Here is a 57671-nt window from a genome sequence, read left to right as displayed (position 1 = left end):
TTGAAATTGAGGGAACAGCTTACTATACCAATAATCCGCCGGCAGGAGCATTTCGCGGATTCGGAGTTACCCAGACCTGTTTTGCTACAGAGACACTTCTGAATATGATGGCAGATAAGGTGGGAATCACTCCCTGGGAAATTCGTTACCGCAATGCGATCCGGCCCTGGGAAACACTTCCAAATGGTCAGATTGTTGACGATTCCACAGGTCTTGTGGAGACCTTAGAAGCGGTACAGCCGAAATATGAAGCTGCGTTGGCAGCAGGAAAAGCGGTGGGCATTGGCTGCGCCATGAAGAATGCGGGTGTTGGTGTTGGAATTCCAGACACTGGCCGCGTGAAACTGATTTATGAAGAGGATAAGAAGCTTCACATCTACTCAGGAGCTTCCTGCATTGGACAGGGGCTTGGCACAGTACTGACCCAGATGATCGTGAGTAATACAGATATAAAAAGAGAGGATATCATTTACGAGCGCAGTAATACCTGGATTTCACCAGATTCCGGAACTACATCCGGTTCCAGACAGACACTGATCACCGGTGAGGCTTGCAGAAGAGCCTGTGAGAAATTGATGGAGGATAAAAAAGCAGGATTAAGCGTAGAAGATATGATCGGTAAGGTTTATTATGCAGAATATCTTGCGAAGACTGATCCTCTTGGTGCAAATGTGCCCAATCCGGTATCCCATGTTGCTTATGGATATGCTACCCAGGTTTGTATTTTGGATTCCAAGACAGGTAAAATTGAAGAGATAGTTGCTGCTCATGATGTGGGAAAAGCGGTAAATCCTTTGTCCTGTGAGGGGCAGATCGAGGGCGGTGTGGTAATGTCCATAGGATTTGCCCTGCGGGAAAAATATCCCATTGATGAGAACTGTAAACCTATTTCCAAGTATGGTTCTTTAGGTCTTTTCCGTGCACATGAGATTCCGAAGATCGATGCCATTGTTATCGACAAGCCAGGTCTTAAGGTTGCCTGCGGTGCTATTGGTATTGGAGAAATTACATCCATTCCCACCGCTCCCGCAATAGCAGATGCCTATTTCCGAAGAGATGGTGTAAGGCGTTACAGCCTTCCTCTTAGTGAAACACCATATGAAAGGAAGGGATGAGAGATGGCAGTAAAGAAGAAATTTCCGTATCGGTCAGCTGTTGTGGCATGTAACGGGGGGTGCAGGGTTACAGCAGGGGACAATGGATGCAAAGATGGATGTATTGGCTGTGGAGCATGTGTGGAGAAATGTAAATTTGGCGCCATTTCCCTGAATGAGTATGGAGTGGCGGAAATAGATGAAGAAAAATGCATCGGCTGCGGGTCATGTGGGAAGGTATGTCCACAGCAGATTATTCATGTCCATGAATGTGCCAATTGGATCGTAGTAAAATGCTCAAATAAGAGTAAAGGGGCAGAGGCAAAAAAACAGTGTGAAGTCAGCTGTATTGGCTGTGGAATCTGCGAGAAGACCTGTACGGCCGGGGCAATCCGGGTTACAGATAACTGTGCAGTGATAGAAGAGTCTGTCTGCCTAAGCTGTGGAATGTGCGCAGTGAAGTGTCCAAGACATGCGATTTACGATCTGCGGGGGATTTATACGGCGAAAAATTAGAGAAGCGATTATGGCAGTTACGCAATATTCCATGGCGAAATATACCGCAAAGCAGGGAATGAAGATTGCGGGAATGATTTTCCAGACATGCTCCAGGCTGATAGAGCTTCGAATTTGCAGAAATTTCAAAATTATACAGATAAAACAACTAAATTATTTATAAAATTATTGCAAAACATCGGTGAAATATGATACAATAATTTTGCATTGAAAGAATATTTTGTACAATATTTTTTAGGTTGAGACGGAAAGAGAAGAAGCATAAGGGGCCGACGATCAGTTCAAAGAAGAACCGTAAACTTGTTTTTTGAACGGCGTCGGCCATTCCTTTATGAGGGGGTAAAGGGCGGATTGGAGGCATCCGCTGCAAAAAATATAAAGAAGGTGAAGCATATGATTGGAAAGAGTGTTCCAAGAGTAGACGCTTATGAGAAAGTGACAGGACGTGCGAAATTTACAGATGACCTGATCCTGAATAAGTGTCTGGTAGCCAGGGTTTATCATGCAAAGATCGGAAATGGCGTGGTAAAATCCATTGATACCAGCGAAGCAGAGGCTCTGGACGGCGTAGTAAAGGTAGTTACCTTTAAGGACGTACCGAATCATTGTTATCCCACCCCAGGACATCCCTGGTCCGTGGAGCTTGCTCATCAGGATGTGGCAGACCGTAATCTGCTCACCGGACGAGTACGGTATTATGGCGATGATATTGCAGCTGTAGTAGCTGAGGACGAAGTGACAGCTTCCAGGGCATTGAGGCTGATCAAAGTAGAATATGAGGAATATCCGGTGGTCGTGAGCCCGAAGATTTCCATGCGTGGAACGGAGCATCCCATTCATCTTGACAAGAAGGATAACATTCTGGCAAGATCCAGCTTTGCGATCGGAGATGTGGACAGCGCAATGGAGAAGGCTGCCGTGAAGCTGAAAAGAAGCTATAAGACACCTATTGTCCAGCACTGCCATATTGAGAATAATATTTCTTACGCCTATATGGAAAAGGGAAGGATCGTGGTGGTTTCTTCCACACAGATTCCACATATTGTACGCCGTATTGTTGGCCAGGCACTTGGAATCCCCTGGGGGCAGGTACGTGTGATCAAGCCTTATGTAGGCGGTGGTTTTGGCAACAAGCAGGAGGTGCTTTATGAACCTCTGAATGCATTTCTCACCATGCAGGTGGGCGGTCGCCCTGTGAAGATCGAGCTTACACGTGAGGAGACCTTTACCAATACCAGAACCCGTCACTCCATTGAATATGACATGGAAGCAGGCGTAGATGCAGAAGGACATCTTCTTGCAAAAGAGATGACTACCTATTCCAATCAGGGAGCTTATGCATCCCACGGACATGCCATAGCAGCCAATGGTCTGACAGCCAGCAGACTTCAGTATGCATGTCCAAATATCCGAGGAGAAGCATATACCGTCTATACCAACTGTCCTACAGCAGGGGCGATGAGAGGATATGGTATTCCTCAGGTTTGCTTTGCCACAGAGAGCTTTATGGATGATATTGCTTATGAAATCGGTATGGATCCGCTGGAATTCCGCAGAAAAAATCTGATCCATGGCTATTATGAAGATGCCTATCTGAAGCCAATCGCAGCGAATACCAACGGTATTTTTGAGTGCCTGGAAAAAGGAGCAGAGTATATTCACTGGGATGAGAAACGGAAAGCATATCAGAACCAGACTGGCGATATCCGGCGTGGAGTTGGTATGGCACTGTTTTCCTATAAGACTGGTGTATGGCCAATTTCTCTGGAGATTGCAGGTGCAAGGCTGTCTCTGAATCAGGATGGAAGTGTACAGCTGCAGGTTGGTGCTACAGAGATTGGACAGGGCGCGGATACTGTATTTTCCCAGATGGCAGCAGAGACCTTACATATGGATATTTCCAGGGTACATATTGTAACCCAGCAGGATACAGATGTGACGCCTTTTGATACAGGTGCGTATGCTTCCAGACAGTCCTTTGTCACAGGTACAGCTGTGAAGGAATGTGCGCAGCAGCTGAAGCAGAAGATCTTAGAATATGCCAGAACACTGGTTCCAGGTAATGTGGACCGGCTGGAACTGGAGGACGGTTATATTCTGGCAGATGGCAAGCCTGCGATTTCCCTTGAGAATCTGGCCATGGAGAGCTATTACAGTCTGAGTAATTCTTCTGTCCTTACAGCAGAGGTTTCCAGACAGGTGAAGAAGAATACAGTTGCCAGCGGCTGTTGTTTTGCGGAAGTAGAAGTAGATATGAAACTTGGTAAGATCAAGGTTCTGGATATTGTGAATGTTCATGACAGTGGAACCCTTTTGAATCCGCAGCTTGCAGCAATGCAGGTTCATGGCGGTATGTTCATGGGAATCGGTTATGGAGTTTCTGAGCAGCTTCTTATTGATGAGAAAACAGGAAGACCATTAAATGGGACTTTACTGGATTATAAAATGATGACAATGATGGATACTCCGGATCTGACTGCTGAGTTTGTAGAACTGAACGATCCAATGGGACCATATGGAAATAAAGCCCTTGGCGAGCCTCCTGCAATTCCAAGTGCACCGGCCATCCGGAATGCTGTGCTTCATGCAACTGGCATCGGCTTTTCCGAGATTCCTCTGACACCGCAAAGACTGATAGACGGTTTTACAAAGGCCGGACTGATCTGAGAAAGGGGGCATGAGGAATGTATGATATTGAAAATTATTATAATGCAGAGACCATTAAGGAAGCGGTAACTCTTCTGAAGGAGCATCTGGATGCAAGGGTGATTTCCGGGGGAAGTGATGTGCTGATCAAGATCCGTGAGGGCAAAATGGCCGGTACATCTTTAGTGAGCATTCGTGATATTAAGGAAATCAAGGGAGTCCGGCTGATGGAGTCTGGTGATATTTATATTGGTGCAGGAACTACTTTTTCCCATGTGACCAATGATCCAGTCATTCAGAAGCTGATTCCGGTTCTGGGGGAAGCAGTAGATTTGGTTGGCGGACCCCAAGTCCGTAATATTGGTACTATTGGCGGAAATGTCTGCAATGGTGCGGTCAGTGCAGACAGTGCACCTACACTTTTTTCACTGAATGCCATGCTGCGGATCGCAGATGGAACTGGTGGACGGATGGTTCCTATCAGGGATTTTTATCTGGGACCTGGTAAGGTGGATCTGCATCAGGGAGATGTGCTCACCCACATTGTGATCCCTGGGAAGGATTATCAGGGATATCATGGATTTTATATTAAGTATTCCATGCGAAATGCAATGGATATTGCGACCCTGAGCTGTAGTGTAGTCAGCAGAATCGATCCTCTGAAAAAGGTTCTGGAGGATGTAAGGATCACCTTTGGTGTAGCTGCACCCGTGCCGTATCGGTGTGCGAAGACGGAAGAGGCGCTGAGGGGCATGAAAATTGGCGAGGAGCTTTACCAGAAGGTGGAAGAGCTGGTAAGGGAAGAAATCAATCCCAGAGATTCCTGGCGAGCTTCTAAGGCGTTCCGACTGCAGATTGGCGGAGAAATCGCGAAACGCGCGCTGAAGGAGAGTGTTCGCAGGGGAATGGTGATGGGAGTTGTAGTGCCGGATGTCCGGACAACTTCAGGCGAAAATATGAGTTCAAATGGAAAAATTTATCCTTCATCTGATGCGGAGAATGTAACAGGAGGTGAGCAGTCATGAAAAAGGATATGCGGCTGGTACAGTGTATCGTAAACGGAAAAGAGGTAGCTGAGTATGTGGACGTGAGAGAATCCCTTCTTGACATGCTGCGAAACCGCCTTGGGCTTACCTCTGTGAAGAAAGGCTGTGAAGTAGGTGAATGCGGTGCCTGTACTGTGATCATTGACGGTGAGACCATTGACTCCTGTATTTATCTGGCAGTCTGGGCTGAGGGAAAGAATATCCGCACCCTGGAAGGTCTTGAGAAAAACGGCGAACTTACCAGGATTCAGGAAGCTTTTATTGAGGAAGGCGCTATCCAGTGCGGATTCTGCACACCAGGCTTTGTTATGTCTGCCACAGTGCTTCTTGAGCGGGGCGAGAAGCTTACGAGAGATGCCATCCGCAAGCATATGGCAGGAAATCTTTGCCGCTGTACAGGGTATGAGAATATTGTGAATGCAGTGGAGAAGGTGAATAAGGAGAATATGACAGCTGAGGGTAAATAATTTAAGTGCTGCTGTTGTTACTGTTTACTGGTGACATTCCGCGAGGTGTTTTTTGTGAACATAGTTCACAGAAAACCCGAGAATTGCGGCGCGAAATCATGCGAATGCATGATTTCTGTGCATCGCGAAGCATGTTGCTGTGAACGGAGTGAACAGTAATCTACTGTTTGTGGGTTCAATATTAAAAATGTATTTTATACTATACTGTAAATGGAAAAAGTGTTATAATATTAATTACAAAACAATATTGTTATGAAAATTACTGAATTAAATAAAAAATGACTAACATATATCAATATTGTTATAACACAAAAATATCAGAGGGCGGGGACTTCCCCGCCTTTTCTAAAATATTAAAAATGGGCAGGAAAAAAATATGAGTGACAAGTGTATAATAGTCCGTGGCGGCGGAGACCTGGCAAGCGGCGTGATCCACAGACTGCATCGCTGTGGCTATCGTGTATTGATCTTAGAATGTGAAAAACCAAGTGCGATCCGCAGAAAGGTAGCGTTTTGCGAAGCTGTGTATGATGGGACAGCAGCAGTAGAAGGGATTCTTTGCAGAAGAATAGATTCTCTGGAAGAATGCGAGCAGGTCTGGCAAGCAGGGGAAATCCCACTTATGGTCGATCCGGCAGGCGATTGTATGATTGAACTTTCCGCGCAGGGCAAGGTAGCTGCTCTGGTAGATGCAATTCTTGCAAAGAGAAATCTTGGAACTTCAAGAAATATGGCACCTCTTACCATTGGTCTGGGACCAGGCTTTTTTGCCGGGGAAGACGTGGATTACGTTGTGGAAACCATGCGAGGTCACGATCTTGCCAGAATCATTACTGAGGGTCCGGCAATTCCAAATACGGGTGTCCCCGGAATGGTAGGCGGTGTCAGCAAAGAACGTGTGATCCACTCCCCGGGTGTCGGCAGAATCCATAATATGGCCCATATTGCCGATATTGTAGAGAAAGGACAGATTCTTGCCTACGTGGGAGAAACACCTGTAGAAGCCTCTATAACAGGCGTATTAAGGGGAATTATAAAGGAAGGCTACAATGTTCCTGTTGGAATGAAAATCGCCGATATCGACCCCAGAAAAGAAGAGAAGAAGAACTGCTTTACCATTTCGGATAAGGCCAGATGTATTGCTGGAAGTGTGGTGGAGATTTTGCTCAGTGAGGGTGTATTGCCAAACACGCTCTAGATCCTGTTTGGTCACATTGCATTTATTAACATGTTTTCGCTTGGGGAATGTTATGAAGCCTGTGTACTTTTTATAGAATTGTTTTTTATGGTTACGAAGTCAGGCAATGAATCATTGCATGAAAATAATTGGCGTGAAGGAGGTCAGGATGAAAAGATACGGTTATTTTCTGGACTTATTAAAACTTGATATAGAGAAATACCCAGTGATCGCTGTAGTCGGTGGTGGTGGAAAGACAAGTCTGATTTACCGCCTGAATGAAGAATTACAGGCTTTGGGTAAAAAAGTGATTATTTCCACAACCACCCATATGGCATATGATCCCATGCTGCCTCTGGTAAAGAGCACTTGCATTGAGCGCGTTCCGGAAATATTAAAGGAACACGGCTTTGCAGCAGTTGCCGATATTGAAGAAACCTCTGGAAAAATGTGTGCCATAGAGGAAGCCGCATTGAAGAAACTGGTTCCATTTTGTGATGTTATGCTGATCGAAGCAGATGGAGCGAAACGAAAACCCTTGAAGGTTCCAGCCGACTGGGAACCGGCAATTCCTGATTTTGCAGACGTAGTAGTAAGTGTGATCGGTCTGGACTGTCTTGGCAAACCCATCTGCGAGACCGCCCACCGTGCCGAATACACCAGCTCTTTTCTTGAAAAAAATCTGGAAGCACCTGTTACCGCAGAAGACATAGAAAAAATAGCAACCTCTGTTCACGGTTTGTATAAAAATGTAGACCATAAAGTTTACCGTGTATATTTAAATAAAGCAGACATATTGCCCGATTCTTCTCCGGCAGAGCATATAGTAGAAGACCTGGCAAAGCAAGGCACAATAGCTGCATATGGCAGTTTAAGAGAGGCAGAAAAATTATGAAGATTGCATTGATCATGCTGGCAGCTGGAAACAGTCGGCGGTTTGGAAGCAATAAGCTTTTATATGAGATCGAAGGGAAGCCCATGTACCGGCATATTCTGGAGAAGCTGATGATCGTGGCAGAATGGCTTGAAGAAACAGAGTGTATTGAAAAAGTGGAAAGCGGTGAACATTTGGAAAAGCAGAATGAGGAAGGCTATAAAGAAGAACATATAGAATGCAATAAAGTAATTGCACCTCTTGGTGAAATAAAGGGGAAATTATTTAAACAGAGAGAGTGCTATAAAAGAATAACAGTAGTCACTCAGTATGAAGAAATAGAGCAGGCCGCAAGATCCATGGGTGTAAACGTATACATCAACCCTCATCCGGACGAGGGAATCTCCTCCTCCCTGAAAATCGGCTTAAAAGCCAACTTAGACGTTGATGCCTGCCTTTTCACCGTTTCCGACCAGCCCTGGCTCACCATCGCCACAATTCGCCAGCTCATCACCCTCCTAAAAACATCAGGCAAAGGAATCGCCTGTGTCTCCTGCGAAGGAAAACTTGGAAACCCCTGCATTTTTACAAAAAAATACTACGACTCCCTGCTCTCCATTAATGGAGATAAAGGTGGTAAAGCTGTGATAACTGCACATAGAGATGATACGGTTGTTTTGAAGGTGAATGATGTGAAGGAACTTACTGATATGGATGTTAAATTGTAAAGAACGCTCTCTTTAAAAGCTATTGTCTAATATATGACATTTCAGAAAAAATGAGCAAAAGTATGGAATCTTTTATACACGGAAGCAGTTGAAAACGATATTTGAATATAAAATGTGGGATTTTGTTGTATTTTGTGAATTCGTGTGAGATTCCAGCCAGAAATTACTTGTAATTATGATAAAAACAAGGTATACTAATGGAAAAGAAAGCAGTCGGGAGAAGTGTTTTTATTTCTGCTTGCAAGAAGAGTTCCGTGAGCGTTTTACGTGAACAAAGTGAGCAGTACCCCATTTTCCCGTCTTACAAGGAGGAAAAAATGGCAGATAACTATGATGGCATGGCAGTTGGGGTGTTTGAACTGGATAACCTGGTAGCCTGCTTTGTGGCTCTTGATGCAGCATCTAAGGCTGCAAATGTAAAGATCCAGAGCGTAGAAAGAAACCGACTGAAAAGTGGAGCCTGTGTAAAAATGCGCGGCAGCGTTTCCGATGTAAATGCAGCTATGGAAGTGGCATTGGAGACTGCGAAGCCCCTTGGTAAAATCGTTTCCCATACGGTAATTGCATCCCCCACAGCAGACACGGAAACAGCACTAAAGATGACCATTAACAAATAGAACATGTCAGGAGGAAATGAAAGATGTCTTATGGAGCATTAGGATTGGTAGAGGTTCTGGGAAGCTGCAATGCAGTAGTTGTCCTTGACCAGATGCTGAAAACATCAGATGTAGAATTTCGTACCTGGCATACCAAGTGCGGAGGTCATGCAACTGTATTTTTAAGCGGTGATGTAGCGGCAGTGAAAGCCGCTGTAGATGCGGTGAAAGAGAATCCGCCTTGTGAAATCGTGGCAGCAGCTGTGATTTCAGCACCATCAGAAGAAACATCGCGACTGGTGAAAGAAGAGGAAGAGAAACATCATAAATGATTTTTCAAACACGCTCTGGCGTATAAAAAGGGTATGGTGTAAACCATACCCTGCTAAAAAATCTAAGTGAGCTTTGAGGTCAAATTTCTATTATTGGTGACTCTATCAGTCCCAAACACTTCTTACAAATGAATCTGTGTCCCCGTCTTTCCCATAATACCATCTTTGGCTTTTTCCAACAGGGTGATCATAGCTGTACGGCCGGTGCCGGAGCTTGCAAAGTCTACGCAGGCCTGAACCTTCGGCAGCATAGATCCAGCGGCAAACTGGCCTTCTTCAATGTATTTTCTGGCCTGGGAAACAGTAAGATCGTCCAGCCATTTCTCATTTTCTTTGCCAAAATTAACGGCAACTTTTTCCACAGCCGTCAGAATGATCAGCATATCTGCATCCAGCTGCTTTGCAAGCAGGCAGCTTGCGAAATCTTTGTCAATGACTGCGGAAGCACCTTTTAGATGGTGGCCTTCTAAGGTTACCGGGATTCCGCCCCCGCCACAGCAGATGACGATCTTGTTGGCATCTACAAGGCTGTTGATGGCATCCTGCTCTACGATTTCCACTGGCTTGGGAGAAGCAACCACACGGCGGTAGCCGCGGCCTGCGTCTTCTTTCATAACATGCCCGTAGGCTTTTGCCTGGAAATCAGCTTCTTCCTTGGTAAGGAATTTACCAATTGGTTTGCTTGGATTTTCAAATGCAGGATCCTCAGGATCTACACGAACCTGTGTGACAACGGTGACAACCGGTGTACGCATGAAGCCACGTTTGCGAAGCTCTTCACGGAGCGCGTTCTGAAGATCATAGCCAATGTAAGCCTGGCTCATAGCTACACAGACAGAGAGCGGAGTGTTTGGCTGTGCCTGATCTTCGTGGGTAAGAGCAGTCATAGCGTTGTTGATCATACCTACCTGTGGTCCGTTTCCGTGAACCACAACTACCTGGTGACCTTCCTCAATAAGGTCGCAGAGCGCCTTTGCAGTAGATTTTACTGCTATCATCTGTTCTGGAAGTGTATTTCCAAGTGCGTTGCCGCCAAGGGCAACCACGATACGTTTTCTTTTATATATCATAAAAACCTCCTCTGATAAATATTTAGGAAGGAGTAAACCAGAGTTTGTTAAAAAAATCATTCCTGCGAAGTGCGATAAATATTCCGCAGAAAGCCTGTGTGGGCGATACTCTAATATAACCACTTCTATAAATATTATCGTAAACAATCTATAAAATAGCAATTTGATAGTTACTGGTCGCGGAGTGAACAGTAACATTTGATATACTAAAAATATATCAAGTATAAGAAATACCATCAAAAATGAGAACAAAAAAGGGCTGTATTCCTACAGCCCCCTGAAAAGCATTATTCCATAATTCTCGGAGCAGCCTTTACTTCCAGTTTTTTCAGGATATCCTGTGGGTTTTCAAATTTGGAGAGCATGATCATTGCTGCAATTACATATGGTTTGAAGCTTGCTTCTTTATAAAGCGGGATACGGTAACGGTCAAATACGCTTGCATCAACCTCACCGGTCTCACAGCTTACGCCTGTAATATCAGCTGGCAGACAGTGCAGGTAAAGCGCTTTGCCGTCCTTGGTAGTCTTCATAAGTTCTTCTGTGCAAGCCCAGTCTTTGTGCTCTGCATTCTGAGCAAGAAGCTCTTTTTCCAGTTTATCGATTCCGTCGAAGTCGCCTTCACCATAGAGGTTGGTACGTTTTTCCATTGCTGCAAATGGAGCCCAGCTCTTTGGATAAACGATATCGGCATCTTTGAATGCTTCTTCCATGCTGTTTGTCTTTGTGAAAGAACCGCCGGACTTCTCAGCATTTTTCTTGGCAATTTCCTCAACCTCTGGCATTACATCGTATCCTTCCGGATGCGCCAGAACAACGTCCATACCGAAACGTGTCATAAGTCCGATGACACCCTGTGGAACGGAGAGTGGTTTACCATAGGAAGGAGAGTAAGCCCATGTCATAGCAAGCTTTTTGCCTTTCAGATTCTCGACACCGCCGAATTCGTGGATGATGTGAAGCATATCTGCCATACACTGGGTTGGATGGTCAACGTCACACTGAAGGTTTACAAGAGTAGGTCTCTGCTCAAGAATACCATCTTTATTTCCTTCTGTTACAGCATCCATAAAATCTTTCTGATAAGTATGTCCCTTACCGATATACATATCATCACGGATACCGATTACATCAGCCATGAAGGATACCATGTTGGCTGTCTCACGAACGGTTTCACCGTGTGCAATCTGGGATTTCTTCTCGTCCAGATCCTGTACCTCAAGTCCAAGAAGGTTGCAGGCAGAAGCGAAGGAGAAACGGGTACGTGTGGAGTTGTCACGGAAAATGGAGATTCCCAGACCACTCTCGAATACCTTCGTGGAAATATTGTGCTCTCTCATGAAGCGGAGGGCGTCAGCAACTGTGAAAACAGCCTCCAGCTCCTCGTCTGTTTTATCCCATGTCCAGAAGAAGTCGTTGTTGTACATTTCTTTGAAGTTAAGGCTGTTAAGCTTGTCGATGTAATCCTGTAATGTTTTCATGAATTTTCTCCTTATATAATTAAAATTTATCTGGTACAGAGAATATTAAGAAACCGTCATATTGATTTATATGATTTTTCAATATTGCGTCAATATCGCAGATACTTAATTTTCGCTGTGCTGGTTATTTGTTAAAAGTACTATGTGTAAAGTGGAGGTATGGAGCAGACACATTGTAACAGCTGTCTGATCCAAGGGTGTGCAGCTTGCGGAACGTTTACAGTTTCTGTAGTTCTGATAAACAGATATTTCCGGATTATTTACAGTAAGCAGTAGGAAGTGCTGCGTAAACAGCTGCACATCTTACCAGATCGTCTTTCCATGTTTTCTCGTTTGGAGCGTGAGCCTGTGCCTCTGCGCCAGGTCCAAATCCGATACATGGGATTCCGTTACGTCCCATAATGGAAACACCGTTGGTAGAGAATGTCCACTTGTCAGTAAGAGGACGGGCTTTTCTCATAGCTTCTGTCTCAGCATTGCCCATACGCTCTGTGCCATACAGATTGTGGTAAGCTTCCTCAAGAGCAGAAGTAACCTTGTGATCCTTCGGGATTACCCATGTTGGGAAATAGCACTCGATTGGATATACCAGCTCTGTCCAGGATGGACGGGAGTACTCATACATGGAAACCTTAACATCGTCACCATACTTTTTGACAGATGGAAGTGCGCGGATCTCATCCAGGCAGCTCTCCCAGGTCTCACCTGCTGTCATACGACGGTCAAGGGAAACGGCACAGGAGTCGGCAACTGCACAACGGCTTGGGGATGTGAAGAAAATCTCAGAAGTAGTAACCGTACCTCTTCCAAGGAAGTTTGCTTCTTCCCATTCCGGGTTATATTTCTTATCCAGCATTTTTACAAGACCTTTGATCTCGGTCTCATCTGCAGCATCATTTTCATTTAATGCACGAACATCCTGAAGGATGTCAGCCATCTTATAGATTGCGTTGTCGCCACGCTCAGGAGCAGAACCATGGCAGGAAACACCTTTTACATCAATACGGATCTCCATACGTCCGCGCTGTCCACGGTAGATACCGCCGTCTGTAGGCTCTGTGGAAACAACAAATTCCGGACGAACCTTGTCTTCGTTGATGATGTACTGCCAGCAAAGACCATCGCAGTCCTCTTCCTGAACAGTTCCTGTAACAACAACCTGATATTTGTCATTAAGAAGACCAAGATCTTTCATGATCTTAGCACCGTAAACAGCAGATACGATACCACCCATCTGATCAGAAGTTCCACGTCCGCCGATCTCAGTCTCAGTCTCAAATCCTTCATAGGGATCGAATTCCCAGTTGTTTCTGTTTCCGATACCTACAGTATCAATATGTCCGTCGAAACCGATGAGAGTGCTTCCAGTTCCCATATAGCCAAGGATATTTCCCATTGGGTCAATCTCAACTTTATCAAAGCCAAGCTCCTCCATCTCTTCTTTAATACGCATTACATGATCCTTCTCACCGCAGCTCTCGCCTGGAAAATGAACCAGTTCACGAAGAAATTTGGTCATATCTGCTTCATAATTCTGTGCAGCTTCTTTGATTTTGTTATAATCCATAACTTTTTACCTCCGTTTTTTGTAAAAAAGTATCATATTGTTATAAAAATTATTTGCTTAATGATTCGTTTGTTCCGTATAAGCCATCCCATACGATCTCACGGTAACGAACTGGATCTGTATCACCTTCTGTGGAGATTACCAGAATGTTGGAATTCTCATCCAGCTTCAGGGCATCTTTCAGATCTTTGGCATCTTCGTCATGAAGCGCTGTATATGCAAGCCCCAGCGGAACAGAACCAGATTCACCAGATATGATGTGTGGATCGTTTTCAAGAGGATTTGCATAAATACGTGTTGCCTTGGCACTCATCCAGTCTGGGCAGGACGCAAAGACGGATACATGATTCTTCAGGATGTCCCATCCGATGGTATTTCCCTCGCCGCATGCAAGACCTGCCATAATGGTCTGAAGATCACCGGTTACATTTACCAGATTGCCGTCGGCCTGAACAGCAGAGCGATAGAGGCAGTCGGCAGCACTTGCTTCGCAGACAACCATTACCGGAGGATTTTCTTTATATTTGTGGGCAAAATATCCTACAACTGCACCTGCCAGAGAACCAACACCTGCCTGTACAAATACGTGTGTCGGGCGGTCAACGCCGTTCTCCTTCAGCTGTTTATCTGCTTCCAGTACCAGAGTGCCGTATCCCTGCATGATCCAGGATGGAATCTCCTCATAGCCGGCCCATGCAGTATCCTGAACGATGATGCCATGTTCTGTCTTAGCTGCTTCTGCGGCAGCCATTCTTACGCAGTCATCATAATTTACTTCTTCGATGGTTACTTCGGCGCCTTCCTTGGCGATGTTGTCAAAACGTGTCTTAGTGGTTCCTTTAGGCATTCTGACTACGGCTTTTTGTCCAAGGCGTTTAGCAGCCCATGCAACGCCGCGGCCGTGGTTTCCATCTGTAGCAGTGAAGAAAGTAGCCTGTCCGAATTCTTCTCTTAATTTATCAGAAGAGAGAACATTGTAAGGAAGCTGGCTGATATCGCGGCCGAGTTCCTTCGCTATGTAACGTCCCATTGCATAAGAGCCTCCAAGAACCTTAAAGGCGTTTAATCCGAAACGATAGGATTCATCTTTGCAGTAGATGCCCTTTACTCCAAGATAGGAAGCAAGAGCGGAAAGCTTCTGCAGTGGTGTTACGGAGTACTGGGGGAAACTTTTGTGGAATTCATTTGCTTTGGTTACGTTCTCTTCGGACATCAGGTCCAGGAATTTATCATCAGATCCCGGAACATGATTGACCGTCCATTTCAGTCCGTCTGTCATGGTGAAAACCTCCTTCGTGGTTTTTGTTATTAGAGTACATCTTAACTACATTTTTGTTTTCCTTATAAGTATAATAACATAAATAAATCAATTTGCAATAGAAAAATACAAAAAAATTTAGCTTTCTCAAAAAATATTTAGTTTGATTGCAAGAGCCTTCTGATTGTGGTAAAATATAGGGTATGGCATTTGAAAAAAGCCGAAGAAAAATAATGAAAATACTTTTGAACCGGATGTATGGAGCGTGCAGATTGCTGGAATGATTTTTCAAACACGCTACGGGAAAGGAGCAAGATTTTATGGCAGTATTTCGTGCATTTAAAGCACTTAGACCTACAGAGGGAAAGGCAGCAGCAGTAGCTGCCCTTCCATATGATGTAGTGAATAGAGAAGAGGCAGCAGCCATTGGGAAAGAGAATCCGGATTCTTTTCTCCATGTAGACAGAGCAGAGATGGACCTGCCGGCAGAGACGGACCTCTATGATGCGAAGGTTTATCAGAAAGCGAAAGAGAACCTGCATAAGATGGAGGAGACTGGCGTTCTGGTTCAGGACCATAAGCCATGCTACTACATATATGAACTGGTACGCAAGGGGAAGGTTCAGACTGGAATTGCAGGCTGCGCTTCTATTGATGATTATCTGAGTAATGTGGTGAAAAAGCATGAACTTACCCGATCAGATAAAGAGCTGGACCGAATCAATCATGTGGATGTATGTGATGCTAACACAGGCCCCATTTATCTTGCCTGCCGTTATACAGATGCGTTGAGTGCTCTTCTTGAGCAGTGGAAAAAAGAGCACAAAGCAGCCTATGATTTTACAGAAGAGGACGAGATCACACACCGTGTGTGGGTGATCGATGGGGACGAGGCGATTAGCCAGATCCAGGATGAGATGGAGAAGATCCCTGTACTTTATATTGCAGACGGACATCACAGAGCTGTCTCTGCAGTGAAAGTGGGGCTGAAGCGACGTCAGGAGAATCCGGATTATACAGGGGAAGAAGCGTTTAACTATTTTCTTTCCGTTGTTTTTCCATATGACCAGCTTACCATTCTGGCATATAACCGTGTGGTGAGGGACTTGAATGGGCAGAGCGTGGAAGATGTCCTTGAGAAAATTAAAGAGAACTTCGACATGACGATTGTTCCAGGTTTTCCTGCAAAGCCAGTGGAGAAGCATTGCTTTGGTATGTATCTGGATGGTTTCTGGTATCTTCTGAAAGCGAAATCGGAGCTTTATGAGGGAAAAGATGTGGTTGGTCAGCTGGATTCCCAGATTCTTCAGGACGTGGTTTTAGGTCCAGTTCTAGGCATTGGTGATCCAAGGACTGACAAGCGTATTAAGTTTGTAGGCGGAAGTCATAAGTTAAGAGAACTTCAGACTCTGGCAGATGAGACCAGAGGCGTTGCGTTTGCGCTTTATCCTACTTCTATGGAAGATCTGATGCAGATTGCAGATGAGAGTAAGCTGATGCCGCCGAAATCCACCTGGTTTGAGCCGAAGCTGCGAAGCGGGATCTTTGTGCATAAGCTGAGAGGATGATAAAATGGAAACAGAAGAATTTATCTCAGGTTTTTGCAGAACCTGTAACGGCAGTCAGACAGTGTGCTGTGAATATGAAGAAAAAGATGGGAAAAGGATACTTACCTTTATGGACTGTGCCTATAAAAGATGTGTAAATCAGGGCGCCTGTGAAATTTATAAAGAAGCGCACCAGTTGGGAAGCGAGGAAGAGTAGCCGCAGCCTGCAGGCAGCAGACTGCAGAAAGCCTTTTTAAACACGCTCTAACGAACAGCAGGTAAAACTGGCAGAGGGTGTTCTGACTGGTTTTATAAAATAAGCCATATAATAACCAAATCCTGTAATGAGGAGACGGTATTATATGGCTTTTTTATAACATGTTTCCAATATGTTATTTTTGTTATAAAATATAAAGAAATAACTATAATATTACTTGTTTACATCAATATAACTATAAAGCGTATATTTAGAGATTCCAAAATAATTCGCTACTTTATCTCCGGACTTTGTAATAAGGAAAGCTCCGGAATCATTAAGAAACTGGATCGCAGTTACCTTATCCTCTTTATTCATGAGAGCTACCGGCTTGCCTACAAGCTTCACGGATTCTTCGATGAGACGATCCAGAAGATCGTTGACACTGTGAGTGATCTGCTTCGGCTTCTCTTCTTTGTTCTTCGGGGTGATCAGATCATCAAGAGCACTGTTGATCAGGGTCAGCTTGGTGATGTCGTAGTTGATGCCGAATACATAGTGAAGGCTGCCGTCATCGTCCTTTATATATGAAGTACTGCACTTCAAAATCTTGCCGTCTGCTGTTTTCATCAGGTAACCATTGTGGTCGGCTGGAGCACAGTCACTTCCCCGTCCTTTCTGGCGGATGCCGTCGAAAACTGCGTCCGATGGACCGTCACCTACATTTCGTCCGGTTACGTGTCCGTTTACAATATAGATAATGGAATGCTCCGGTTCTTTTGTCTTCAGATCATGGATGACGACCTCGCAGTCGTTCCCGAATTCTGCTGCGATATCCTGCGCAATCTGCTCTAAGACAGTTAATCTTCCCATATTTGTTCCCTCCTGTTTTGGATTTGATTTTTTTATTAAGAGCAGGAAAATCCTGCCATGGGTCGATGCCTGGAATCTCCGCATAGAATTCGGGCATCCTGTCTGTATTTATTACTGTTCACTGGGAGCGTTCCGCGAGGTGTTTTTTGTGAACAGAGTTCACAGAAAACCCGAGAATGTCGGCGCGAAATCATGCAAGGCATGATTTCTGTGCATCGCGAAGCGGATTGCTGTGAATATAGTGAACAGTAACCTGTATTCGTATGTTGCAGATAGTAACGAATGACTTACTATATTTATAATAGCATGTCAGAAAAAAAATAAAAAGACAATTTTACAAAAAAATTATTGAAGGCTTAAAAAAATTCGTATTTATTTTGTTGAAGATGGAAAATACATGTGGTATATTTACATTAAAATAAGATATGAGGTAAATAAAATTGGTTATTTTGTATAAATGCAAGTCAATGTGGAAGAAAAATAAATACAGGACTGGCTTGGGAATGGCAGATAACTACAGAAATGTGAAGGGAGGATCTGTTGTATGAAATATCTTTTGAAAAACGGAACCGTAATATCAGGTGCAGGCACAAGGAAACAGGATGTGTTGGTGGAAGGCGAAAAAATCATAAAAGTAGGAGAGGAGCTTTCACAGCCAGATGCCAAGGTGGTGGATGTATCCGGTAAGCTCCTTTTCCCGGGATTTATTGACGGACATACCCATTTTGACCTGGAGGTCGCAGGTACTGTAACAGCAGATGATTTCGAGACAGGAACAAGAGCGGCAATCCTTGGCGGAACCACTCTGGTTATTGATTTTGCTTCACAGGATAAAGGTGGACATACCCTGAAAGAGGGCCTTGAGAAGTGGCACAAAAAGGCTGACGGCAAATGCTCCTGTGACTATTCTTTTCACATGTCCATTGTGGAATGGAATGAGGAGACAAAGAAAGAAATTCAGGATATGATTAATGAGGGCATTACCAGCTTCAAGCTATATATGACTTACCCGGCAATGATCGTAGACGACGAGGATCTTTATAAGATCATAAAGGCCTTAAATGAAAAAGGCTGTTTCGCAGGCGTACATTGTGAAAATGCAGGCGTGATCGACGCATTGACCCAGGAAGCGAAAGCACAGGGAAAACTGGGTCCGGAGAATCATCCTCTTGTACGTCCGGATACCATGGAAGCCGAGGCAGTACACCGTCTTCTTGTAATTGCGAAGGAAGCAGGAGCTCCGGTCATGGTGGTGCATTTGACCAACCGCAAGGCATACGAAGAAATCATCCGTGCCCGGGAAAATGGTCAGACCGTATTTGCAGAGACCTGTCCTCAGTATCTTCTTCTGGACGACAGCGTTTATTCCAAACCTGATTTCGAAGGTGCCAAATATGTGTGCGCTCCGCCAATCCGCAAGAAAGCGGATCAGGATTGCCTGTGGAAAGCCCTGGCAGATGGAGATATCCAGACAGTAGCTACAGACCAGTGCAGCTTTACCCTTGCCCAGAAAGCAATGGGAAAAGCGGATTTTACCAAGATTCCAGGTGGCCTGCCGGGAGTTCAGACAAGGGGAACTCTTCTTTATACTTACGGCGTGCGCACCGGCAAAATTACAGTCGAGAAAATGTGCCAGCTTCTGTGTGAAAATCCAGCTAAGTTGTACGGTGTATATCCAAACAAAGGAGTTATCGCCGAAGGCAGCGACGCAGACATTGTAGTATTTGATCCGGAAAAAGAGAATGTAATTTCTGCGGAAACACATGCTTATAATACAGACAATAACCCCTATGAAGGCTTTGAAATACATGGAGATATTGACAAGGTATTCCTCCGGGGAAAACTTGCTGTGGATGATGGAAAACTGGTGCAGGAGAAACTTGGAACTTATATTAAGAGAGGATTGAGACAGCCACTGGCCTAGAACGTGTCTGAAAAAGGCTTTTTGCAAGATGTGCGCCACAATTTGTGGGAGATTTTACCCGAACTCGGTTGCCGTAGCCCGCGTTTTTTGAAAGTGAATATTGTCTGAAAAGTGAGCAGATCATGAAGGAAAGTATTGGGCAGCAGCGAAAGAAATAATGAAAGCGAAGAAAAAAGGAACAGCCATAATTGCAGCTATTTCTGTAATTGTTAAAAGATAATGTAAGGTAGCCGTAAAATAATGAATGACCAGAAACTCTTACAGTAAAGGAAATAAGAGTTTCTGGTCATTTAAGTTTTGTGAGATGTGAATGAACTGCTATTGTGCGACTAAAGATATGAGAGCAAATAATACTTTTTAGCTTTTAAAGCTTACTTTCTGCGCTAAATCATAAATCATGTCTTTTCACATACCCTGTCAGAAACAGTGCAGCGGCTCCGTCACATGTGGCATTACATGCTGCTGCAAAAGCATCATTTAGTGCAAAAACAGCGAACATCAGCGCCACACCGGAATCTCCGAATTTCAGGATTCCGGTCAGGGTTCCCAGGGATACCATTACGGTTCCCCATGGAAGTCCGGGTGTGCCAATGGAACAGGTGGCAAGCAAAATACTGAAAATCACCATAGTTCCCGGTGCAGGAACAGAGCCGTATAGAATACGGGAGATCATCATAGCGAAGAATACCTCTGCAAGCACAGAACCACAGTGATGAATCTGGGTAAAAAGAGGAATTGCCTCTTTGATAAGCTCGGAATCAAGCGGCACACATTTGTCAGCTGCTTCCTGTGAATATTTTTCCACAGCTGTTGAAGAATGGGTTCTTAAAGCCATTTTATAGATCGGTATATAATTTTTCAAAATTCCCCATGCCTTTTCTCCGGCATAAGATCCTGCAATATGATACAGAACCAACACCCAGACCATATAAGCCGGAATTATAATAATAAGTGCCAGAAGCAACAGTGGCAGATACTTGATGAAATATCCCTGATAAGCCAGTGTACATAGAGAAAGCCCGATATAAGCAGGCAGCAGTGGAAGAAGAATCCTGGACATCAGGGAAAGGGTGATTCCCCGAAACTCCTGCAAAAGCTCTTTGGTTCGCACTGCATTGGTCCAGCAGGCACCAAGGGCAAGCAAAATAGCAAGTACTAACGCGCTCAGTGCAGAAACCGGTGCTGGAATGGGAAGCTCAAACAAGGTATCCGGCAGGAAGCGGAAAGATAAACTGTCTGTGGATACCGGAAGTTTTGGAATGATCAGATATCCAAGAACGGATGCGAAAGCTGCGGCTCCAAGCATGGAAAAATAAGTGATCCGGACAATTGGCGCGGTGACGGGTGTGGGAGCTTTTTTTACGGAAATAATGGAAGATGCCACAAGACCGATAATGATCAGCGGTGCCAGAAAGGTGATTATCTGACTTAGTACATAACGGGCTGTAACCACCAGATTCAAAGCCCCGGAGGTCAGTCCCATAGTTCTTGTGACATTTAAAAACAGGCCTGCAAAGAGGCCGGGTATACTGACTGCCAGAATCCGAATGGGAAAACTGGCCATAATTCTTTTTTTCTTCATTGTGAAAATTCCTCCGGATGTATTATAATATATAGGAATGAAAGGTGCAATGAAATTTTAACCGCTGCATCATCCTCTTGCCAATAACAGGGATTGATTAAAGAATGCCTGGTAATGATGGCAGGAAGGGATGGGTAGTTGATATGACAGGATGGAGTGAAAAATCATGTATAATAAAATTTATCAGATTCTTGATGAAAAAGGCAGGGCAAAAACTGGAATTTTTCTGGATGGACCATATATGGGAAAGAAGTGCATTTTGAAACCCGAAACGGTTATTAGAGAAGAAAACTGTGGTGAAGCTGCTGAAAAAAAATCAGGTGTACAGCTGATCCCCGAGAAAACGGAAGATGCTTCCATATGGGATAATTATCTGAATATTCTGAGTGAGACGAAAGAGACAAAAGTGACAGAAGCAGACGGTCACCGGCTTTTCGTAGAAGATTACCGCAAGAATCCAAGGCTTGTGATCTTTGGCGGCGGTCACGTATCCCAGCCTACTGCTCATCTGGGAAAAATGCTTGGTTTCCATGTAACGATCATGGATGACAGAGAATATTTCGTGACAAAGGAGCGTTTTCCAGAAGCAGACCAGCTGGTCTACGGTGATTTTAAAGAACTGGATAAGTACATTACGCCTTACGATAACACTTATTATGTAATCCTTACCAGAGGCCACATTGGTGATGCAGACTGCCTTCGCAGGCTTCTCCATCGTCCCTACGAATATCTTGGCATGATCGGCAGCAAAAACAAAGTGCGGATCACCAGGGAAAATCTTCTAAAAGAAGGTTACACTCTGGAGCAATTGGACGAAGTCCATGCACCAATCGGAATTCCTCTTGGCGGGCAGCTTCCGGAGGAAATTGCAGTGAGCATTATGGCAGAGATTATTAAGGTGAAAAATCAGCATTATTCCGCATACTGTGATGAAAAAGTAGAGACAGCAGTTCTGGAAGGTCGTCATGGTGTCATGGTCACTATCGCAGAGAAATCCGGCTCTTCTCCAAGAGGAGTAGGAAGCAAAATGTTCGTAGAACCATCCGGACACATTACAGGCAGCATTGGCGGCGGCAAAGTAGAGTACGAAGCCATCAATCATTGTAAAGAAGTAAAAGAAAAAGAAGTAAAACACTATGCCTTAACAGCAGACGGCCAGGACAGTCTTGGAATGATCTGCGGCGGACAGGTGACGGTGGTATTTGAGCGGGTATAAGTTATGGAATGGGAAAATGTTCCTATAACACGTACAAGATCACATTGTAAACCAATAAGAATTCAGGCTGGCTTCTACAGAAGATATGTGGACCAGCCTGTTTTCTTTGAGTATATAAAATATAAATGTGATGGCACTGCTAAAAAAGAAATTAATCCCTGTCCGCTCCGACAGACAATTCCCCAAACTTAAAATTATCTAAATACCATAGATTTACAATTCGTGTCATTTTCTGGCGTTTCGTGACAGAATTATTGAAATAATTTCCGACTTTTTTATAATGAGAATAACAAATGGGAGTACATCAAATGGGAGTACATTAAATGGAAAAGGAGGGATGTCGTGTATTGTATTGCTATATTGACTGATCAGAAACAGGAAGGACAGAACTGTGCGGAATATATCAGAAATTACTGTACAGAAAAGAAAGTTTTTCCATTGATTGAAATCTATCAGGACCAGGAACAATTTTTTGAGTGGACACGAAAAACAGTACCGGCAGTGGTGTTTCTTGCATTACCTGGTGTGTCCGGTCTGAATGCGGCAGAACATCTTCGTTCCCTGTATCCAAAATGTGGGATCATCTGGTGCAGTGATCTTGATTTTTCGCTTCATGCGTTCAGGATGCGGATAGAATATTTTTTTATGAAACCTATGGAAGAGCAAAAAATAAAAGAAGGACTTTCCATTTGGTTTGAACGCAGCAAGGTAATATGATAAAAACACTCAGGAGGAAAACAATATGAAGAAAAGAGCTTTAATTCTTGCAATGATCACTTTTATAGCTGCTGCAACATCTGAACCATCAATAAATATGGTACGTGCAGAAGAAACACAGACGGAGGAAAATACAACTCAGACATCAGAACTGCCCATAAAGACACTTACACAGAAGGTTATTGACGAGAATCCTTATATGGCAGCAAGTGATTCCAATATTCATCATGACTGCTACAATACAGATTCCACAGACGAAGTATTACCGGTAGGCATTTATTCAGAAATCAATGTTTCTTATGAAAAAACCAATGCAAATGCGTCTCCTGCTATCTTTTTCGATTCTTATGGACATGCAGTGGTTCCGTTGCTTGGTGGACTGGCAATTCGTGATATCAATGCAGAGGAAACACAGACACTGGGATATTTTTCTCCAAAACAGCATGACAATGGAGAATATCTGATCCAGAGCTCCTATTCCTTTGTAGATGAGAGTAACCGTCTGGTGTGTCCGACCAATAATAACCATGTGCTGATGCTGAAGGCAACAGATGAAGACGGAAACGTACTTCCGGAATTTGAGAAAGTGCTGGATATTGATATTAAAGCAGCGGCAGAGGCAGCACTTGGAAAAACACTGGATCAGAATCTTCTTGCTGTAGTGTTTGACTATGAAGGAAATCTCTGGTTTGCAACCGGAGGATTCCGTATTTACCCTGACAGGAAACAGCAGGGTGCTATGGGCTATATTTCCCGTACAGCTATTGATGCCATTTTAAATGGAGAGGAAACTGATCTGTCAGAGGCAGTCTTCGTATATGAGCTGGCTCCGGGAGAGGGTGCAGAGAATGGAATTGCAGCATCCAAGGATGGAGCAGTGATCCTGACGAATCAGAACTGTTATCTGCTGCAGGCAGACAATGGGGTGAAGAAAATCTGGGAAACTCCTTACGAGAGTGCTGGTGCGAAAGAAAGCAAAGAAGGGGATGAAACAACTGGCGGAGGTCTTGCCTGGGGCAGCGGATGCTCTCCATCCCTTACAAAAGATCTGGTGATGTTTACCGATAATCAGGAGACCGTAAATCTCCTTGCTCTGGATATGAAAACAGGAGAAGTTGTTGCAAGTCTTCCTGTGATCGATGAACTTCCGGAGGGCAGCCAGGTATCTGTTGAAAATTCTGCGATCGTATATGATAACGGTGCAGGAACCGTAAGTACCATCGTATGTAACTGGTTTGGTGCAGGAAGTGCCAACCTGGGAAAAGAGGACAGTGATTCCTCCATTCAGAGTTATACCAATATTTATGATGAAAATTGGTTGAGACAGGGAAATAAAATGATCACGCCGGGTGTGGAACGCGTAGATACGATTAAGACTGAGGATAGATATGAAATGAAGAGTATCTGGTGCAGAAGTGATCTGTCAGATACTTCCATGATGAAATTATCTACGGCAACCGGATATATCTACGGATATGTACAGAATCTGGAAACCGGTATGTGGCAGTATATTATACTTGATTTTGAGACCGGTGAAACTGTTTTTTCCATGGATGTTGCCAGCAAGCCTATGTACAACAACATGGCTATCGGAATGTATGCCGGAAACAGCGGAAATTCACTTTACTGTCCTACCGGTTATCTGGAACTTCTGAGACTTCAGGACAGGTTCGTTTATCTGCCGGAAATGCCTTATCGTAAGGTTAATCTGGATCAGGCAATGCGCAATGTGTTAAGCCAGGAGAAATTTGCGGCAGATGGTGGTCTGGGAGATGTGGAAGGATGGCTGAATACGATCACAATTGAGAACGTACATCCGAATACAACCGTTGCAATACGTATGAAAGGAATCTCTGGGGAAACAGGTTCTCTGAAGCTGTATGCATACGGCACAGATGGTACCTTGAAAGAAGTTCCGGCAGAGAAATGGCATATCCAGACAGAAGATGGTGAAACACCGGATACATTATCCGAAGATGTACTGTATGAGGTACACATGACTGTGGAAGATGGCGGTGACTTTGATCTCAGTGAAACAGAAAAGGAGATTAAGATATCTGCTGTTCTGGGAATCTGAAGGAGGTCTGATAAACAACCACCAGTTGAGCCGGTGGTTGTTAACTAAGAACGCTTTATTTCAAATATGCTTTATTGCAAAGATACACTTAGGGGTTGCATAATTTGTAATAATACTGTATATTAATTGTAACGATTCGCGAAATGAGTCTGTTTTTGTAATATTATATGAAAAGAAGATGAATCAATTCAAAGCACCATTGCTTTGTAAAGGAGGAACTATATTATGAAAAAAGCAGCATTAGCCGTTTTGCTTCTGGGCGCAGCACTTTGCATCCCTGGATGTGGATTTGAGGAAGGTGCAGGAGCAAGCGTTACAGTTATACAGGCAACCCCGACCCCTATTCCAACACCAACCCCTGAGGTGACTCCTACACCAGAAGTTACTCCTACTCCAGAACCAGTTGTAGAGCAGACTGCAAGCGGTGTGAATGTAACCAAGCAGGATGGTACATATGTTGCGAATGCAGATATTAACCTTCGTGCAGATGCAAGTGCAGATGCTACCTGGATTGCAGGTGTAACAAGCGGTACACAGCTTACAAGTACAGGTGTATGCGACAATGGCTGGATTGAGGTTTCCTATGAGGGACAGACTGCTTATGTGTCCGGTGATTATGTAAGTGCAGTGGCAGCTGACGGTGCAGCCGCAGATGGAACTGCTGATCAGGCAGCTACAGAAGGAAGTGCAGATGCTGCAGCTGATGAGGCTGTCGCAGGCTGACAGGCTGGAAATTTAAGCGATGAAATGATGAGATGAAAGACGCTATGTAAATGGATGATATTATCGTTTGCATAGCGTTTTTTGAGTACTAAAGAAATTCCCTCCTGCCATGAAATGGTAAGAGGGAGATTTCTGAATATATCAAATCAAATTATTCCGGATAAACCAGTCTGTCTGGCTTGATGTCATACAGCACTTCATCCAGGAACTTCTTAGCCAGATATTTCGCCATTCCAAGGTTCATATCCAGATAATTTCCACAGTCTTTCGGGGAAGCACCAGGAACCTCGCCCTGGAAATCACGGATAAACTCAAAGGTTTCAACCATAAGCGGAACAATATCCTTAGATTCATAATCTCCGTTCAGCAGCAGATAATTGCCGGTACGGCAGCCCATTGGTCCCCAGTAGATCATCTTCGGTCCGAATTCCTTGTGGTTGCGAAGAAAAGTAGCAGCAAGATGCTCAATGGTGTGAAGCTCTGCTGTGTTCATAACAGGCTCCTCATTTGGGGAAGTCATACGAATGTCAAAAGTGGTGATCACACTATTTCCAACCGGATCCTTGCGGGAAACGTAAACGCCTGGCTGAAGTTTGATGTGATCTATTGTGAAACTGGTAATCTTTTCCATAAAAAAGACCTCGCTTTCTGATAAATTCTTTCTTGATTTTAGCAGACAATACAAGCTGTGGCAAGACAAAGAAAAAGAAATTGAACAATCTGTGAAAACAATTGTTTTTTACGTGATTTTCGTTATAATAGAAAAAGATGGCATCAAGAATTGGAGGCATAAAATCATGAAAAAAAGAAAAATTCTGGCAATGCTGATGGTGGCAGCTCTTTCCGCAGGAATGCTGGCAGGCTGTGGTTCAGATGATACGAAAGAGGAAAGCAAGAGCACAGAAGCAGATACTAAGGAGAATACAGAAGAAAATAAAGACACTGAAGAAACAAAAGAGGAAAGTACAGAGGAAAGTGCTGACCAGCCAGAAGGAACGGAGGAAGAAGTTTCCGGCTTTACAGACGGTTCCGGGGATGGAGAAGGTACAGATGAGACAGCAGACGATACCAGCACTGTTCTGGATACTTCAGAGCCTCTTACCGGTCTTCATCATGCAGAGATTGAGGTGAAGGACTACGGTACCATTAAGGTGGAACTGGATGCGGACACAGCACCTATCAGTGTAACCAACTTTGTGAAACTGGCACAGGAGCATTTCTATGACGGACTTACTTTCCACCGTATTATTGATGGATTTATGATCCAGGGCGGAGATCCGGAAGGAACCGGAAGAGGAGGCTCTGATGAGACTATTAAGGGCGAGTTTTCTGAGAATGGTGTAAAGAACGATATTTCCCATGAGAGAGGTGTGATCTCCATGGCAAGATCCTCAGACCCGGACAGTGCAAGCTCCCAGTTCTTTATCGTGCAGTCTGACAGTACCTATCTGGATGGACAGTATGCCGCTTTCGGACATGTGACAGAAGGCATGGACATTGTTGACCAGATCTGCAAGGATGCAAAGCCTACAGATAACAATGGAACTATTTCAGCAGATGAGCAGCCGGTGATGACAAGCGTTACCGTTATTGACTGACAAAGTACAGTTTAAGAATACCGAAGATAAAATACCCCTTTGGCAGACACAAATAATTACAGTCTGTCTAAGGGGTGTTTTTGAGTAAATATATGGAAAAAAGTTGTTGCTTTTTGTATACAAGTTACAGTTTGACTACAAGTACGGGCATAGGCGGATGATTAGGACGGTTGTAATATTCTGTTTTGATAACCAGAAATTTCCTGGAATCCAGTACCTTCAGCCATTCCAGCAGTGCATCCCGTTCCTCAAACCCGGAATCTCCGCCGCTGTAGATACACAGCATCAGGATCCCGCCCTTTTTCAAAAGGGACAGGGATACGGTAAGTGCCTGAATACTGGATTCTGCCCTTGTGGCAAGAGTATGATCGCCCTTCGGCAGATAGCCGAAATTGAATACAATGCAGCTTACACTCACAGGCTCTGCGTATTTTCCCATATTTACGTGGGAATCCAGAAATAGTTCATAATTGTGGGGGGCATTTTCTTTTTCGAGCCGCTCTCTGGTATTGGCAAGTGCTATTTCCTGAATATCGAAAGCGAGTACATGCCCTTTTTCCCCACAAAGACGGGAAAGAAGCAGAGTGTCATTTCCGTTTCCCATGGTGGCATCAATGCAAAGGTCTCCTTCTTTTACATGCTCTGAGATAAAGTGGGCGCACCACTGTGTGATCTGGTAGTTCATAATGGTTCCTTTCTTTTGCAGTATCCTTATAATGAAAGTCGAAAACAGATGGCAAAATTTCCCGCAAAGTGGGGCATGCAGGTTGCGGGAAGGATTTTCAAACATGCTCTGGAATAGCTGTTAAAAGTCTAAGGTTATTATAACAGATAAAAAAACAAAGAAAAGATGCATATAAAGGTAAATTATGTATGAAAAGCCGAACATATAAAAAATACATTGCATTCATACGTCTCTTTGCATTATAATAAGCGGTATGGACAAAAGGTATAAAATAACAGATGAATTTTGTCCAAAAGATTTCAAAGAGAGATGAGGGAAGATAATGTTAGAGGGAAAGACAGTTCTTCTGGGAGTTACTGGAAGTATTGCAGCATATAAGATCGCATATCTTGCAAGTGCGTTGAAGAAGCAGCAGGCAGACGTTCATGTGCTGATGACCAAAAATGCCACTAATTTTATTAATCCCATTACTTTTGAGACACTTACCGGGAATAAATGCCTTGTGGATACCTTTGACCGGAATTTTCAGTTCCAGGTAGAGCATGTGTCCATTGCGAAAAAGGCTGACGTTGTGATGATCGCACCGGCAAGTGCCAATGTGATAGGCAAGCTGGCTCATGGAATTGCAGACGATATGCTTACAACCACCATTATGGCATGCAGATGCAAGAAATTTATTTCTCCGGCGATGAACACCAATATGTTCGAGAACCCCATTGTCCAGGATAATCTAAAAACCTTGGAGCATTATGGATACGAAGTAATCGATCCTGCTGTAGGCTATCTTGCATGCGGCGATACCGGAGCTGGCAAAATGCCGGAGCCTGAGACTCTTTTAAACTATATTTTGAGAGAGTGTGCCTGTGAGAAGGATATGAAAGGGCTGAAGGTGCTGGTTACCGCCGGTCCTACCCAGGAGGCAATTGATCCTGTCCGTTATATTACCAACCATTCTTCCGGCAAGATGGGCTATGCCATTGCAAAAATGGCTATGCTGCGCGGAGCAGATGTCACACTGGTAAGTGGACGTACTGCACTTGCACCGCCACCATTTGTGAGAGTGGTTCCAGTGGTAACAGCCAGAGATATGTATGAGGCTGTAACCTCTGTCAGTCAGGAACAGGATATTATCATTAAAGCAGCAGCAGTGGCAGACTATCGTCCGGCCAGTGTGAGCGATGAAAAAATTAAAAAGAAAGACGATGACATGTCCATTGCCCTTGAGAGAACAGATGATATTCTGAAATATCTTGGAGAGCACAAACCGGATGGACAGTTTCTCTGTGGATTTTCCATGGAAACAGAGAATATGATTGGTAATTCCAGAGTCAAACTTACCAGGAAAAATCTGGATATGGTAGCCGCCAACAATGTAAAAATGGCAGGCGCCGGATTCCAGGGGGACACCAATGTTCTGACTCTGATTACACAGGATGAGGAAGTATCACTCCCGCTAATGAGCAAGGAGGATGCAGCCGGTAAGATCCTGGATAAAATACTGCTTGAGAGAGTTCGCAGATAGTTATTTACAGGCTGTCATTCTGGCAGCATTTATAAATCTTTTGCGAAGCCGCAGGCAGTGGCACTGGTGTTATATTCGCAGATTGTATTTTATAAATCTGGACAGAGGATAACACATTTTTCAGAGTGGCGGGTAAATACCAAAAAACATGCCCGCTGTTCCATACCGTATTGTATCCCTGGGTCTGAACAGGCTCTAATATAGGGAACGATAACAAGGAGGACAACATGAACAAAAAATTTACAACATCTCAAATCACCTTACTGGGCCTTATGATCGCAATTCTGCTTCTTATGGCTTACACACCTCTTGGCTACCTGAATATCGGGCCTCTTGCAATCACCTTTAATATTATTCCGGTTGCCATCAGCGCAATTACAATGGGACCTGTAGGCGGAGCCATTGCGGGAGCCGTATTCGGACTTACCAGCTTTGGACAGTGTATCGGCATTGGCGGTACCAGCCTTATGGGTGTTACCTTATTCGGAATCAATCCATTCCTGGCGTTTGTTCAGAGATTTATTCCAAGACTGGTTGACGGACTTCTTCTTGGATATATTTTCCAGGGAGTCCGCAGAAAATCAAAAAATATTTATCTTTCCTGCGCTGTAACAGGATTTCTTTCCGCATTTTTAAATACTCTGTTTTTTATGGGGTTATTAGTTGGCCTTTTCGGAAATACCGAGTATGTACAGGGACTTATGGGTGGAAAAAACGTGATTCTGTTCATCTGTACATTTGTAGGAATCAACGCAGTATGTGAAATGCTTTCCGCTACCGTTATCACAGGTGCTGTAGGTGCAGCCCTTTACAAGGCAAGGCTTCTTCCGGGAACAGAGAAGAAATCTGAGAAAGTGGTAAAAACAGCAGAAGTTTAAGAAAATTGAAAACAGACAGACTGTTTGCAAAAATGGCCGCTGATTGCGGCTGATGATAGAGAAACCATGGAGGAAAAAATGATTTTAGCAATTGATATTGGAAACACAAATATTGTGGTTGGCTGCATTGATTCAAAGCAAACTTATTTCATTGAGAGACTTTCCACTGTCCGTACAAAAACAGAACTGGAATACGCAGTTGACCTGAAGACAGTTTTGGATTTATATCATATTAAGCGGATTGATATTGAAGGCTGCATTATTTCCTCTGTAGTACCGCAGATTACCAATGCCGTGAAGCTTGCAGCTGAAAAGGTTCTGAAAAAAGAACCTATGGTATTGGGACCAGGTGTAAAAACAGGTCTGAATATCCTGATGGATAATCCCGGACAGCTTGGAGCAGATCTTGTAGCAAATGCAGTTGCAGGAATTCATGAATATTCTCTTCCACTGGCAATTATTGATATGGGAACTGCAAGTACGGTAAGCGTGGTAGATGAGAAGAAGCATTATGTGGGAGGCATGATTTTTCCCGGAATGGGAGTGTCCCTGGATGCCCTTACAGCTCGTGCTTCTCAGCTTAGCGGAATCAGTATTGAAGCACCGAAGCGCATCATTGGAAAAAATACCATTGAATGCATGAAAAGCGGTGTGATTTACAGCAATGCAGCAGCCCTTGACGGAATTGTTGACAGAATTGAAGAAGAGCTTGGTCAGAAAATTACAGTTGTTGCAACTGGTGGTCTTGCACGTAAGATTATCCCACATTGCAAGCGGGAAATTTTGCTGGATGAGGATCTTTTGTTAAAAGGTTTGCTCATTATATATGAGAAGAACAGAAAAGAATTATAAGCTTTCTGAGAGTGAAAAATGAGACAGGTCAGAACTTCACGGTTATGAGGTTCTGACCTGTTTTTGCCCGAATTCGGTTACCGTTAGGAACGATGAAAGGCATCTGCAAAATCTTCTGGGACAGGGGCAGTCATACACATGTTTTCTCCTGTAACAGGGTGAGCAAATTCCAGCTGAAAGGAGTGCAGGGGCTGTCTTTTTATAATTCTGTAATCTGGATTGTAGAGAAAGTCTCCTGGCAGCGGATGTCCAATGTACTTCATATGCACACGGATCTGATGAGTGCGTCCGGTTTCCAGATGGAGCTCGATGAGAGAGTAGGAATGATAGGTGGCTAATCGCTCATAGTGTGTGACCGCACTTTCCCCATTTGCGAAATCCACCTGTCTTTCGATGGTGGAATCTGCTGCGCGCCCGATAGGCGCATCAATAGTTCCTTGCTCTGGTGCGATTCCCTGTACAATTGCCAGATAGGTACGCCGGATCTGACGCTGTTTCATCTGGGCAGAGAGAACTGCTGCACTATAAGGATTTTTCGCCAGGATCAGGGCTCCTGTGGTGTCTCTGTCCAGACGGTTGATGCAGCGGTAGACGAAATGCTGTCCTTTTTCTTTGAAATACCAGGTAACTCCATTCGCCAGTGTATTATCATAATTTCCAATGGAAGGGTGCACAGGCATGTCTGCCGCCTTATTTATGACTAAAATATCTTCATCTTCATATAGAATAGAAAGATCCATTTTCACAGGCAGGATATTCTCAGTGTTGTCCGCTTCCGGAATATGTATGTGAAGAGAATCCCTGGCCTGAAGAATTGATTTCCCAAATCCTCGTTCACCATTTAGCTGAATCGCATTTTTATCTGCCTTCATGGAAGATAAAATTCCCCGGGAAAAGCCCTTGCTCCTGAGAAAATCAAGAAGCTGCATTCCTTCCTGCTCTGGCTTTATAGTGTATGTAAGAATTCTGTCCAAGGTGTTCCTCCTAAAATTGTATTAAAATTATGTTGAAACATAAGGATTGTGCGTAATTAAATACTGTATTTTTTTCGCTCAAGGTGTATAATAGCACAGAAAATATTTGCATGGAAGTATCTGAAGCAGTTTTATGAGATATACATCCATGCGACAGGAACTATTTATACATTTAAGGAAAAAGAGAAAACATATGAAACAACAGCAACATCTTTTTACAAACAAAATGCTCCGGGCGCTTCTTGTTCCTATTATTATGGAACAGCTGTTAAATGCCTTGATGGGTACGGTAGATACTATGATGGTCAGCAATGTAGGTTCTGCGGCCATTTCCGCCGTTTCTCTTGTGGACTCTATCAATGTACTGATTATTCAGGCCTTTTCTGCACTGGCAGCAGGAGGTACCATTATCTGTACCCAGTATCTTGGACAGAAGAATCACGAGATGGCGAACAAATCAGCCAGGCAGGCACTTTTTATTATAACAGCCATTTCTGTCTTCATCGTTGTGCTTGGACTTGCTTTCCGTGCACCGCTTCTTAGCTTTATTTTCGGAAAAGTAGACGCGGATGTTATGGAGAATTCTATGGTGTATTTCTTTTATACTGTGCTGTCCTATCCTTTTATTGCACTTTATGATGCCGGAGCATCCATTTTCCGTGCACAGGAAAACACCAGAGGACCGATGGTAATCTCCATTATTTCCAATGTGATGAATATTGTGGGAAATGGAATCCTGATCTGGGTATTTCATATGGGAGTTGCCGGAGCGGCTATTTCCACACTGGCGTCCAGAATTTTCTGTGCAGTAGTAGTGCTGTACCAGCTTAGAAAAGACAGGCAGCCAATTGTGGTACGTGATTATCTGAAAATCCGTCCGGATGGAAAAATGATTGGCAGGATTCTTGCTCTTGGTATTCCTTCTGGCATAGAGAACAGCATGTTCCAGCTTGGAAAGCTGGCAATCCAGTCTACAGTCTCTACACTTGGAACCACTGCAATTGCAGCCCAGGCTATGACCAATATGCTGGAGATGTTAAATGGAACAGCTGTAATTGGTGTTGGAATCGGACTTATGACAGTAGTGGGACAGAGCCTTGGAGCCGGAAAAAAAGACGAGGCAGTTTATTATATGAAGAAACTGATGATCTTTTCCGAAGTCTTTCTCATCGCCTGCTGTGCAGTGGTATATGTCCTTGCACGGCCGATTACCATGATTGGTGGAATGGAAGCTAAAAGCGCTGAAATGTGTCTTGATATGATGTTCTGGATCACCATTGTGAAACCAATCGTATGGATGTTTGCGTTTATTCCGGCTTACGGCATGCGTGCGGCAGGAGATGTGAAGTTTTCCATGATTACTTCCTGCATTACTATGTGGACCTTCCGCTTTTGCCTGTGCGTTTATCTGATCCGGGTATGTGGCATGGGACCGATGGCTGTCTGGATCGGAATGTTCACAGACTGGACGGTACGTGCGATCGTGTTTGGTCTGCGGTTTAAGAGTGGAAAATGGATGGAACATAAAGTTGTGTAAAAGGTAACTGCAAAAGATAAGGAAAGCGATCCCCTTTTATTGACTTTTAAATGGCAAAATTATATAATGTAACGGATAAAAACAGGGAAAAGCATGATCAGGAAGCCAGGTGTAATTCCTGCACAAGTCCGTTACTGTACAGTCAGATACTGGTTGCTTTTTCAGAAACAGGATTTCCTGCGGCAACCGGGATAAGACTGATAGGAAAGAAGCTTTGTTGTCAGGACAGGGCTTCTTTTATTTACGTAACAGATGGGGCGGGTTCCTCATAGCTTTGGAGGCAAGAAACATGGAACATAAGACAGGATTGGAAGATTATTATGTGATCCGCGGACAGAAGAAAATGCGTTTTGGCTATACCACAGGTTCCTGCGCGGCAGCAGCTTGCAAGGGCGCCTGCTTGATGCTTCTGGGAAAAGAAAAGTTAACATCTGTACCGCTTATGACTCCCAAGGGAATCCTCCTTGACCTGGAACTGCATGATATTCAGATCAGTGAAAATCAGGTTACCTGTGCAGTGAAAAAAGATGCCGGAGATGATCCGGACACAACAAATGGCATTCTTGTGTATGCTACAGTGTGGAAGACGGATACTGCCGGAATCGTTATAGATGGCGGAGCGGGCGTAGGCAGAGTTACAAGACCTGGGCTCTCCCAGAAAGTGGGAGAAGCGGCGATCAATCCTGTTCCTCGTGCCATGATTCTTCGGGAGGCAGAAGAAGCTGCAGTTTCCCATGACTATGAGGGAGGGCTGAAGGTTGTGATTTCTGTCCCGGAAGGTGTAGAAATCGGCAAGAAGACCTTTAATCCCAGACTGGGAATCACAGGGGGAATCTCCATCCTTGGAACTTCCGGAATCGTGGAGCCGATGAGCGAAAAAGCCCTTGTGGAGAGCATCCATGTGGAAATGAAGCAGCATTTTACCCAAGGTGAGAAGTATCTTCTTGTGACACCTGGAAATTATGGGGCAGATTATCTGCGTGAGCACATGACCTTACCTTTCGAACGAAATATCAAGTGCAGCAATTATGTGGGAGAAACCATTGATATGGCTGTGGATATGGGCGTGAAAGGAATCCTATTTGTTGCCCATATTGGCAAGTTTGTAAAGGTAGCAGCAGGAATTATGAACACCCATTCCCACAGTGCAGATGCTCGAATGGAAGTGCTTGCATCCAATGCTCTTCGTGTGGGAGCGGATGGAGATACTGCCAGAGATATCCTGAATTGTAATACCACAGATGAGGCTCTTGATATTTTGCACGAAAAAGGCCTTTTAGAGCCTGCAATGAAAGAAATTATGGAAAGAATCCAGTTTTATCTGGATCACCGTTCCTATGAACAAATTAAGCTTGGTGCGGTTGTTTTTAACAATGTATATGGATATCTGGGAAAAACAAGAGATGCCGGTGAACTGATTCAGGAAATTCAAAAGCAGGATGAAATGCTTAAACTTCAAATGTAAGCGGGATGATAGAGTGTGCAGATTGCAGGCATGGACAGTATGTTGCAGGGCATTTTTACGAATAAAGATATGTTCAGTTTATGAGAGCAAAAAATAAAAACAGAGTAGTTATGCTTAAAAACTATTTCAGAAAGAGAGATCTATGACAGGAAAATTATATGGCGTAGGAGTTGGCCCAGGGGATCCGGAGCTGATCACTTTAAAGGCCTTAAGACTTACAAAGGAAGCAGATATACTGGCTTTCCCAGGGGAAAAACCAATAGAATCTGTGGCATATAGGATCATGAAAGGAGCGTATCCGGAAATTGACAGCAAACAGATGATTTCCCTGCCAATGCCCATGATCAAAGACAGAGAAGAACTGAAACGTGTTCATGATGAAGGAGCAAAAATAATTGCAAAATGGCTTGAGAAAGGAAAAAATGTAGTATTTCTCACCCTGGGAGACCCGACCGTATATTCTACATATATTTATGTACACAAACGTGTGGAACAGCTGGGATATGCCACAGAAATCGTCAGCGGCATTACATCCTTTTGTGCAGTCAGTGCCAGATTTAATGAAGGACTGGTGGAAAAATCCCAGCAGCTTCATGTAATCCCTGCCTCCTATCAGATAGAAGAAGCATTGAAGCTTCCCGGAACGAAAGTTTTGATGAAAACCGGCAAAAAAATGCAGGAAGTAAAAGCACAGATCAAAGCATCTGGTAATAAGGCCGAGATGATTGAAAATTGCGGAATGCCAGATGAGAAAATTTATAGAAGTGTGGAAGAAATTCCAGATGATGCAGGTTATTATTCGTTGATCATTGTGAAGGAAAAATAAGATAATGTAAATAAAAAAACAATGTAGGCAAAGTGAAAATTTATTAAAGTAAGAATTATAAAACTTTGCCGCACAATAAAAATTATAGTGAAAAAGGAGAGAAAGCCATGATTCATTTCGTAGGAGCAGGTTCCGGAGCACCGGATCTGATCACCGTAAGAGGAAAGAAATATCTGGAAGAAGCAGACGTAGTTATTTATGCAGGATCTCTGGTAAATCCCAAACTTTTAGAGTACACAAAGGATATTTGTACCATTTATAACAGCGCAAAGATGACACTGGAAGAGGTGCTTTCTGTTATGGAAAAGGCAGAAGCGGCAGGCAAGACAACAGTAAGACTTCACACAGGTGATCCCTGTATTTATGGTGCCATCCGTGAGCAGATGGATGTGCTGGATGAGAAGGGAATTGCTTATGATTACTGTCCTGGTGTCAGCGCATTCTGCGGTGCGGCAAGTGCTTTAAATCTGGAATATACGCTGCCGGATATTTCCCAGAGCGTGATCATCACCCGTATGGAAGGCAGAACTCCGGTTCCGCCAAAGGAAAGCATTCAGTCCTTTGCCGCTCATCAGGCAACTATGGTTGTTTTTCTCAGTACAGGAATGCTGGAAGAACTGAGCAGAAGACTGATTGAAGGTGGTTATACAGCAGATACTCCTGCTGCGATTGTGTATAAGGCAACCTGGGAGGATGAAAAGAAATTTGTGTGCACAGTAGGAACTCTGGCGCAGACTGCTAAGGAGAATCATATTACAAAGACTGCACTTATGATCATTGGAGACTGCGTAAATGCCGCTCATTATGACCGTTCCAAGTTATACGATCCAGGATTTACAACAGAATTCCGTGAAGCAACGAAATAAGAATAAGGTTATTTGATATGGCAGCTTAGGTTAGAGCCTGTTCCAGATGAAAGGAAAACGGATGAAAATTTCCATGATATGCTACACCCTGACAGGGCAGCAGACAGGAGAGAAATTAAAAAAAGGACTGGAAAAAGAAGGAAATATAGTTTCTCTTTTCACAAAGAGCAAATACATTCCAGATTCTATAAAGGGAAGCTGCGGGAAATGGACGGGAGAACAGTTCGAAACTGCAGACAGTATCATTTTCATTGGAGCAGCCGGAATCGCAGTACGCAGCATCGCCCCCTTTATACAGAGCAAAAAGAAAGACCCGGCTGTGCTGGTAGTAGATGAATTGGGAAAATTTGTGATATCCCTGCTGTCTGGACATCTTGGCGGGGCAAATGAACTTGCCTGTCTGGCTGCAGACATTTTACAGGCAATCCCTGTAGTCACAACTGCCACAGACCTTGAGGGAAAATTTGCTGTGGATGTGTTTGCAAAGAAAAATAACTGTCACATTTTTCGAATGAAAGAGGCGAAAGAGGTTTCTGCCGCGCTGCTGGCAGGTGAGAAGGTGGGATTCTACAGCGAATTTCCCTGGGAGGGAGAACTGCCAAAGGGACTGATCTGGTGCCAAAAAACTGGCATATCACTTTCTGAAATACAGTATGAGACTGTGGACGGCACACCACTTCCAGAGGTGGGGATTGCCGTGACCGTACATAAAAGCTGTCATCCCTTTGCCTCAACGACGCATGTAGTTCCACCAGCTGCTGCGCTTGGAATGGGCTGCCGGAAAAATAAAGAATCAGAAGCCGTGGAAAAAGCAGCATTCAGCTGCCTGAAAGAAAATGACATTTATCCGGAGGCAGTTGCAGCTCTTGCAAGCATTGATGTAAAAAAAGAAGAACCCGGGCTTCTGGCTCTTTCAGAAAAGCTGGGAGTTCCTTTCAAAACATTTTCCAGTGAGGAACTTCTGTCTGTGCAGGGTGAATTCACCTCATCCTCTTTTGTGAGTAAGACAGTAGGTGTGGATAATGTGTGTGAACGAAGCGCGGTGAAAGCCGCAGAGAATCATACTGGCATTCATTTTATACAGAGAAAACGGGGCGCAGAGGGCGTGACAACGGCTCTTGTCCTTGGAGATTGGAGGATACGTTTTGAGTAAAGAAAAGAAAATCTATGTGGTAGGAATCGGACCAGGTTCTTATGAAGGAATGACAGGAGCTGCAGCTACAGCTCTTGAAAAAAGTGATGTGATCGTTGGATACACTGTTTATATTGATCTTGTAAAAGACCATTTTCCGGGAAAATCTTTTCTCACCACACCTATGAGAAAGGAGGTAGACCGCTGTGTAATGGCTTTTGATGAGGCTATGAAAGACCAGACAGTTTCTATGATCTGCAGTGGTGATGCGGGAGTTTACGGAATGGCTGGTCTTATGTATGAAATCGGCGCAAACTATCCGGAGGTGGAGCTGGAAGTAGTTGCAGGTGTTACAGCAGCAACCGGAGGAGCAGCAGTGCTTGGTGCTCCATTGATCCACGATTTCTGTCTGATCAGTCTCAGTGATCTGCTCACACCATGGGAAAAGATCGAGAAGCGTCTTCTTCTGGCTTCGGAAGCTGATTTTGTGATTGTTCTTTACAATCCGTCCAGTCACAAGAGACACGATTATCTGAAAAAAGCCTGCGAACTTATGCTTCAACACAAATCTCCGGAAACAGTATGCGGTACCGTGCAGAACATTAACCGCGAGGGTGAAACTGCCAGGGTTATGACTCTGGCTGAATTGAAAGAAACACAGGTAGATATGTTTACCACTGTATTTATCGGAAATTCACAGACCAGAAATATTGATGGAAAAATGGTAACACCAAGAGGATATAAAAATGTCTGATGTTGTTGTTTTTGCAGGCACCACAGAAGGCTGTGAAATCTGCAGCTTTCTGGCAAAAAATAAAGTAAGTGTGTTTGCCTGTGTCGCTACCGATTACGGCAGCAAATCATTAAAAGAGGGCGAATATCTGAAAATCCACGCTGGCCGCCTGAATGGGGCGGAGATGGAAAATCTTCTGAAAGAACTCAGCCCCGGACTGGTGCTGGATGCTACCCATCCGTATGCTGCCGAGGTAACGGAGAATATTCGTGCTGCCTGCCAAAATACAGGTTTTTCTTACCAGCGAGTATTAAGAGAGGCCGGTGCTTATCAGGATAAGGCTGTTTATGTGGAGAATACAGAGGCAGCAGTGGAATTTCTGGAAGGTACAAAAGGAAATATCCTGCTTACCACAGGCAGCAAGGAGCTTGGAAAATTTACAGCTTTATCTGATGCAGGAGAACGCATTTATGCCCGTGTTCTGTCTTTGCCATCTGTGATGGAAACCTGCAAAGGTTACGGCTTTGAGGGCAAGCATCTGATCGGTATGCAGGGACCCTTTTCCATGGAATTAAACGCAGCCATGCTTCGACAGTATGACTGCAGATATCTTGTGACAAAGGATACAGGAAAAGCAGGTGGTTTTCAGGAGAAAATTGATGCTGCACTTATGTGCGATGTGATTCCTGTTATAATTGGAAGACCGTTGCAGGAAGAGGGCCTTTCTGTGGCAGAATGTAAACATATGCTAACGGAATATTTTGGACTCACCTTGAAACCTCACGTTACACTCCTGGGAATTGGGATGGGAAGTGAGAAAACCCTTACAATTCAGGGAAAAAGGGCAGTTCAAAGAGCTGATCTGATCATTGGGGCCAGGCGTATGGCAGATTCCATCCGGGAGCCGGGACAGCCGGTGGTGTATGAATACCGCAGCGATGTGATTGGAGCTTATATTAAGAGCCATCCGGAATATGAGAATATTGTGATAGCTTTGTCCGGGGATGTGGGATTCTACAGCGGAGCGAAGAAGCTGCTGGATGTGTTGAATGGAAGGAAACCAGAGGGTGTTTTAGCAGATGGTTTTGAAGGACAGGAGCACAGTGAAAAAGAGAATGGCTGTGTCTCCATTGAGATTATCTGCGGAATTTCTTCTGTGGTTTATTTTATGTCCCAGATCGGTTTATCCTGGGATGATGCGAAGATTACCAGCGCCCACGGCAAAAATTGCAATTTGGTTTCCATGATCAAGCAGAATCAGAAGGTTTTTTCCATTCTGGGAACAGGAAGTGCAGTTGCGGAACTTGCACAGAAGCTGGTGGAATATGAGATGGGAGATGTGGTTCTCTATGTTGGAGAAAATCTTTCCTATCCAGATGAAAAAATATTCCAGGCGAACGCCAGTGAACTGACTTCCTATGAGGGTCAGGCATTGAGCGTTGTCTGTGCTTACAATGAAAAAGCCAGACCGGCATTTTCCACTCATGGAATTCCAGATGAGAAATTTATCCGTGGAAAAGCACCTATGACAAAAGAAGAGGTGAGATGTGTTTCCCTTTCCAAGCTTCGTCTTCAGGAAGATTCCATCTGTTATGATGTAGGTGCCGGAACAGGTTCTGTTTCTGTGGAAATGGCTCTTCGCGCAGATCAGGGACAGGTTTTCGCTGTTGAGAAAAAGGATGACGCGGTGGCTCTTCTTTACAAAAACAAACAGCGGTTTGCAGCGGATAATCTGGAAATTATAAAGGGCGAGGCACCGGAAGCACTAAAAGAACTGCCGGTTCCAACTCATGCGTTTATCGGCGGTTCATCAGGAAATCTGAAAGAAATCGTTGCCCTGCTTTTAGAAAAGAACCAGGATGTGCGGATCGTGATCAACTGCATTACGTTGGAGACTATCAGTGAGGCACTGGAGATATTGAAAGAATACGATTTCGCAGATCAGGAAGCAGTGCAGCTTACAGCCTCCAGATCAAAAGAGATTGGAAGATACCATCTAATGATGGGAGAAAATCCTATTTATATCATTACCTGCCAGAGCCCCCGGGCGCAGATATGACAGGTGTGGTTTTCTTAAGAGTGCAGAAAAAGGCTGTTGGCGCGGAAAGAAGAGGAGGACTATCATGAAAAAAAGAATACCCAGGATCTTGCTTGCAGCAGGAGCCAGCGGAAGCGGAAAAACACTTCTCACCTGTGGTCTGCTGCAGGTACTGGTAAACAGAGGAATAAAGACAGTCTCCTTTAAATGCGGACCGGATTATATTGATCCCATGTTCCATACCCAGGTAATTGGTACAAAATCCCGAAATCTGGACACTTTTTTTACAGGAGAGGAGATTACCAGATACCTTCTTGCAAAAAACAGTGCTGATTGTGAAATAGCAGTGATGGAAGGGGTCATGGGATTTTACGATGGAGTGGCAGGAATTACCACCAGAGCAAGTGCCTATGATCTGGCCAGGGTAACGGACACACCTGTAATTCTGATCGTGAACAGCAAAGGAATGAGTGTTTCACTTGCTGCTTACATAAAAGGATTTATGGAGTATAAAAGGGACAGCCATATAAAGGGCGTGATTTTTAACCAGATGTCGCCCATGCTTTATCCCCGAATGAAAAAGCTGATAGAAGAAGAGCTTGGTATTAAAGTGCTGGGCTATGTGCCAAAGGTAGAGGACTGTGTGATAGAAAGCAGACATCTGGGCTTGGTTCTTCCGGAAGAAATTCCGGAATTAAAGGGAAGGCTTTTGAAGCTGGCAGAAGTGCTGGAGAACAGTCTGGAAATTGAAGAGATATTGAAACTGGCCAATGAGGCACCAGTGTTGGAATATCCGTTGCTGGAAAAGACAGATGAGAGATCCCTATGTCAGCCAGCTGGAACCAGTGCAATAGCTGAAAAGGTGAAAAGAGAAGTGGATGCATTGACTGAAATGAGTCAGGTGTATACCTGGAAAAGCCCAGGGAAGCTTCGGATCGGTCTTGCGAAAGATGAGGCATTCTGCTTCTTTTATGAAGACAATCTGGATCTTCTTCGTTCAATGGGTGCCGAGCTGGTGGCCTTTTCGCCTGTACATGACGGACATTTACCAGAAAATCTGGACGGACTTCTTCTCTATGGTGGATATCCGGAATTAAATGGAAAAGCATTGGAGAAGAATCTTTCTATGCGGCAGGAAATTGCGGCAGCCATAAAGGATGGAATGCCCTGTCTTGCAGAATGCGGTGGGTTCATGTATCTCCACGAAAGCATGGAGGGAATGGATGGGAAATTCTATGAAATGGCAGGCGTTATTCCGGGTAAGGTATGGCGCACACCCAGACTGACCCGGTTTGGCTATATTACTTTGAAGCAGAATCAGGGGATTTCCCATGGAAAACAGGAAACTGCAATTCTTGGGGAGTCAGATCTTGGAGTAAGTCCGGCCCATGAATTTCATTATTTTGATTCGGATAATTGTGGAACTGCATTTCATGCTTCCAAACCGGAAAGCAAACGCGGGTGGGACTGCATGCACGGCACCGATCATTTGTTAGCGGGCTTTCCTCATTTATATTATTACGCAAATCCGAAAATTCCGCAGGCATTTTTAAAAAAGTGTCTGGAGTATAAGGAGTTACAAAAATGATACGATTATTAACTCTTCCGGCAGGTTTTATTCTTGACCTGCTTATGGGAGATCCAAGATGGTTATATCATCCGGTATGTCTTATAGGAAATCTGATCAGCATACTGGAAAAAGGAATACGAAAGGTGTTTCCGAAAACAGATAAGAGTGAGCGGGCAGGAGGTATTCTGGAAGTTGTCCTTGTCTGTTTTATTACCTTTTTTATTCCTTACGTTGTAATCCATCTGTTTTATAAATGGAATTTCTGGCTGGGCTTTGCACTGGAGACTTTCTGGTGCGGACAGCTGCTTGCAACAAAATCATTGAAAGTGGAAAGTATGAAAGTATATGACCGCCTGAAAAACGGAACCATTGAGGAAGCGCGTTATGCCGTTTCCATGATTGTGGGACGTGATACACAGGCACTTTCAGAAATCGGAGTGACGAAGGCAGCTGTGGAAACGGTTGCGGAAAATTCCTCTGACGGAATTATTGCCCCTATGTTTTATATGGCAATCGGTGGAATTCCCCTGATGTTTTTGTACAAGGGCATCAACACTATGGATTCTATGCTTGGATATAAAAACGATAAATATCTGTATTTTGGAAGATGTGCAGCCAGACTAGACGATGTGGCGAATTATATTCCAGCCAGAATTTCCGGCTGGCTGATGGCATTGTCCACAGTATTTGTTAGAATGGATACCAAAAATGCAGTAAAAATATACAGAAGAGACCGCCGCAATCATGCAAGCCCCAATTCTGCCCAGACAGAAGCGGCTATGGCAGGAGCCCTGGATGTACAGCTGGCAGGAAATGCTTATTATTTTGGTAAGCTATATGAAAAACCGACGATCGGGGATCCGATCCGCCCGGTTGAAATCGAGGATATTCCAAGAGCGAATAAACTGCTTTATGCAACCAGTATTGTGGGAGCAATTTTATTCTTCGGTCTGAGTGTTCTTCTGAAAACTGTGTTATAGCGGATTTTGCTGAAAAAACAGCAACAAATAAAAGATTAAAGTATGTTTTAAAATTGTGACGCACATCTTACAGAAAGCCTTTTTCAAACACGCTTTAGATCATGTAATTACTTGAATGGAGACAACAATGGAAAAACACATACATGGCGGTGATGTGTATCATCATCAGGGGTGCATTGACTTTTCAGCAAACTGCAATCCTCTTGGTACCCCAGAGGGAATCAAAAAAGCAATCATTAAAAGTCTGGAGCATATAAACGACTACCCCCAGGTAGGCTGCACTCCCTTAAAAAAAGCCATTGCAGAATATGAGAATACGAAGCCGGATCAGGTGATCTGCGGAAACGGCGCTGCAGAGGTGATCTTTTCTCTTTGCCGGGCGGTGAATCCAAGACGGGCTCTGGTGCCGGCTCCGACTTTTGCAGAATACCAGCAGGCATTATATAGTGTGGATTGCCAGGTGGAATTTTTTCCCCTGGATGGGAAAAAGGGGTTTGTGCTGGAGGAAAACTTCTTACAGGCATTGACAGAAGAGATTGACATTATTTTTCTGTGCAATCCCAATAATCCAACCGGGCTTCTGGTGGAAAAACCATTGCTGGAAAAAATTTTGAAGCGTTGTCAGGAGCTTAATATTCTTATGGCGGTGGACGAATGCTTCTTGGATTTCGTTCCATCACCAGAAAAATATACGCTAAAAGAATATCTGGAAACCTATGACAATCTGTTTCTTCTGAAAGCTTTTACAAAACGCTATGCTATGGCAGGTGTGAGACTCGGCTATGGTCTTTGCGGAAATAAAGGACTTCTGGAAAAAATAGAAGGTGTATGTCAGCCCTGGAATGTCTCTTCCATGGCACAGGCGGCTGGTCTGGCTGCTTTGCAGGAAAGAGAATATGTAGAAAAGGGAAGACAGGTGACCTTTCAGGAACTGGCATATCTGAAAGAAGAACTGGCGGCGCTTGGCTATCCAGTTTATCCTTCTCAGGCGAATTACGTGTTTTTTACAGGTCCGGCGGATTTATATGAGAAGCTGGAGCAGAAGAAGATCCTGATACGCGATTGCAGTAATTATACCGGGCTTTCCAAAGGATATTACAGGGTGGCGGTGAAGAAACATGAAGAAAATCAGCAGCTTGTCAGGGCATTGAAAGAAATAGATAGAACCAAAGTTGAAAATGTGATTTTATAAAAGGAGGAACACATTTTGGCAAAAGCAATCATGGTGCAGGGGACAATGTCCAATGCCGGAAAAAGCCTTCTGGCAGCAGGCCTTTGCAGAATTTTTAAACAGGACGGGTACCGTGTGGCACCTTTCAAGTCCCAGAATATGGCGTTGAATTCTTTTATCACAAAAGAAGGTCTGGAAATGGGACGTGCCCAGGTGATGCAGGCAGAAGCAGCTGGAATTGCTCCTTCTGTTCTGATGAATCCTGTTCTTTTAAAGCCTACAAACGATGTAGGCTCCCAGGTGATCGTAAACGGTGAGGTTCTGGGAAACATGAGCGCCAGGGATTATTTCAAATATAAGAAAAAACTGGTGCCGGATATTATGAAGGCTTACAATGCTCTTGCAGCAGAAAATGATATTATTGTTATAGAAGGAGCAGGAAGTCCGGCAGAAATCAATCTGAAAAGTGATGATATCGTAAATATGGGTATGGCGAAAATGGCGAAGGCTCCGGTGCTTTTGGTAGGGGATATTGACCGTGGCGGTGTTTTTGCCCAGCTGATCGGAACTGTTATGCTTCTGGAAGAAGACGAGAAGGAGATGGTAAAAGGTCTGATCATCAATAAATTCCGTGGAGACAAAACCATTCTGGATCCCGGAGTGGAAATGCTGGAGGAAAGAAGCGGCATTCCGGTTGTAGGCGTAGCTCCTTATCTGAATATTCAGGTGGAGGATGAGGACAGCCTGACGGAACGTTTTGAGACAAATCGGACAGTAGACCTGATTGACATTGCGGTGATCCGAGTGCCCAGAATTTCTAATTTCACAGATTTTAATCCGCTGGAGAGTATCCAGGGGGTTTCCCTTCGCTATGTAAAAAATCCATCAAAGCTTGGTAATCCGGATATGATCATTCTGCCGGGAACCAAAAATACAATGGAAGATCTTCTGTGGATGAGGGAAAATGGCCTGGAAGCGTTGATCCTGAAGGAGGCTGCGAAAGGAAAGCTGATTTTTGGAATCTGCGGTGGCTATCAGATGATGGGAGAGACTTTAAGCGATCCTCATGGAGTGGAAGCTGGCGGAACGATCAAAGGCATGGGCCTTCTTCCAATGGATACCGTTTTTGCTGAGAAAAAGACCAGAACCAGAGTGGAAGGCTCTTTCGGCCAGCTGACTGGTGCGTTTGCAAAGCTTAGTGATACTGCTCTGGAAGGATATGAGATCCATATGGGTGAGACTGCCCTGAAAGGAGATGCAAAGCCATCTACAAATATTCAGGATAGCGTAACCGGAGAGAGAAAGTCGGATGGTGCTTATCTTGACAATGTATGTGGAACCTATGTACATGGTGTTTTTGATAAAGAGGCAGTAGCTGAGGCAATCGTACAGATCATTGGAGAAAAGAAAGGTCTGGATGTATCTGGAATGACTGGTATGGATTTCCAGGCGTTTAAGGAAACCCAGTATGATATCCTGGCAGCAGAGCTCCGGAAACATCTGGATATGAAGAAGATATATGAAATCCTGGAAGAGGGGGTACAAATATGAAGGTAGAACTGGAAAATGTAAAACCAATGGACATAGAGAAAAGAAGCTTTGAGATCATCACAGAGGAGCTTGGTGATACCCCTCTGATCCCGGGAACAGAGCTGGTGGTAAAGAGATGTATTCATACAAGCGCTGATTTTGATTACGCGAAAAATCTTTGCTTTTCCGAAAACGCAGTGGAAAAAGCGATTCAGGCAATTAAAGATGGCGCCTGTATTGTAACCGACACCCAGATGGCAAAAGCAGGAATCAATAAACGCGCCCTTGCAAGGTATGGCGGTGAGGTTTACTGTTTTATGTCAGATGAGGATGTGGCGAAGATTGCGAAAGAAAATGGTTCCACCCGTGCCACAGCCAGCATGGACAAGGCGGCCGGGTTGGATAAAAAGCTGATCTTTGCCATTGGAAATGCACCTACAGCACTGGTTCGCCTTTATGAGCTGATCGAGGATAAAAAGCTGGATCCGGAGTTGATCATCGGTGTGCCTGTGGGGTTTGTGAATGTGGTGCAGTCCAAGGAACTGATCATGCATACAGAGGTACCGTACATTGTAGCCCGCGGGCGTAAGGGTGGATCAAATATCGCAGCGTGCATCTGTAATGCCTTGCTGTATATGATTGACAACAATCGGGGATAAAAAAACGGCGTATACTCTGTCTGTGGTAAATGGCAAAGTATACGCTGCTTTTACTATAAAAGTCCCGGACGGCAGCTGTGGGAGCGCCATAGGCGCGGAACAGCTGACTTTCATATATGGTGACGTCGCCGAATAGGCGACATATCCGTTTAGTCCAAAACTACAGACTTCAGCAGTTCGCAGGCCGGGACGAAATCCTGTACTGGCATGGAAGAGCAGGACATAAGTACCGTCACATCTTTCTCACTTTCTTTTAAAATTTGTAAATGCAGGCTTTTTTCAGAGGCCTGTTTTTTTAATTCATCCCCGCTTTTTTCATAAGGCAAAGTAAGAGCCAGACTGGTACCGGCTGCGCCCACCTGAATCTGACAGCCAGTGCCAAATACCTGACGGACTGAGCTGCGAAGCTGCTTTAATTTGGAGGAATAAAGTCGTTTCAGCCTTCTGGTCTGTGCAGCAAGATGACCGTCCCGGATAAATTGACACAGGGCAATCTGTTCTGCCTTGGAAGCAGTCTGGTTATAAAATCCGGCTTTCTTTTTATAAGCATTGAGAAGCTCAGGAGGCAGGATCATAAAGCTGATACGGATAGAAGGCAGCAGCAATCTGGAAAATGAACCAATGTAAACTACGCCCTGTCCTCCGGAAAGTCCGAAAAGGGAAGGGGTAGGCTTCTGGAAATAGACAAATTCGTTTTCGAAATCATCTTCGATTACCAGATGATGGCGTTCATTTGCATATTTCAAAAGCTCCAGACGGCGCTTTACCGGCATGATTTCGCCCCACTTTGTCATGTGTGCAGGAGAAACATAGACCACATCACAGTCTTTGTTACGGTAACAGATCTCATATCCATAGTCCCCGAAAACTGTGCTTCCGTGAACGAAAGAAGGGGTTGGAAAGGATACCCAGTGAAATTCCGGATATACTTCATGGATAAGAGGACAGAGAATCTGCAGCAGGCTTTGGAAACTGGCGCCTACTACAATATCATCCGGTGAACAAAGAATGTTCCGCCTCTCACGGATGTAATCTGACAAAGTTTCCCGGAAATCCGCTTCCCCCTGGGGTTCGCCGTAGGTCAGCATGCGTTCATTCTGCCGGAGGGCGCTTTTCATGTAACGGCTCCACAGGTCAAAACGAAAGCTTTCTTTATCCACACCTGAAGATGCCAGGTCATAGCGGTAATGAGTTTCTTTATGAGTACCCGGCTGGTTGTTTTTATGCTGGTGGGAGGCAATCTCTGTGACATAATAGCCGCTTTGGGCTTTTGCCATAATGTAGCCGTCTGCGGCAAGCTGAAGATAGGCAGTTTCAATAGTAGTGCGGGAAAGCTTCAGCTCCTGGGAACACTTGCGAAGAGAAGGCATTTTGCTTCCGGGTGTCATTTTCCCATCCAGGATCAGTTTCCGGTAGTATTCGTAAACTTCCATATAAAGATGCGTAGTGCGGTTTTGATTCTTTTCAATGTTTAACATAAAACTGTCCCCTCTAAAAAAGTTGAATTTGGATATTTCTGTACATACACTTAGGTGATATTTTATAATATAAACGAAAAATTTACAATAAAAATCAGGAGTGATATATTTGAAAAAAATAGCGGTAATTCAGGATCTGTCAGGGCTTGGAAAATGTTCCCTGACAGCGGCAATTCCGGTGATCTCGGTGATGGGCGTGCAGGCGGTACCGCTGCCAACAGCAGTACTCAGCAACCAGACTGGTTATCCTTCCTATTACTGTGACAATTATACAGAGCACATGGAACAGATCATGGATGAATGGGAGAAACGGGGATTTTCCCCGGATGGAATCTATACAGGATTTCTGGCTGACGAGGAGCAGGCTGATAAGATCCTGGATTTTCTCAGAAGGTTCCGGAAAGAGAAGACCATGGTACTGGTGGATACGGTTATGGGAGATAATGGCAGTGCTTATGGAATTTATACAGAAGGTCTGCGGGAAAAGATGCTTCAGCTGGTGGGAAACGCCCATGTGATTACGCCCAATCTTACGGAAGCGCTGCTTCTTTTATATGGGAAAGAAGGGATGGAAAAAAGATATGCCAGCCTTTTGGAACTGGATGGAAGGAAAAGGCTGGAACAGATCGGAAAGATTGGGGAGCAGCTGAAAAAAGAATATGGCTTACAGGCAGCTGTGATTACAGGCGTGGAATCCAAGAGGAATGTTTTGTCAATTCTTCAAGAGGTATCTGTAATTTCAACTCAGAAGTTAAGTAGAACTTCTGAGCAGACAGAAAATCTGGCAGGAAAACCAAATTCAAAGGAAACAAGTCTGCCGCAGATGGGAAACCTTGTGGTGGAAAATGGTCATTTGTCCTGGTGCTTTGCCCCCAAAATAGGAGGCAGTTATTCTGGAACAGGAGACCTGTTTGCCTCGGTGCTTAGTGCCGGTCTGGTGAAAGAGATGTCCATGATGCACTGCGTAGAACTGGCGGTGAATTTTCTGTCCAAGGCAATTGCCCAGACGGTACAGGAAGGAACAGACCGGAATGACGGAGTCTGCTTCGAGGCGTATCTTGGGGAATTATGTAAAAGTTGATAAGAGAATAACAATTGCTGTAAAAGGATAATATCCACTGGCAATGTTACGCAAGGTGCTTTGAGATAGCGAATGATTTCGGAAAAGAAAGTTATAGTGCCGCAAAGTAATGTCTGCGAACCGCAATATAGATGAGAAGGAGAGTGTAATAATGGCAGATATCGTATATTGTTATAATGATGAGGTGTATTTTAATCTGACAAATAAATGCCCTTGCAACTGTACCTTTTGCATCCGCAACAATGGAGATTCGGTAGGTGAGGCAAAAACTTTATGGTTTGACAAGGAACCAACAATGGAGGAGATTTATAAAGCAATTGATGCTTTTGATTTTTCAGGATACAAAGAAGCTGTTTTCTGTGGATATGGAGAGCCGACTATGGCACTGGATAAGCTGATCGTTGTCAGTGAGTATATGAGAAGCAAATATCCGGCACATTTGGACCGCGATGGGAAGCCCTGTCCAGGAATCAAGCTTCGCCTGAATACCAATGGTCTGGGGGATTTGATTAACAAGCGTTCCATAGCGAAAGAGGTCTGTCAGGCGGTCGATGTTGTTTCTATCAGTTTAAATATGCCAGATGCCAAGTCCTACAACGAAGTGGTACGCCCGGCTTACGGCGAGAAAGCCTTTGATGCCATGCTGAAATTTGCGCAGGATTGCAAAAAATATACAGAAAATGTGAAATTCACGGTTGTAGACTGTATCGGGGAAGAAAACGTTGAGAAAAGCCGTAAAGTGGCAGAGAAGCTTGGAATTCCGCTGAGAGTACGGGAGTATACGGCGGAATAAAATTGAGGAAAAAAAGACATCAATGCAGATGCATCATAAAATCAGTTGGAGACACTTTCAAATGTGCGCTGGATTTATCTATGAGATTTTATGAAAAATGGAAAAATCTGCATTGGTGTCTTTTGATATCTGTAGGTTATTTTTTTGCATTTGCAAAGCATTTGAAATGCCAGGTCTTGGGTCAGACCTATTTTTTTATAAGGTGTTGTAAAATTTCCCGGAATTGGGGTACACAGGCCAGTATATCCGAATTCTCAAGATAAGGTGGCTCTTTATTTTCCCAGTCCGTGATGACACCGCCAGCTTCTCTTAAAATAACGGTAGCCCCGCTGTAATCCCAGGGCTTCAGATTTTGTTCCAGATAAGCGTGCTGTCTGCCGCAGGCTACATAGCAAAGGTCAAGGGCAGCAGAGCCGGTGCGCCTGAAATCTGCACAGTTCATAAAAATATTGTAAAATACCGGGAACAGTTCCTTTGCCCTGTTTTTTTCATAAGGAGAGGAGCCGAAAGACACTACAGCATCTTTGAATTCCGGCTGGTTGGACACATGGATAGGAGTTCCGTTCAGATAGGCACCTTCTCCTTTGGCACCGTAGAAGAGTTCCTCTGTAAAGGGATTATAGACCACTCCGAAAGTGATTTCCCCATTTTCATAAAGCCCCAGAGAAACTGCGCTTAAATGATAATCCCGGATTAAATTGGTGGTTCCGTCAATGGGATCCAGAATCCAGTAAGATTTCCGGGAATTCAGTCCAAGGTTCTCTTTCTCTTCGGCAATCAACCGGATTTCAGGAAATTCTTTTTCAAGGGCTTCCTTCAGGTAATTTTGTACGGCAACATCTACGTTGGTAACGTAATCGGCAGCCCCTTTTTCGGTAACCTTTTCGTGGGTCATTTCTTGGAGAATCAAGGGCTTGGCTTGTTTTACCAACTCTATGATTTTGGCTTGGTTTTCCTTATTCATATCAATATACCTCCTAACGTATGTCAAAAAATTTCAACAATTTGTATGGTCTAGAGAAAATTTACCATAAACGGAAAGAAAGGGCAAATGAAAAATTAAGCTGTAAAAAACGAAGAATAGTTGTTGTTACTGTTCACTGGTAACATTCCGCGAGGTGTTTTTTGTGAACAAAGTTCACAGAAAACCCGAGAGTTGCGGCGCGAAATCATGCAAAGCATGATTTCTGTGCATCGCGAAGCGTGTTACTGTGAACGGAGTGAACAGTAACTAGTTGTCTATCGTTGGTTAAGTATGCCGATAGCTACATAATCTGCTATGGGAAGAAGATATAAGAAAAAATGAAACTGAGAAGTACAAATTTTATAAAAAGGACTAAATAAAAATGGAGAGACGAAATGTCTCTCCTGAATGTCCAATCGATTTGAGCATCGAAGAGAGGCTGGATTGGTTCTATCATTTATAGTATATGCGGATATCTGAAAACTATGAATTGCATTAAAAGTGGCTTTCCCAATCGGATGGGAAATTAAGTCTGCGAATATCACATACATCAGAATAGTTATTCAGAAGCTGTTTGAAATCAGTTATAAAAGCCGTCCACGAATCTTCGGTTGGACGAAGATATTTCATTGAAAGCATAATCTGATATAGCCCATTGTACCGAGGATGCGGATGGATGACATCTGAATAAATAAGCTGTGGTCTTGTACTGATGCTACGATTATAAATACGGCTGTTGTGAGCACAAATATTTCTCATGATGGAAACAGCCTGAATCCAGGATGTAAACATATCTTTTGATGGATTGATATCACGTCCATTGCTGTTTTTAAACTTATAATTTTTAATCAGCTCAGAAAAAGCAGTGTTGCTGCCGGTTTTCATATTTTTAATAGTTTTTGATATAGTGCCGAAAGACATAACCTCGACAGCAGCCCATATAGGAATGGCTCCATCGTGATTATCAAAGTTATGTTCTATAAAAACATCATTGGAACGGCTGATTTCAGATGCAATGGTGCTCTGATTCTTCCAGAATGTTTTTTTATCTTTAAATACGGAAGGATCATTTAAAACAAGTGCATCGTGAGTAATCTGGAATGCATTGACAAGTTGTGACTTTAATGCAACTTCAATTTGTGATAAATAGCTAAACAGCAGGTCTGACAGCTCTGAATCAAAGCGGTACAGTCTTAAAATATTTGATAAGGATGTTCCTTCTATGTACTTTTTGGTGGAAGGATCAATAAGATGAAAACTATAACCTTTTAAACGGTAATATCCAATTGTTGTTAACGCTATTTCAGCGGTGTCATTCGAATCGATAGTCATTCCAGTGTCTTTGAGTTTCTGAATTAATTGTGTAATGGATAAAAAATTCTTAGGATATGCATACATGGCTCACCTCTGGATATAAAAAGTCCCGCCGGGTTGCGCATTCTTGCCGAAACAAGACTAAGCGTGGCGGGTTCTGTTACACATATTTTACTTGGAACGAACCAATCTGTCAATACTTTGAGATAGGTTTGCTAAGATATTTTTGGGACTACTATATAGAATGCGAATTAAAAAAAGATTAAATATTGGCTCTTAAAGTCAGAGTTACTTTGCAGAATATTGCAAAAATCACTGAGCCTACATCCGGACTTAAAGCAATGAGTGCGATATGCTAAAACGCATTGAGATTGGAATGTCGGCAAAGTAGTTCAGGCTTGTCAACGGTATTGAAAAGAGAAAAACCATCTGGTCATATCTGAATAAGGAGCAGATTGATATGGTGGAAACACTGCAGAAAGTAGAAGTTGTCTTGGATATTCAGTTTTCTGCGGTAAACTGCAAAAATCTTTTGCTACACAGATTGATTTTATTTGCACTTTAGCGTATGATAAATTTGATTATTTGTGTCCTACTTAGAGAGCAATTTAACATGAAAAATTCAAACACTGTGTTCGACAGAGGGAGTTCCCGATGCTAAAAAGTAGGATATTCATGGGGTATTTCTGAAGATGCAGAAAAGAAGATAAATAAACAGATGGAAACGAATGTAGAGCTGAAAAGAAATCTTTCTATATATTTAACAGGCTTATTTGGAAAGTGATTTTCCTCAACAAATCTGATGTAGATGTGAAAATTCTACCTTGCTCATGAAAATACCCCAATTAGTCAGACACAGTCTGACCAATTTGAAACGCTTCCGACTATCAGCACTGGAAGAAAATACGACTGATTTATAAAAATAACAATCATCAATCAATAGATGGAGGAAAACAAATGGCGGGTAAAACAAATGCCAACATTGGCTTTGAAAAACAGTTGTGGGATGCAGCTTGTGTATTGTGGGGGCATATCCCGGCGGCGGAATATAGAAAGGTTATTATTGGATTGATTTTCCTGCGGTACATTTCTGCTGCGTTTGATAAACGGTATCAGGAACTTATAGCAGAAGGTGACGGTTTCGAGGATGACCGTGATGCTTACGAGATGGACAATGTATTTTTCGTTCCGGAGGAAGCTCGCTGGAGCAACATTGCATCCAAGGCACACACACCGGAAATCGGCACAATCATTGATAATGCAATGAGAGCCATTGAAGCAGAAAACAAAAAGCTGAAAAATGTACTGCCGAAGAATTATGCGAGTCCAGACTTAGATAAGCGAATCTTGGGTGATGTGGTAGATATTTTTACAAATAACATCGACATGAGCGATACGACTGCAAGTGAAGACTTGCTCGGTCGTACTTATGAATACTGTATTGCACAGTTTGCAGAAAAAGAAGGTGTTGGCGGCGGTGAATTTTATACACCGTCCAGCGTGGTAAAAACTCTGGTTTCCATTCTGCGTCCGTTTGATAACTGCCGAGTGTACGATTGCTGCTGCGGTTCCGGCGGTATGTTTGTACAGAGTGAAAAGTTCATTGAAGCACATGGTCATAAGCGTGGAGCAATTTCAGTGTATGGGCAGGAAGCAAACCCGGATACTTGGAAGATGGCGAAAATGAATATGGCAATCCGAGGTATTGATGCTGATCTGGGACCATACAATGCGGATACATTTACAAGTGACTTGCATCCGACACTGAAAGCAGACTTTATTCTCGCTAATCCCCCATTCAATTATCATCCGTGGGGACAGGAAAAACTGAAAGAAGACAAGCGTTGGAAATACGGTCTGCCGCCTGCAGGTAATGCCAACTACGCATGGATTCAACATATGATTCATCACCTTGCTCCGAATGGGAAAATCGGTCTGGTACTGGCGAATGGTGCGTTGTCTACGCAGAGCAGCGGCGAAGGTGAAATCCGAAAGAAAATCATCGAGGATGATCTGATTGAAGGCATTATCGCAATGCCTACCCAGCTTTTTTATAGCGTGACAATTCCTGTTACTCTGTGGTTCATTACAAAAGGTAAGAAACAGCCCGGCAAAACGCTGTTCATTGATGCCCGCAAGATGGGACATATGGTTGACCGTAAACATCGTGATTTTACAGATGAAGATATTCAGAAACTTGCAGATACCTTTGAAGCATTTCAGAATGGCACATTGGAAGATGTTCAGGGATTCTGCAGGGAGGCAACACTTGTGGACATTGCAAAGCAGGATTATATTCTGACTCCTGGACGATACGTCGGCATTGAAGAACCGGAAGATGACGGAGAACCGTTTGAGGATAAAATGAATCGTCTGACTTCTGAGTTGTCGGAGATGTTCGCAAAATCCCATGAACTGGAGGATGAAATCAGAAAGAAGCTGGGGGCGATTGGGTATGAAATTTGATACAATAAAATTATCTGAACTTGCAGCAATTCAGACAGGACCATTCGGTAGCCAACTACACAAGGAGGATTACGTAGTTCATGGAACGCCTATCGTTACAGTAGAACATCTCGGAAGCAGAAAGTTTACAGAACAAAATCTTCCTTGTGTTTCAGACAAGGATAAAGAAAGGCTAAAAAAATACGTACTGAAAACAGGAGATATTGTTTTCAGCCGCGTAGGATCAGTTGATCGTTGCTCATATGTTAGTGCAGAATATGAAGGATGGATGTTTTCGGGGCGATGCCTTAGAGTACGACCTTGTGAAAAATTGAATCCAGAATATTTGTATTATTTCTTTTTATTGGAAAAAACAAAACAGTTTGTTCGTAATATTGCTACCGGTGCAACGATGCCATCTATTAATACGAAATTTATGGGAGAGATTCCAATAAGAGTCCCATCTCTGGATGCACAGAATAAGATCGCCAGTATTCTATGGATGATAGACGATAAAATTGAGTTAAATAAAAAGATAAACAAGAATTTAGCGACTTAAAGGTTAATGTCTGAGACATCCAATTCGCCAGACATCAACATAGGTAACAATGCATCTCGGATATCAGAAAGTCGTGAGTTTTCTGCTTCAAGCACTTCCTGCTGTTGGAAAATTGGAGTGCAAAAGGCATTGAACTTTTCGATAGTTTCGTTATCAGGAATTACAACAGGGACAGATTTCATACCTGCACCTGATATTTCCTTAAAAGTTGAACCCGAAGCCATCCCCTCGATGGTCGGCAATAAAAATTTCAGAAGATAATACATAAAGGATGTACCAACATTTTCATTTGGAACTACCGATTTGAATCCCTGATTAGTTGTTATTTCATTGGCAGCAATGGCAATGTATCCAATAGGTGCTCTGGAACTAAACAGAACTGTTCCGGTTGGCATTTTGGTTGCACTGCTCTTGTAAAATCCTAATTCTGAAATATCAATTTCACCGTGAGAGATAAATTTTGACTTATTAAGAGATAAATCCTTTGGAGTGATCCATGCTATGCCTTGCTCGGAGTAATATTCTGGCTTTGTTTTGGATGGGGTTCCACCTGCAACAACAGTTCCAAGGTCCGAAAGCATACCATCTTTCCATGTTGGATTAGCATTTTCAACAAATAATGAGTGAAAAAGAGCTTCTGCTTGCTGCTCTAAATTCTTGTTTAACCTAAATACTCCTACCAACGGCAGGAGCTAAAGCCAATGGAACTGCCGTTGAGTCGTTCTCTGGAAAATAAATTTGAAGGAGAATGACCTATGAAACAACAGATTATTTCAGAGGTGGTGCAGCAAATGCTGCCACACCTCGACAACGCACAAATGCAGCAGTTGCAAAAAGTGCTTGAAAACACACTGTTTGGCTGTGAAATTACAGCACAGACAGAAAAGAAAGATATGAACGATAACCAAAAGCTGATAGACGCTTTTGTTTCGGCAAAACGAATTGAAGGCTGTTCAGAGAAAACGCTGAAATATTACCGCACAACCATTGAAATGATGGTAGCTTCGACAGATAAAGGTATTCGCCATATACAGACGGAGGATTTGCGTTCCTATCTGACGGATTATCAGAGCAAGAACCAGTCCAGCCGTGTGACGATAGATAATATCCGCAGAATTCTGTCCAGTTTTTTCTCTTGGTTGGAGGATGAGGACTATATTTTGAAAAGCCCTGTTCGCCGCATCCATAAGGTGAAAACGGCAACCAACATCAAAGAAACCTACACAGATGAGGACTTGGAAAAAATGCGCGACAACTGCACAGAACTTCGTGATTTGGCAATGATTGATATGCTGGCCTCTACCGGAATGCGTATCGGTGAAATGGTTTTGCTGAATAAAGCGGACATCAATTTTAATGAGCGTGAATGTGTCGTTTTCGGTAAAGGCGATAAGGAACGCATTGTATACTTTGATGCTCGGACGAAGATTCATCTGCAAAACTACATTGATAGCAGAATGGATGATAATCCGGCATTGTTTGTTACTCTGCGTTCTCCGCATGAGAGAATCAAGATCGGCGGCATAGAATCCCGCCTGCGTGAAATGGGAAAACAGCTGGATATTCCCAAAGTTCATCCGCATAAGTTCCGAAGGACGCTTGCAACGATGGCAATTGACAAAGGAATGCCTATTGAGCAGTTACAGAAACTCTTGGGACATAAAAGAATAGATACGACCTTACAGTATGCAATGGTTAAGCAGAGCAATGTTAAGTTGGCTCATAAGAAATATATAGGCTAGAGGAGAAAAGGTATTGTGATTATTGAATTAGAGGAACTTGTTAAGAATGGAGAAATTGAAATAAAAACAGGACCATTTGGCACCCAACTAAAAGCGGCAGAATATGTTGAAAGTGGAACTCCAGTTCTAAATGTGAAAAATTTAGGATATTCAACAGTTGTAACAACAAAAGTAGATTATGTTGGTGAGAAGACACTTGAACGGTTATCTATGCACATACTTAAAGAGGGAGATATTGTATTTGGAAGAAAGGGGGCTGTTGATCGTCATGCCTACATAGGAGCAAATGAAGCGGGATGGATGCAGGGATCAGATTGTATCAGATTAAGAGTAAAAACAAACAAAATCAATCCACGATATTTATCATATTATTTTCTTACGCCTAAGCATAAAGCTTTCATGATAAGCATGTGCTCACATGGAACGACAATGGCATCCTTAAATCAAGGCATTTTGTCGAAAATAGAGATAGACTTGCCAGAACGGTGCATACAAGACCGTATAGTATCAATTATTGCAGTTTTGGATAAAAAAAGAAAAACAAATGAGAAGTTAAACAAGAATTTAGAGCA

55 protein-coding genes and 2 pseudogenes (1 of these 57 running past the window's edge) are annotated in these 57671 nt (G+C 43.6%); 43 read left to right on the top strand and 14 right to left on the bottom strand.

Annotation, left to right across the window (positions count from 1 at the left end):
* The 11 genes from xdh to PGQ38_RS10225 all read left to right on the top strand — a co-directional run.
* Positions 1 to 1115 carry the 3' portion of a selenium-dependent xanthine dehydrogenase gene (gene xdh, locus PGQ38_RS10270; protein WP_148463353.1) on the top strand. Its footprint begins 1468 nt before the window's first position, so only the last 1115 of its 2583 coding nucleotides appear in the window; the start codon falls outside the window, past its left edge; its stop codon occupies positions 1113 to 1115.
* A gap of 3 nt (positions 1116 to 1118) precedes the next feature.
* Positions 1119 to 1610 (top strand): 4Fe-4S binding protein, encoded by a 492-nt coding sequence (locus PGQ38_RS10265; protein WP_187565904.1) that lies wholly within the window; start codon positions 1119 to 1121, stop codon positions 1608 to 1610.
* Positions 1567 to 1773: a DUF6783 domain-containing protein gene (locus PGQ38_RS20620; protein WP_416386606.1), complete on the top strand. Its 207-nt coding sequence runs from the start codon at positions 1567 to 1569 to the stop codon at positions 1771 to 1773. Before PGQ38_RS10265 ends, PGQ38_RS20620 begins: the two co-directional genes overlap by 44 nt.
* A gap of 230 nt (positions 1774 to 2003) precedes the next feature.
* Positions 2004 to 4277 carry a xanthine dehydrogenase subunit XdhA gene (gene xdhA / locus PGQ38_RS10260; protein ID WP_270431588.1) on the top strand — a complete coding sequence of 758 codons (2274 nt, stop codon included), beginning with the start codon at positions 2004 to 2006 and terminating at the stop codon, positions 4275 to 4277.
* A gap of 17 nt (positions 4278 to 4294) precedes the next feature.
* Entirely contained in the window at positions 4295 to 5281 is a 987-nt protein-coding gene (xdhB, locus tag PGQ38_RS10255; RefSeq protein ID WP_270431586.1) for a xanthine dehydrogenase subunit XdhB, read from the top strand.
* Positions 5278 to 5769, top strand: a complete 492-nt coding sequence (xdhC, locus tag PGQ38_RS10250) for a xanthine dehydrogenase subunit XdhC (protein ID WP_148463357.1) — start codon at positions 5278 to 5280, stop codon at positions 5767 to 5769. The genes xdhB and xdhC overlap by 4 nt, the downstream gene beginning before the upstream one ends.
* Positions 5770 to 6145: 376 nt before the next feature.
* The gene (gene yqeB, locus PGQ38_RS10245) at positions 6146 to 6967 is read left to right on the top strand and encodes a selenium-dependent molybdenum cofactor biosynthesis protein YqeB (protein WP_148463358.1); all 822 of its coding nucleotides are present in this window, start codon (positions 6146 to 6148) and stop codon (positions 6965 to 6967) included.
* Positions 6968 to 7115: 148 nt separating this feature from the next.
* Entirely contained in the window at positions 7116 to 7841 is a 726-nt protein-coding gene (gene yqeC, locus PGQ38_RS10240) for a selenium cofactor biosynthesis protein YqeC (protein ID WP_173716598.1), read from the top strand.
* A complete protein-coding gene (locus PGQ38_RS10235) occupies positions 7838 to 8548 on the top strand; it encodes a nucleotidyltransferase family protein (protein ID WP_195699709.1) in 711 nt (236 codons plus the stop codon). Before yqeC ends, PGQ38_RS10235 begins: the two co-directional genes overlap by 4 nt.
* 317 nt (positions 8549 to 8865) lie before the next feature.
* Entirely contained in the window at positions 8866 to 9165 is a 300-nt protein-coding gene (locus tag PGQ38_RS10230; RefSeq protein WP_118583374.1) for a BMC domain-containing protein, read from the top strand.
* Positions 9166 to 9188: 23 nt separating this feature from the next.
* On the top strand, positions 9189 to 9476 hold the full coding sequence (locus tag PGQ38_RS10225; protein WP_270431582.1) for a BMC domain-containing protein: 288 nt from the start codon (positions 9189 to 9191) through the stop codon (positions 9474 to 9476).
* Positions 9477 to 9598: 122 nt separating this feature from the next.
* On the opposite strand, the gene arcC is transcribed toward PGQ38_RS10225, so the two are convergent.
* The 4 genes from arcC to dpaL all read right to left on the bottom strand — a co-directional run bounded on the left by arcC (position 9599) and on the right by dpaL (position 14873).
* The gene (gene arcC, locus PGQ38_RS10220) at positions 9599 to 10543 is read right to left on the bottom strand and encodes a carbamate kinase (RefSeq protein ID WP_148463371.1); all 945 of its coding nucleotides are present in this window, start codon (positions 10541 to 10543) and stop codon (positions 9599 to 9601) included.
* 290 nt (positions 10544 to 10833) lie between these two features.
* Positions 10834 to 12027, bottom strand: a complete 1194-nt coding sequence (gene ygeW, locus PGQ38_RS10215; protein WP_118583376.1) for a knotted carbamoyltransferase YgeW — start codon at positions 12025 to 12027, stop codon at positions 10834 to 10836.
* A 256-nt stretch (positions 12028 to 12283) separates the two neighbouring features.
* Complete coding sequence (locus tag PGQ38_RS10210) at positions 12284 to 13594, bottom strand: YgeY family selenium metabolism-linked hydrolase (protein WP_270431579.1); 1311 nt, start codon at positions 13592 to 13594, stop codon at positions 12284 to 12286.
* Positions 13595 to 13643: 49 nt separating this feature from the next.
* Positions 13644 to 14873, bottom strand: coding sequence for a diaminopropionate ammonia-lyase (dpaL, locus tag PGQ38_RS10205; RefSeq protein ID WP_270431577.1), 1230 nt, complete (start codon positions 14871 to 14873; stop codon positions 13644 to 13646).
* 259 nt (positions 14874 to 15132) lie between these two features.
* Here dpaL and PGQ38_RS20615 point away from each other — a divergent pair, with 259 nt between their 5' ends.
* Genes PGQ38_RS20615 through PGQ38_RS10195 form a run of 3 tightly spaced genes read left to right on the top strand, consistent with a single transcriptional unit; the run spans position 15133 to position 16616 of the window.
* Positions 15133 to 15195: a hypothetical protein gene (locus PGQ38_RS20615; protein WP_408609623.1), complete on the top strand. Its 63-nt coding sequence runs from the start codon at positions 15133 to 15135 to the stop codon at positions 15193 to 15195.
* Complete coding sequence (locus PGQ38_RS10200) at positions 15173 to 16420, top strand: DUF1015 domain-containing protein (protein WP_204452316.1); 1248 nt, start codon at positions 15173 to 15175, stop codon at positions 16418 to 16420. The genes PGQ38_RS20615 and PGQ38_RS10200 overlap by 23 nt, the downstream gene beginning before the upstream one ends.
* Positions 16421 to 16424: 4 nt before the next feature.
* On the top strand, positions 16425 to 16616 hold the full coding sequence (locus PGQ38_RS10195; protein WP_118583384.1) for a hypothetical protein: 192 nt from the start codon (positions 16425 to 16427) through the stop codon (positions 16614 to 16616).
* Between the two features lie 213 nt (positions 16617 to 16829).
* On the opposite strand, the gene PGQ38_RS10190 is transcribed toward PGQ38_RS10195, so the two are convergent.
* Positions 16830 to 17468: a helix-turn-helix transcriptional regulator gene (locus PGQ38_RS10190; RefSeq protein ID WP_118583386.1), complete on the bottom strand. Its 639-nt coding sequence runs from the start codon at positions 17466 to 17468 to the stop codon at positions 16830 to 16832.
* A 544-nt stretch (positions 17469 to 18012) separates the two neighbouring features.
* Between PGQ38_RS10190 and hydA the strand changes: the two genes are divergently transcribed.
* Positions 18013 to 19392, top strand: coding sequence for a dihydropyrimidinase (gene hydA, locus PGQ38_RS10185; RefSeq protein ID WP_270431573.1), 1380 nt, complete (start codon positions 18013 to 18015; stop codon positions 19390 to 19392).
* Here the strand turns inward: hydA and PGQ38_RS20990 are convergent.
* Positions 19361 to 19432: pseudogene (locus tag PGQ38_RS20990) on the bottom strand (hypothetical protein); the annotation flags it as partial. The gene hydA and the pseudogene PGQ38_RS20990 overlap by 32 nt on opposite strands.
* On the opposite strand from PGQ38_RS20990, the gene PGQ38_RS20610 reads away from it, so the two are divergent.
* A complete protein-coding gene (locus PGQ38_RS20610) occupies positions 19400 to 19483 on the top strand; it encodes a DUF6783 domain-containing protein (protein ID WP_465220763.1) in 84 nt (27 codons plus the stop codon). The pseudogene PGQ38_RS20990 and the gene PGQ38_RS20610 sit on opposite strands and share 33 nt — an antisense overlap.
* Before the next feature lie 297 nt (positions 19484 to 19780).
* On the opposite strand, the gene PGQ38_RS10180 is transcribed toward PGQ38_RS20610, so the two are convergent.
* On the bottom strand, positions 19781 to 20974 hold the full coding sequence (locus tag PGQ38_RS10180) for a cation:dicarboxylate symporter family transporter (RefSeq protein ID WP_270431570.1): 1194 nt from the start codon (positions 20972 to 20974) through the stop codon (positions 19781 to 19783).
* A 166-nt stretch (positions 20975 to 21140) separates the two neighbouring features.
* Here PGQ38_RS10180 and PGQ38_RS10175 point away from each other — a divergent pair, with 166 nt between their 5' ends.
* From PGQ38_RS10175 to PGQ38_RS10160, 4 genes are all read left to right on the top strand, one after another.
* Complete coding sequence (locus PGQ38_RS10175; RefSeq protein WP_256144182.1) at positions 21141 to 22190, top strand: XdhC family protein; 1050 nt, start codon at positions 21141 to 21143, stop codon at positions 22188 to 22190.
* A gap of 342 nt (positions 22191 to 22532) precedes the next feature.
* A complete protein-coding gene (locus tag PGQ38_RS10170; protein WP_173716592.1) occupies positions 22533 to 22907 on the top strand; it encodes a response regulator in 375 nt (124 codons plus the stop codon).
* Between the two features lie 25 nt (positions 22908 to 22932).
* Positions 22933 to 24984 (top strand): PQQ-binding-like beta-propeller repeat protein, encoded by a 2052-nt coding sequence (locus PGQ38_RS10165; protein WP_270431567.1) that lies wholly within the window; start codon positions 22933 to 22935, stop codon positions 24982 to 24984.
* A 225-nt stretch (positions 24985 to 25209) separates the two neighbouring features.
* Positions 25210 to 25707, top strand: a complete 498-nt coding sequence (locus PGQ38_RS10160) for an SH3 domain-containing protein (protein WP_118579901.1) — start codon at positions 25210 to 25212, stop codon at positions 25705 to 25707.
* Between the two features lie 151 nt (positions 25708 to 25858).
* On the opposite strand, the gene PGQ38_RS10155 is transcribed toward PGQ38_RS10160, so the two are convergent.
* Positions 25859 to 26338 (bottom strand): S-ribosylhomocysteine lyase, encoded by a 480-nt coding sequence (locus PGQ38_RS10155; protein ID WP_118579904.1) that lies wholly within the window; start codon positions 26336 to 26338, stop codon positions 25859 to 25861.
* Between the two features lie 166 nt (positions 26339 to 26504).
* Between PGQ38_RS10155 and PGQ38_RS10150 the strand changes: the two genes are divergently transcribed.
* Complete coding sequence (locus PGQ38_RS10150) at positions 26505 to 27305, top strand: peptidylprolyl isomerase (RefSeq protein WP_118579907.1); 801 nt, start codon at positions 26505 to 26507, stop codon at positions 27303 to 27305.
* 124 nt (positions 27306 to 27429) lie between these two features.
* On the opposite strand, the gene mnmM is transcribed toward PGQ38_RS10150, so the two are convergent.
* Positions 27430 to 27993, bottom strand: a complete 564-nt coding sequence (mnmM, locus tag PGQ38_RS10145) for a tRNA 5-(aminomethyl)-2-thiouridylate-methyltransferase MnmM (RefSeq protein ID WP_226855018.1) — start codon at positions 27991 to 27993, stop codon at positions 27430 to 27432.
* Positions 27994 to 28312: 319 nt separating this feature from the next.
* Between mnmM and coaBC the strand changes: the two genes are divergently transcribed.
* The 3 genes from coaBC to PGQ38_RS10130 all read left to right on the top strand — a co-directional run bounded on the left by coaBC (position 28313) and on the right by PGQ38_RS10130 (position 31242).
* Complete coding sequence (gene coaBC, locus PGQ38_RS10140) at positions 28313 to 29512, top strand: bifunctional phosphopantothenoylcysteine decarboxylase/phosphopantothenate--cysteine ligase CoaBC (protein WP_270431565.1); 1200 nt, start codon at positions 28313 to 28315, stop codon at positions 29510 to 29512.
* 227 nt (positions 29513 to 29739) lie between these two features.
* Complete coding sequence (locus PGQ38_RS10135; RefSeq protein WP_118579913.1) at positions 29740 to 30390, top strand: ECF transporter S component; 651 nt, start codon at positions 29740 to 29742, stop codon at positions 30388 to 30390.
* A 78-nt stretch (positions 30391 to 30468) separates the two neighbouring features.
* Positions 30469 to 31242, top strand: coding sequence for a type III pantothenate kinase (locus tag PGQ38_RS10130; protein ID WP_118579916.1), 774 nt, complete (start codon positions 30469 to 30471; stop codon positions 31240 to 31242).
* A gap of 83 nt (positions 31243 to 31325) precedes the next feature.
* Here PGQ38_RS10130 and PGQ38_RS10125 read toward each other — a convergent pair whose 3' ends face one another.
* Positions 31326 to 32216, bottom strand: coding sequence for an RluA family pseudouridine synthase (locus PGQ38_RS10125; protein WP_270431564.1), 891 nt, complete (start codon positions 32214 to 32216; stop codon positions 31326 to 31328).
* Positions 32217 to 32409: 193 nt separating this feature from the next.
* Here PGQ38_RS10125 and PGQ38_RS10120 point away from each other — a divergent pair, with 193 nt between their 5' ends.
* From PGQ38_RS10120 to PGQ38_RS10065, 13 genes and pseudogenes are all read left to right on the top strand, one after another.
* Complete coding sequence (locus PGQ38_RS10120; protein ID WP_195699718.1) at positions 32410 to 33753, top strand: MATE family efflux transporter; 1344 nt, start codon at positions 32410 to 32412, stop codon at positions 33751 to 33753.
* A gap of 289 nt (positions 33754 to 34042) precedes the next feature.
* Positions 34043 to 35218, top strand: coding sequence for a cobalt-precorrin-5B (C(1))-methyltransferase CbiD (gene cbiD / locus PGQ38_RS10115; protein ID WP_204452308.1), 1176 nt, complete (start codon positions 34043 to 34045; stop codon positions 35216 to 35218).
* A gap of 142 nt (positions 35219 to 35360) precedes the next feature.
* Positions 35361 to 36044, top strand: coding sequence for a precorrin-2 C(20)-methyltransferase (cobI, locus tag PGQ38_RS10110; protein ID WP_270413792.1), 684 nt, complete (start codon positions 35361 to 35363; stop codon positions 36042 to 36044).
* 107 nt (positions 36045 to 36151) lie between these two features.
* A complete protein-coding gene (gene cobM / locus PGQ38_RS10105; RefSeq protein WP_118579928.1) occupies positions 36152 to 36910 on the top strand; it encodes a precorrin-4 C(11)-methyltransferase in 759 nt (252 codons plus the stop codon).
* 46 nt (positions 36911 to 36956) lie between these two features.
* On the top strand, positions 36957 to 38063 hold the full coding sequence (locus PGQ38_RS10100) for a cobalt-precorrin 5A hydrolase (protein ID WP_270431563.1): 1107 nt from the start codon (positions 36957 to 36959) through the stop codon (positions 38061 to 38063).
* Positions 38056 to 38796 (top strand): precorrin-3B C(17)-methyltransferase, encoded by a 741-nt coding sequence (gene cobJ, locus PGQ38_RS10095; RefSeq protein ID WP_173716581.1) that lies wholly within the window; start codon positions 38056 to 38058, stop codon positions 38794 to 38796. Before PGQ38_RS10100 ends, cobJ begins: the two co-directional genes overlap by 8 nt.
* Entirely contained in the window at positions 38789 to 40834 is a 2046-nt protein-coding gene (cobK, locus tag PGQ38_RS10090; RefSeq protein WP_270431560.1) for a precorrin-6A reductase, read from the top strand. Before cobJ ends, cobK begins: the two co-directional genes overlap by 8 nt.
* Before the next feature lie 64 nt (positions 40835 to 40898).
* Complete coding sequence (locus PGQ38_RS10085) at positions 40899 to 42401, top strand: cobyrinic acid a,c-diamide synthase CobB (RefSeq protein ID WP_270431559.1); 1503 nt, start codon at positions 40899 to 40901, stop codon at positions 42399 to 42401.
* Positions 42398 to 43363, top strand: coding sequence for an adenosylcobinamide-phosphate synthase CbiB (cbiB, locus tag PGQ38_RS10080; RefSeq protein WP_270431556.1), 966 nt, complete (start codon positions 42398 to 42400; stop codon positions 43361 to 43363). Before PGQ38_RS10085 ends, cbiB begins: the two co-directional genes overlap by 4 nt.
* A gap of 51 nt (positions 43364 to 43414) precedes the next feature.
* Positions 43415 to 43516 (top strand): annotated as a pseudogene (locus PGQ38_RS20600) (DUF6783 domain-containing protein); the annotation flags it as partial.
* Positions 43491 to 44555 (top strand): pyridoxal phosphate-dependent aminotransferase, encoded by a 1065-nt coding sequence (locus tag PGQ38_RS10075; RefSeq protein ID WP_270431554.1) that lies wholly within the window; start codon positions 43491 to 43493, stop codon positions 44553 to 44555. The pseudogene PGQ38_RS20600 and the gene PGQ38_RS10075, both read left to right, overlap by 26 nt.
* A 15-nt stretch (positions 44556 to 44570) precedes the next feature.
* The gene (locus PGQ38_RS10070) at positions 44571 to 46085 is read left to right on the top strand and encodes a cobyric acid synthase (RefSeq protein WP_270431551.1); all 1515 of its coding nucleotides are present in this window, start codon (positions 44571 to 44573) and stop codon (positions 46083 to 46085) included.
* Positions 46082 to 46723, top strand: coding sequence for a precorrin-8X methylmutase (locus PGQ38_RS10065; protein ID WP_118579949.1), 642 nt, complete (start codon positions 46082 to 46084; stop codon positions 46721 to 46723). The genes PGQ38_RS10070 and PGQ38_RS10065 overlap by 4 nt, the downstream gene beginning before the upstream one ends.
* Positions 46724 to 46872: 149 nt before the next feature.
* Here the strand turns inward: PGQ38_RS10065 and pdxR are convergent, their stop codons facing one another.
* Positions 46873 to 48201, bottom strand: a complete 1329-nt coding sequence (gene pdxR / locus PGQ38_RS10060; RefSeq protein ID WP_118579952.1) for a MocR-like pyridoxine biosynthesis transcription factor PdxR — start codon at positions 48199 to 48201, stop codon at positions 46873 to 46875.
* 100 nt (positions 48202 to 48301) lie between these two features.
* Here pdxR and PGQ38_RS10055 point away from each other — a divergent pair, with 100 nt between their 5' ends.
* Entirely contained in the window at positions 48302 to 49282 is a 981-nt protein-coding gene (locus PGQ38_RS10055) for a bifunctional hydroxymethylpyrimidine kinase/phosphomethylpyrimidine kinase (RefSeq protein ID WP_416386748.1), read from the top strand.
* Between the two features lie 151 nt (positions 49283 to 49433).
* Positions 49434 to 50075, top strand: a complete 642-nt coding sequence (locus PGQ38_RS10050) for a TIGR04100 family radical SAM protein (RefSeq protein WP_195699728.1) — start codon at positions 49434 to 49436, stop codon at positions 50073 to 50075.
* Between the two features lie 187 nt (positions 50076 to 50262).
* Here PGQ38_RS10050 and PGQ38_RS10045 read toward each other — a convergent pair whose 3' ends face one another.
* Together PGQ38_RS10045 and PGQ38_RS10040 are read right to left on the bottom strand one after the other, a co-directional pair.
* Positions 50263 to 51039: an inositol monophosphatase family protein gene (locus PGQ38_RS10045; RefSeq protein ID WP_195699729.1), complete on the bottom strand. Its 777-nt coding sequence runs from the start codon at positions 51037 to 51039 to the stop codon at positions 50263 to 50265.
* 495 nt (positions 51040 to 51534) lie between these two features.
* A complete protein-coding gene (locus tag PGQ38_RS10040; RefSeq protein WP_270431545.1) occupies positions 51535 to 52437 on the bottom strand; it encodes an Abi family protein in 903 nt (300 codons plus the stop codon).
* Positions 52438 to 53310: 873 nt separating this feature from the next.
* Here PGQ38_RS10040 and PGQ38_RS10035 point away from each other — a divergent pair.
* Entirely contained in the window at positions 53311 to 54819 is a 1509-nt protein-coding gene (locus PGQ38_RS10035; protein WP_270431542.1) for a type I restriction-modification system subunit M, read from the top strand.
* On the top strand, positions 54809 to 55357 hold the full coding sequence (locus PGQ38_RS10030; RefSeq protein WP_178090684.1) for a restriction endonuclease subunit S: 549 nt from the start codon (positions 54809 to 54811) through the stop codon (positions 55355 to 55357). The genes PGQ38_RS10035 and PGQ38_RS10030 overlap by 11 nt, the downstream gene beginning before the upstream one ends.
* Here PGQ38_RS10030 and PGQ38_RS10025 read toward each other — a convergent pair.
* Complete coding sequence (locus tag PGQ38_RS10025) at positions 55354 to 56040, bottom strand: restriction endonuclease subunit S (RefSeq protein WP_173716567.1); 687 nt, start codon at positions 56038 to 56040, stop codon at positions 55354 to 55356. The genes PGQ38_RS10030 and PGQ38_RS10025 overlap by 4 nt on opposite strands.
* A 72-nt stretch (positions 56041 to 56112) precedes the next feature.
* Between PGQ38_RS10025 and xerA the strand changes: the two genes are divergently transcribed.
* Together xerA and PGQ38_RS10015 are read left to right on the top strand one after the other, a co-directional pair.
* Complete coding sequence (xerA, locus tag PGQ38_RS10020) at positions 56113 to 57099, top strand: site-specific tyrosine recombinase/integron integrase (protein ID WP_148462853.1); 987 nt, start codon at positions 56113 to 56115, stop codon at positions 57097 to 57099.
* 15 nt (positions 57100 to 57114) lie between these two features.
* Positions 57115 to 57671, top strand: a 557-nt coding sequence (locus PGQ38_RS10015; RefSeq protein ID WP_270431541.1) for a restriction endonuclease subunit S, incomplete at its 3' end; no start/stop codon positions are given.

The sequence above is a fragment of the Blautia faecis genome, from assembly GCF_027662325.1.
In the GTDB taxonomy this organism is placed as follows: Bacteria; Bacillota; Clostridia; order Lachnospirales; family Lachnospiraceae; genus Blautia_A; species Blautia_A faecis.
Note: the sequence above shows the minus strand (reverse complement) of the source record. Positions and strands in the feature narration are given on the sequence as shown.

What these genes read in the sequence shown, in the direction of transcription:
- PGQ38_RS20620 (WP_416386606.1), top strand. Translation starts at nt 1,567, where the DNA reads ATGCGATTTACGATCTGCGGGGGATTTATACGGCGAAAAATTAGAGAA.
- hydA (WP_270431573.1), top strand. Translation starts at nt 18,013, where the DNA reads ATGAAATATCTTTTGAAAAACGGAACCGTAATATCAGGTGCAGGCACA.
- dpaL (WP_270431577.1), bottom strand. Translation starts at nt 14,873, where the DNA reads ATGACAGACGGACTGAAATGGACGGTCAATCATGTTCCGGGATCTGAT.
- PGQ38_RS10160 (WP_118579901.1), top strand. Translation starts at nt 25,210, where the DNA reads ATGAAAAAAGCAGCATTAGCCGTTTTGCTTCTGGGCGCAGCACTTTGC.
- PGQ38_RS10230 (WP_118583374.1), top strand. Translation starts at nt 8,866, where the DNA reads ATGGCAGATAACTATGATGGCATGGCAGTTGGGGTGTTTGAACTGGAT.
- PGQ38_RS10180 (WP_270431570.1), bottom strand. Translation starts at nt 20,974, where the DNA reads ATGAAGAAAAAAAGAATTATGGCCAGTTTTCCCATTCGGATTCTGGCA.
- PGQ38_RS10050 (WP_195699728.1), top strand. Translation starts at nt 49,434, where the DNA reads ATGGCAGATATCGTATATTGTTATAATGATGAGGTGTATTTTAATCTG.
- PGQ38_RS10195 (WP_118583384.1), top strand. Translation starts at nt 16,425, where the DNA reads ATGGAAACAGAAGAATTTATCTCAGGTTTTTGCAGAACCTGTAACGGC.
- PGQ38_RS10035 (WP_270431542.1), top strand. Translation starts at nt 53,311, where the DNA reads ATGGCGGGTAAAACAAATGCCAACATTGGCTTTGAAAAACAGTTGTGG.
- PGQ38_RS10030 (WP_178090684.1), top strand. Translation starts at nt 54,809, where the DNA reads ATGAAATTTGATACAATAAAATTATCTGAACTTGCAGCAATTCAGACA.
- PGQ38_RS10190 (WP_118583386.1), bottom strand. Translation starts at nt 17,468, where the DNA reads ATGGGAAGATTAACTGTCTTAGAGCAGATTGCGCAGGATATCGCAGCA.
- PGQ38_RS10165 (WP_270431567.1), top strand. Translation starts at nt 22,933, where the DNA reads ATGAAGAAAAGAGCTTTAATTCTTGCAATGATCACTTTTATAGCTGCT.
- PGQ38_RS10085 (WP_270431559.1), top strand. Translation starts at nt 40,899, where the DNA reads ATGAAAAAAAGAATACCCAGGATCTTGCTTGCAGCAGGAGCCAGCGGA.
- PGQ38_RS10135 (WP_118579913.1), top strand. Translation starts at nt 29,740, where the DNA reads ATGAACAAAAAATTTACAACATCTCAAATCACCTTACTGGGCCTTATG.
- yqeC (WP_173716598.1), top strand. Translation starts at nt 7,116, where the DNA reads ATGAAAAGATACGGTTATTTTCTGGACTTATTAAAACTTGATATAGAG.
- PGQ38_RS10175 (WP_256144182.1), top strand. Translation starts at nt 21,141, where the DNA reads ATGTATAATAAAATTTATCAGATTCTTGATGAAAAAGGCAGGGCAAAA.
- cbiD (WP_204452308.1), top strand. Translation starts at nt 34,043, where the DNA reads ATGGAACATAAGACAGGATTGGAAGATTATTATGTGATCCGCGGACAG.
- PGQ38_RS10235 (WP_195699709.1), top strand. Translation starts at nt 7,838, where the DNA reads ATGAAGATTGCATTGATCATGCTGGCAGCTGGAAACAGTCGGCGGTTT.
- ygeW (WP_118583376.1), bottom strand. Translation starts at nt 12,027, where the DNA reads ATGAAAACATTACAGGATTACATCGACAAGCTTAACAGCCTTAACTTC.
- pdxR (WP_118579952.1), bottom strand. Translation starts at nt 48,201, where the DNA reads ATGTTAAACATTGAAAAGAATCAAAACCGCACTACGCATCTTTATATG.
- cobI (WP_270413792.1), top strand. Translation starts at nt 35,361, where the DNA reads ATGACAGGAAAATTATATGGCGTAGGAGTTGGCCCAGGGGATCCGGAG.
- PGQ38_RS10120 (WP_195699718.1), top strand. Translation starts at nt 32,410, where the DNA reads ATGAAACAACAGCAACATCTTTTTACAAACAAAATGCTCCGGGCGCTT.
- PGQ38_RS10155 (WP_118579904.1), bottom strand. Translation starts at nt 26,338, where the DNA reads ATGGAAAAGATTACCAGTTTCACAATAGATCACATCAAACTTCAGCCA.
- cobM (WP_118579928.1), top strand. Translation starts at nt 36,152, where the DNA reads ATGATTCATTTCGTAGGAGCAGGTTCCGGAGCACCGGATCTGATCACC.
- PGQ38_RS10130 (WP_118579916.1), top strand. Translation starts at nt 30,469, where the DNA reads ATGATTTTAGCAATTGATATTGGAAACACAAATATTGTGGTTGGCTGC.
- xerA (WP_148462853.1), top strand. Translation starts at nt 56,113, where the DNA reads ATGAAACAACAGATTATTTCAGAGGTGGTGCAGCAAATGCTGCCACAC.
- PGQ38_RS10100 (WP_270431563.1), top strand. Translation starts at nt 36,957, where the DNA reads ATGAAAGGAAAACGGATGAAAATTTCCATGATATGCTACACCCTGACA.
- PGQ38_RS10065 (WP_118579949.1), top strand. Translation starts at nt 46,082, where the DNA reads ATGAAGGTAGAACTGGAAAATGTAAAACCAATGGACATAGAGAAAAGA.
- PGQ38_RS10040 (WP_270431545.1), bottom strand. Translation starts at nt 52,437, where the DNA reads ATGTATGCATATCCTAAGAATTTTTTATCCATTACACAATTAATTCAG.
- PGQ38_RS10150 (WP_118579907.1), top strand. Translation starts at nt 26,505, where the DNA reads ATGAAAAAAAGAAAAATTCTGGCAATGCTGATGGTGGCAGCTCTTTCC.
- PGQ38_RS10200 (WP_204452316.1), top strand. Translation starts at nt 15,173, where the DNA reads ATGGCAGTATTTCGTGCATTTAAAGCACTTAGACCTACAGAGGGAAAG.
- coaBC (WP_270431565.1), top strand. Translation starts at nt 28,313, where the DNA reads ATGTTAGAGGGAAAGACAGTTCTTCTGGGAGTTACTGGAAGTATTGCA.
- xdhA (WP_270431588.1), top strand. Translation starts at nt 2,004, where the DNA reads ATGATTGGAAAGAGTGTTCCAAGAGTAGACGCTTATGAGAAAGTGACA.
- yqeB (WP_148463358.1), top strand. Translation starts at nt 6,146, where the DNA reads ATGAGTGACAAGTGTATAATAGTCCGTGGCGGCGGAGACCTGGCAAGC.
- cobK (WP_270431560.1), top strand. Translation starts at nt 38,789, where the DNA reads ATGTCTGATGTTGTTGTTTTTGCAGGCACCACAGAAGGCTGTGAAATC.
- PGQ38_RS10075 (WP_270431554.1), top strand. Translation starts at nt 43,491, where the DNA reads ATGGAAAAACACATACATGGCGGTGATGTGTATCATCATCAGGGGTGC.
- xdhB (WP_270431586.1), top strand. Translation starts at nt 4,295, where the DNA reads ATGTATGATATTGAAAATTATTATAATGCAGAGACCATTAAGGAAGCG.
- PGQ38_RS10045 (WP_195699729.1), bottom strand. Translation starts at nt 51,039, where the DNA reads ATGAATAAGGAAAACCAAGCCAAAATCATAGAGTTGGTAAAACAAGCC.
- PGQ38_RS10210 (WP_270431579.1), bottom strand. Translation starts at nt 13,594, where the DNA reads ATGGATTATAACAAAATCAAAGAAGCTGCACAGAATTATGAAGCAGAT.
- cbiB (WP_270431556.1), top strand. Translation starts at nt 42,398, where the DNA reads ATGATACGATTATTAACTCTTCCGGCAGGTTTTATTCTTGACCTGCTT.
- PGQ38_RS10265 (WP_187565904.1), top strand. Translation starts at nt 1,119, where the DNA reads ATGGCAGTAAAGAAGAAATTTCCGTATCGGTCAGCTGTTGTGGCATGT.
- PGQ38_RS10225 (WP_270431582.1), top strand. Translation starts at nt 9,189, where the DNA reads ATGTCTTATGGAGCATTAGGATTGGTAGAGGTTCTGGGAAGCTGCAAT.
- xdhC (WP_148463357.1), top strand. Translation starts at nt 5,278, where the DNA reads ATGAAAAAGGATATGCGGCTGGTACAGTGTATCGTAAACGGAAAAGAG.